Origin of the sequence: Comamonas sp. Z3 (assembly GCF_008121565.1) — a bacterium.
In the GTDB taxonomy this organism is placed as follows: domain Bacteria; phylum Pseudomonadota; class Gammaproteobacteria; order Burkholderiales; family Burkholderiaceae_C; genus Comamonas; species Comamonas brasiliensis.
Genome location: NZ_VOQU01000004.1, coordinates 113,499 through 171,169, shown reverse-complemented (window position 1 = coordinate 171,169; position 57,671 = coordinate 113,499). Strand labels below are relative to the sequence as shown.

At 58.3% G+C, this 57,671-nt stretch carries 47 protein-coding genes and 2 tRNA genes (2 of these 49 cut by a window edge); 22 read left to right on the top strand and 27 right to left on the bottom strand.

Annotation, left to right across the window (positions count from 1 at the left end; genetic code table 11):
* The 3 genes in view from FSY59_RS12930 to FSY59_RS12920 are tightly spaced (at most 4 nt apart) and all read right to left on the bottom strand, a layout consistent with a single transcriptional unit that may run on beyond the window.
* On the bottom strand, window positions 1–572 hold the start of the coding sequence (locus FSY59_RS12930; protein ID WP_003051382.1) for a PAS domain-containing sensor histidine kinase. The gene continues 1,234 nt to the left of window position 1, outside the view; only the first 572 of its 1,806 coding nucleotides appear in the window; its start codon is at window positions 570–572; its stop codon lies beyond the left edge, outside the window.
* 4 nt (window positions 573–576) lie between these two features.
* Window positions 577–822, bottom strand: coding sequence for a PP0621 family protein (locus FSY59_RS12925; protein WP_003051384.1), 246 nt, complete (start codon window positions 820–822; stop codon window positions 577–579).
* Entirely contained in the window at window positions 819–1,625 is an 807-nt protein-coding gene (locus tag FSY59_RS12920; RefSeq protein ID WP_050872476.1) for an inner membrane protein YpjD, read from the bottom strand. The genes FSY59_RS12925 and FSY59_RS12920 overlap by 4 nt, the downstream gene beginning before the upstream one ends.
* 465 nt (window positions 1,626–2,090) lie before the next feature.
* On the opposite strand from FSY59_RS12920, the gene ffh reads away from it, so the two are divergent.
* A complete protein-coding gene (gene ffh / locus FSY59_RS12915) occupies window positions 2,091–3,479 on the top strand; it encodes a signal recognition particle protein (protein WP_003051390.1) in 1,389 nt (462 codons plus the stop codon).
* A 293-nt stretch (window positions 3,480–3,772) separates the two neighbouring features.
* Entirely contained in the window at window positions 3,773–4,351 is a 579-nt protein-coding gene (locus tag FSY59_RS12910; protein WP_003051395.1) for a C40 family peptidase, read from the top strand.
* A gap of 63 nt (window positions 4,352–4,414) precedes the next feature.
* On the opposite strand, the gene FSY59_RS12905 is transcribed toward FSY59_RS12910, so the two are convergent.
* From FSY59_RS12905 to modA, 9 genes are all read right to left on the bottom strand, one after another.
* Window positions 4,415–5,113 carry a DUF1266 domain-containing protein gene (locus FSY59_RS12905; protein WP_003051398.1) on the bottom strand — a complete coding sequence of 233 codons (699 nt, stop codon included), beginning with the start codon at window positions 5,111–5,113 and terminating at the stop codon, window positions 4,415–4,417.
* Window positions 5,110–6,312, bottom strand: coding sequence for a hypothetical protein (locus FSY59_RS12900; RefSeq protein WP_148729081.1), 1,203 nt, complete (start codon window positions 6,310–6,312; stop codon window positions 5,110–5,112). Before FSY59_RS12900 ends, FSY59_RS12905 begins: the two co-directional genes overlap by 4 nt.
* The gene (locus tag FSY59_RS12895) at window positions 6,294–8,606 is read right to left on the bottom strand and encodes a hypothetical protein (RefSeq protein ID WP_148729080.1); all 2,313 of its coding nucleotides are present in this window, start codon (window positions 8,604–8,606) and stop codon (window positions 6,294–6,296) included. Before FSY59_RS12895 ends, FSY59_RS12900 begins: the two co-directional genes overlap by 19 nt.
* A gap of 187 nt (window positions 8,607–8,793) precedes the next feature.
* Entirely contained in the window at window positions 8,794–10,122 is a 1,329-nt protein-coding gene (miaB, locus tag FSY59_RS12890) for a tRNA (N6-isopentenyl adenosine(37)-C2)-methylthiotransferase MiaB (protein ID WP_003051406.1), read from the bottom strand.
* A 157-nt stretch (window positions 10,123–10,279) separates the two neighbouring features.
* Window positions 10,280–10,684 (bottom strand): hypothetical protein, encoded by a 405-nt coding sequence (locus FSY59_RS12885; RefSeq protein WP_003051409.1) that lies wholly within the window; start codon window positions 10,682–10,684, stop codon window positions 10,280–10,282.
* Between the two features lie 96 nt (window positions 10,685–10,780).
* Window positions 10,781–11,644: a formate dehydrogenase accessory sulfurtransferase FdhD gene (gene fdhD / locus FSY59_RS12880; protein WP_043375129.1), complete on the bottom strand. Its 864-nt coding sequence runs from the start codon at window positions 11,642–11,644 to the stop codon at window positions 10,781–10,783.
* Between the two features lie 57 nt (window positions 11,645–11,701).
* On the bottom strand, window positions 11,702–12,787 hold the full coding sequence (gene modC / locus FSY59_RS12875; protein ID WP_148729079.1) for a molybdenum ABC transporter ATP-binding protein: 1,086 nt from the start codon (window positions 12,785–12,787) through the stop codon (window positions 11,702–11,704).
* A complete protein-coding gene (gene modB / locus FSY59_RS12870) occupies window positions 12,784–13,464 on the bottom strand; it encodes a molybdate ABC transporter permease subunit (RefSeq protein ID WP_003051416.1) in 681 nt (226 codons plus the stop codon). The genes modC and modB overlap by 4 nt, the downstream gene beginning before the upstream one ends.
* Before the next feature lie 183 nt (window positions 13,465–13,647).
* Window positions 13,648–14,454 carry a molybdate ABC transporter substrate-binding protein gene (modA, locus tag FSY59_RS12865; protein ID WP_019043002.1) on the bottom strand — a complete coding sequence of 269 codons (807 nt, stop codon included), beginning with the start codon at window positions 14,452–14,454 and terminating at the stop codon, window positions 13,648–13,650.
* A 97-nt stretch (window positions 14,455–14,551) separates the two neighbouring features.
* Here modA and FSY59_RS12860 point away from each other — a divergent pair, with 97 nt between their 5' ends.
* The gene (locus tag FSY59_RS12860; RefSeq protein WP_043375126.1) at window positions 14,552–15,424 is read left to right on the top strand and encodes a TOBE domain-containing protein; all 873 of its coding nucleotides are present in this window, start codon (window positions 14,552–14,554) and stop codon (window positions 15,422–15,424) included.
* 165 nt (window positions 15,425–15,589) lie between these two features.
* Here the strand turns inward: FSY59_RS12860 and FSY59_RS12855 are convergent, their stop codons facing one another.
* Window positions 15,590–16,591: a tripartite tricarboxylate transporter substrate binding protein gene (locus tag FSY59_RS12855; RefSeq protein WP_148729078.1), complete on the bottom strand. Its 1,002-nt coding sequence runs from the start codon at window positions 16,589–16,591 to the stop codon at window positions 15,590–15,592.
* 119 nt (window positions 16,592–16,710) lie between these two features.
* On the bottom strand, window positions 16,711–18,324 hold the full coding sequence (gene mdlC, locus FSY59_RS12850; RefSeq protein ID WP_148729077.1) for a benzoylformate decarboxylase: 1,614 nt from the start codon (window positions 18,322–18,324) through the stop codon (window positions 16,711–16,713).
* Window positions 18,325–18,436: 112 nt separating this feature from the next.
* Here mdlC and FSY59_RS12845 point away from each other — a divergent pair, with 112 nt between their 5' ends.
* Window positions 18,437–19,342 carry a LysR family transcriptional regulator gene (locus FSY59_RS12845; RefSeq protein WP_003051432.1) on the top strand — a complete coding sequence of 302 codons (906 nt, stop codon included), beginning with the start codon at window positions 18,437–18,439 and terminating at the stop codon, window positions 19,340–19,342.
* A gap of 151 nt (window positions 19,343–19,493) precedes the next feature.
* On the opposite strand, the gene FSY59_RS12840 is transcribed toward FSY59_RS12845, so the two are convergent.
* The 7 genes from FSY59_RS12840 to FSY59_RS12810 all read right to left on the bottom strand — a co-directional run bounded on the left by FSY59_RS12840 (window position 19,494) and on the right by FSY59_RS12810 (window position 26,141).
* Entirely contained in the window at window positions 19,494–20,663 is a 1,170-nt protein-coding gene (locus FSY59_RS12840) for an MFS transporter (protein WP_003051435.1), read from the bottom strand.
* Window positions 20,664–21,036: 373 nt separating this feature from the next.
* Window positions 21,037–21,113 (bottom strand) — tRNA-Met (locus tag FSY59_RS12835).
* A gap of 128 nt (window positions 21,114–21,241) precedes the next feature.
* Window positions 21,242–21,318 (bottom strand) — tRNA-Met (locus FSY59_RS12830).
* A gap of 73 nt (window positions 21,319–21,391) precedes the next feature.
* Entirely contained in the window at window positions 21,392–22,171 is a 780-nt protein-coding gene (locus tag FSY59_RS12825) for an enoyl-CoA hydratase (RefSeq protein ID WP_003051437.1), read from the bottom strand.
* Between the two features lie 96 nt (window positions 22,172–22,267).
* Complete coding sequence (locus FSY59_RS12820; protein WP_148729076.1) at window positions 22,268–24,085, bottom strand: M61 family metallopeptidase; 1,818 nt, start codon at window positions 24,083–24,085, stop codon at window positions 22,268–22,270.
* A gap of 94 nt (window positions 24,086–24,179) precedes the next feature.
* Window positions 24,180–24,887 carry a DsbC family protein gene (locus FSY59_RS12815; protein WP_029158499.1) on the bottom strand — a complete coding sequence of 236 codons (708 nt, stop codon included), beginning with the start codon at window positions 24,885–24,887 and terminating at the stop codon, window positions 24,180–24,182.
* 126 nt (window positions 24,888–25,013) lie between these two features.
* Window positions 25,014–26,141, bottom strand: coding sequence for an FAD-dependent monooxygenase (locus FSY59_RS12810; RefSeq protein WP_029158498.1), 1,128 nt, complete (start codon window positions 26,139–26,141; stop codon window positions 25,014–25,016).
* Between the two features lie 163 nt (window positions 26,142–26,304).
* On the opposite strand from FSY59_RS12810, the gene FSY59_RS12805 reads away from it, so the two are divergent.
* The 4 genes from FSY59_RS12805 (at window position 26,305) to FSY59_RS12790 (ending at window position 30,429) form a co-directional block, all read left to right on the top strand.
* Entirely contained in the window at window positions 26,305–27,192 is an 888-nt protein-coding gene (locus tag FSY59_RS12805; protein WP_148729075.1) for an MOSC domain-containing protein, read from the top strand.
* A gap of 110 nt (window positions 27,193–27,302) precedes the next feature.
* Window positions 27,303–27,626, top strand: a complete 324-nt coding sequence (locus tag FSY59_RS12800; protein ID WP_003051450.1) for a hypothetical protein — start codon at window positions 27,303–27,305, stop codon at window positions 27,624–27,626.
* Window positions 27,627–27,890: 264 nt separating this feature from the next.
* A complete protein-coding gene (gene ychF / locus FSY59_RS12795; RefSeq protein ID WP_003051453.1) occupies window positions 27,891–28,985 on the top strand; it encodes a redox-regulated ATPase YchF in 1,095 nt (364 codons plus the stop codon).
* 193 nt (window positions 28,986–29,178) lie between these two features.
* Complete coding sequence (locus FSY59_RS12790; RefSeq protein WP_148729074.1) at window positions 29,179–30,429, top strand: tyrosine-type recombinase/integrase; 1,251 nt, start codon at window positions 29,179–29,181, stop codon at window positions 30,427–30,429.
* A gap of 110 nt (window positions 30,430–30,539) precedes the next feature.
* Here the strand turns inward: FSY59_RS12790 and FSY59_RS12785 are convergent, their stop codons facing one another.
* A complete protein-coding gene (locus tag FSY59_RS12785; protein ID WP_148729073.1) occupies window positions 30,540–31,562 on the bottom strand; it encodes a hypothetical protein in 1,023 nt (340 codons plus the stop codon).
* Between the two features lie 184 nt (window positions 31,563–31,746).
* Here FSY59_RS12785 and FSY59_RS12780 point away from each other — a divergent pair, with 184 nt between their 5' ends.
* The 5 genes from FSY59_RS12780 (at window position 31,747) to FSY59_RS12760 (ending at window position 40,198) form a co-directional block, all read left to right on the top strand.
* Entirely contained in the window at window positions 31,747–32,070 is a 324-nt protein-coding gene (locus tag FSY59_RS12780; protein ID WP_255439398.1) for an AlpA family transcriptional regulator, read from the top strand.
* 266 nt (window positions 32,071–32,336) lie between these two features.
* Entirely contained in the window at window positions 32,337–33,656 is a 1,320-nt protein-coding gene (locus FSY59_RS12775; RefSeq protein ID WP_148729072.1) for a hypothetical protein, read from the top strand.
* 458 nt (window positions 33,657–34,114) lie between these two features.
* Window positions 34,115–36,904, top strand: coding sequence for a DNA methyltransferase (locus FSY59_RS12770; RefSeq protein WP_148729071.1), 2,790 nt, complete (start codon window positions 34,115–34,117; stop codon window positions 36,902–36,904).
* Window positions 36,901–39,018 (top strand): DEAD/DEAH box helicase, encoded by a 2,118-nt coding sequence (locus tag FSY59_RS12765; RefSeq protein ID WP_148729070.1) that lies wholly within the window; start codon window positions 36,901–36,903, stop codon window positions 39,016–39,018. The genes FSY59_RS12770 and FSY59_RS12765 overlap by 4 nt, the downstream gene beginning before the upstream one ends.
* Window positions 39,011–40,198, top strand: a complete 1,188-nt coding sequence (locus FSY59_RS12760) for a GIY-YIG nuclease family protein (protein WP_148729069.1) — start codon at window positions 39,011–39,013, stop codon at window positions 40,196–40,198. Before FSY59_RS12765 ends, FSY59_RS12760 begins: the two co-directional genes overlap by 8 nt.
* Window positions 40,199–40,261: 63 nt before the next feature.
* Here the strand turns inward: FSY59_RS12760 and FSY59_RS12755 are convergent, their stop codons facing one another.
* Window positions 40,262–40,588 carry a helix-turn-helix domain-containing protein gene (locus FSY59_RS12755; RefSeq protein WP_148729068.1) on the bottom strand — a complete coding sequence of 109 codons (327 nt, stop codon included), beginning with the start codon at window positions 40,586–40,588 and terminating at the stop codon, window positions 40,262–40,264.
* Window positions 40,589–40,702: 114 nt separating this feature from the next.
* Here FSY59_RS12755 and FSY59_RS12750 point away from each other — a divergent pair, with 114 nt between their 5' ends.
* The 6 genes from FSY59_RS12750 (at window position 40,703) to FSY59_RS12725 (ending at window position 48,983) form a co-directional block, all read left to right on the top strand.
* Window positions 40,703–42,307 (top strand): hypothetical protein, encoded by a 1,605-nt coding sequence (locus tag FSY59_RS12750; protein WP_148729067.1) that lies wholly within the window; start codon window positions 40,703–40,705, stop codon window positions 42,305–42,307.
* A 396-nt stretch (window positions 42,308–42,703) separates the two neighbouring features.
* Window positions 42,704–43,297, top strand: coding sequence for a hypothetical protein (locus tag FSY59_RS12745; RefSeq protein ID WP_148729066.1), 594 nt, complete (start codon window positions 42,704–42,706; stop codon window positions 43,295–43,297).
* A 19-nt stretch (window positions 43,298–43,316) separates the two neighbouring features.
* Window positions 43,317–44,231: a YafY family protein gene (locus FSY59_RS12740; RefSeq protein WP_148729065.1), complete on the top strand. Its 915-nt coding sequence runs from the start codon at window positions 43,317–43,319 to the stop codon at window positions 44,229–44,231.
* A 98-nt stretch (window positions 44,232–44,329) separates the two neighbouring features.
* Window positions 44,330–46,609, top strand: a complete 2,280-nt coding sequence (locus FSY59_RS12735) for a hypothetical protein (RefSeq protein ID WP_148729064.1) — start codon at window positions 44,330–44,332, stop codon at window positions 46,607–46,609.
* A 17-nt stretch (window positions 46,610–46,626) separates the two neighbouring features.
* Window positions 46,627–48,489 carry a LeoA/HP0731 family dynamin-like GTPase gene (locus tag FSY59_RS12730; RefSeq protein ID WP_148729063.1) on the top strand — a complete coding sequence of 621 codons (1,863 nt, stop codon included), beginning with the start codon at window positions 46,627–46,629 and terminating at the stop codon, window positions 48,487–48,489.
* Between the two features lie 317 nt (window positions 48,490–48,806).
* Complete coding sequence (locus FSY59_RS12725) at window positions 48,807–48,983, top strand: flagellin (RefSeq protein ID WP_255439395.1); 177 nt, start codon at window positions 48,807–48,809, stop codon at window positions 48,981–48,983.
* 99 nt (window positions 48,984–49,082) lie between these two features.
* On the opposite strand, the gene FSY59_RS12720 is transcribed toward FSY59_RS12725, so the two are convergent.
* The 4 genes from FSY59_RS12720 to FSY59_RS12705 all read right to left on the bottom strand — a co-directional run bounded on the left by FSY59_RS12720 (window position 49,083) and on the right by FSY59_RS12705 (window position 55,562).
* Window positions 49,083–50,327: a PD-(D/E)XK nuclease family protein gene (locus tag FSY59_RS12720; protein ID WP_187427914.1), complete on the bottom strand. Its 1,245-nt coding sequence runs from the start codon at window positions 50,325–50,327 to the stop codon at window positions 49,083–49,085.
* 77 nt (window positions 50,328–50,404) lie between these two features.
* Window positions 50,405–50,776 carry a hypothetical protein gene (locus tag FSY59_RS12715; protein ID WP_148729061.1) on the bottom strand — a complete coding sequence of 124 codons (372 nt, stop codon included), beginning with the start codon at window positions 50,774–50,776 and terminating at the stop codon, window positions 50,405–50,407.
* 443 nt (window positions 50,777–51,219) lie between these two features.
* Entirely contained in the window at window positions 51,220–52,194 is a 975-nt protein-coding gene (locus FSY59_RS12710; protein WP_148729060.1) for a restriction endonuclease, read from the bottom strand.
* Window positions 52,195–52,469: 275 nt separating this feature from the next.
* The gene (locus FSY59_RS12705) at window positions 52,470–55,562 is read right to left on the bottom strand and encodes a TrlF family AAA-like ATPase (protein WP_148729059.1); all 3,093 of its coding nucleotides are present in this window, start codon (window positions 55,560–55,562) and stop codon (window positions 52,470–52,472) included.
* A gap of 530 nt (window positions 55,563–56,092) precedes the next feature.
* Between FSY59_RS12705 and FSY59_RS12700 the strand changes: the two genes are divergently transcribed.
* The 3 genes from FSY59_RS12700 to FSY59_RS12690 all read left to right on the top strand — a co-directional run.
* Window positions 56,093–56,428: a type I restriction endonuclease subunit M gene (locus FSY59_RS12700; RefSeq protein WP_148729058.1), complete on the top strand. Its 336-nt coding sequence runs from the start codon at window positions 56,093–56,095 to the stop codon at window positions 56,426–56,428.
* Window positions 56,428–57,051, top strand: coding sequence for a hypothetical protein (locus tag FSY59_RS12695; protein WP_148729057.1), 624 nt, complete (start codon window positions 56,428–56,430; stop codon window positions 57,049–57,051). Before FSY59_RS12700 ends, FSY59_RS12695 begins: the two co-directional genes overlap by 1 nt.
* A gap of 297 nt (window positions 57,052–57,348) precedes the next feature.
* On the top strand, window positions 57,349–57,671 hold the 5' end (the start) of the coding sequence (locus FSY59_RS12690) for a hypothetical protein (protein ID WP_255439393.1). It continues 493 nt past the right edge of the window; only the first 323 of its 816 coding nucleotides appear in the window; its start codon is at window positions 57,349–57,351; the stop codon falls past the right edge of the window.

Sequence of the window (57,671 nt, the reverse complement as noted above, 5' to 3'; positions counted from 1 at the left end):
TCGTGCGTGAGGTAGGCCACGCAGAAATAGCCGGCACAGGAAAAAGCCGCCTGGTAATAGGACTGGGCGCCATCGTTGAGGCCGCCATGGTATTGCCAGAAGGTGTAGGCCAGCGTCAGCAGCGTGATGCCGGCCGTGGCGCCAAAGGCCAGCATCAGCCCGCCCAGTGCCGAGGAGATCAGGACGGGAATGGCCAGCAGCGCCGTGTAGTTGAGCGAGCCGACCTGAAAGATCTGCAGCAGAAAGATCACCGCGATGTCGACACCGATCACGGGCAGCCATTGCAGGGCTGCGCGAGGTGCTGGCAAATGCCGTGCTGCAGCCAGACGCAGCACCACGGTGAGTGCCAGATAGGTGAAACAGATCAGCCAGGCCAGGGGCGAGCTGATGTTCTGCAGCTGCAGGTTCAGCGTCTGAAGCAGGATGAGGGCCAGCGCCAGCAGCACGCGGCCGCTGAGGAAGGCCTGCCACAGGCGCACAAACGGGGCGTTGAGGCTGGCGTCCGCGCGCCGGCTGATGGCCGCATCCAGCGGAATGGCGGTGTGCTGCCAGGGTGAGGTGGAGTTCACCATGGGATCAGTGGCTGCCGGGTTCTTGCTGGGCCAGGCGGCGATGTTCCGTGCTGCAGAAGCTCTGGCCCGAGGCATCGCTTACGGCATCTGCCTGCGGCAGGTGTAGGCCGCAGTGTGCGCAGGCCACCATGGTCTGAGCTTGCGGGAGAGTGGTGGCCGTCCGGGTGGGCTCTGCCGCTTCGGCGCGGCGCTTGCTGCGCCAGATGCCGACTGCCACCACCACGACCAGCAGGACCAGCAAATACTTCATGCCGCGCGCTCCAGCAGGACTTCAATCACAAAGCGCGAGCCGACATAGGCCAGCAGCAGAAAGATGGCGCCGATATAGAGAACGCGCACGGCGCTCTGGCCGCGCCAGCCAAATCGCTTGCGCCCGAACAGCAGCACGGCGAAAGCCAGCCAGGACAGCAGCGAGAAAACGGATTTGTGATTCCACACCCAGGCCTTGCCGTAGAGCTGCTCGCCAAACAGCCAGCCTGCGGCCAGCGTGGCGGTCAGCAGCACAAAGCCGGCACCGACAAAGCGGAAGGTCAGCCGCTCCAGGGTCAGCAGAGGCAGTCCGCTGTCATGGTCGCCGCCCTGGCGCATCTGCCGCTCGGCATGGCTCATCAGCGCCCCGTGCACGACGGCTGCGGCAAACAGGCCGTAGGAAGCAATGCCCAGGGCCAGATGCAGCGGCAGCCAGGCCGAGGCGTTGACATGCAGCGGAGTGCCGGGAAACACCACGGCCAGCAGCACGGCCACACTTCCCAGTATGGACAGCGGCCAGCGTGAGCGCAGCTGCGGGTACAGCTGCTGCTCGACCACATAGACGGTCAGCACCAGCCAGGCGGTGATCGAGAGTGCGGGTGCGAAGCCGAAGCGCGGCTGCTCGCCCAGCAGGCCCCAGCCCAGCAGCAGGGCATGCAGGGCCCAGGCCAGGCGCAGGCAGCGGCGGGCGCCGGTTTCTTGCAGATGCCGGCTGGCAAGTGCAGGGATGGCATAGGCAATGGCTGCTGCCAGGGCCAGAATCCAGCCAATGGGGCCAGCTGCAGTGAGCGGTTGGGAAAGCATGCTTTCTATGATAGTGCCGCGGGCCTGCACTCATGCTTTGCAGGATGCTGCCATGCGTCAAATTTGCGCATAAAGCGCAGCCGAAGCCGCTTGCGACCTGGGTTTGAGCGCCTGCACAGCCGCCGAGCAGACGTCGAGCCTCATTTCCAAGGGCTTTCGCCTGGCGGCCGGCAGCCGGGCTGGCGCAATCTCCCGCGATGCCCAAGGTCTTGCAGAGTGCTCCGGGTCGCTCTCTTGCGGGCCCGGCCCGCCTCTGGCGAGGGGCTGCACGGGCTTTGCGCGCCCGGGGCAGGTCACGGCAAGCCTGCAGGGCATCGTTCGCGAAGGGCAGCGGGTAAAATGCGGGTTCATGCCGCTTCGTCCCGCCCATCCGGGTCCCGCCAGGTTCGGCCTGCAAGCTGCCCGGAGACCCGTGCCGCGCTCGCGCACGACTCCCCATCCATAACTTTCGAATGCTTTTTGCTTATGGCCTCCGCACTCACCGATAAACTCTCGCGCCTTGTCAAGGAGATGCGCGGCCAGGCCCGCATCACCGAATCCAACGTCCAGGACATGCTGCGCGAAGTGCGCATGGCCTTGCTGGAGGCCGACGTGGCCCTGCCCGTGGTGCGCGACTTCATCGCCCGCGTCAAGGAAAAGGCGCTGGGCCAGGAAGTCATCAGCTCACTGCAGCCCGGCCAGGTGCTGGTGTCCATCGTCAACAAGGAGTTGGCGGCGACCATGGGCGAAGGCGTGGCCGACATCAACCTCAATGCCCAGCCGCCCGCCGTCATTCTGATGGCCGGCCTGCAGGGCGCGGGCAAGACCACCACCACGGCCAAGCTGGCCAAGCATCTGATCGAGAAGCGCAAGAAAAAGGTGCTCACGGTCTCGGGTGACGTGTATCGCCCTGCGGCCATCGAGCAGCTCAAGACCGTCACGGCCCAGGCCGGCGCCGAGTGGTTTCCTTCCACGCCCGATCAGAAGCCCCACGATATCGCCGTGGCTGCGATCGACTACGCCAAAAAGCATTTCTTCGATGTGCTGCTGGTGGATACGGCCGGCCGTCTGGCCATCGATGAGTTGCTGATGGCCGAAATCAAGGATTTGCACGCCACGCTCAAGCCCGTCGAAACCCTGTTCGTAGTCGATGCCATGCAGGGCCAGGATGCGGTCAACACCGCCAAGGCCTTCAAGGAAGCGCTGCCGCTGACCGGTATCGTGCTGACCAAGCTCGACGGCGATTCGCGCGGCGGTGCGGCGCTGTCGGTGCGCCAGATCACGGGCGCGCCCATCAAGTTCGCCGGTGTCTCGGAAAAGATCGACGGCCTGGAAGTCTTTGACGCCGACCGCCACGCACAGCGCGTGCTGGGTATGGGCGACATCGTGGCCCTGGTCGAGCAGGTCACCAAGGGCGTGGACATGGAAGCCGCGCAGAAGATGGCCGAGAAGCTCAAGAGTGGCGACGGCTTCGACCTCAACGACTTTCTGGCCCAGCTGCAGCAGATGAAGCAGATGGGCGGTCTCTCGACCCTGATGGACAAGCTGCCCGCCGAGCTGGCCGGCAAGGCTGGTCAGGTCGATATGGACAAGGCCGAGCGCGAGATCAAGCGCAAGGAAGGCATCATCTGCTCCATGACGCTCAAGGAGCGCAAAAAGCCTGAAATCATCAAGGCCACGCGCAAGAAGCGCATTGCCGACGGCGCCGGCGTCCAGGTCCAGGAGGTCAACCGCCTGCTCAAGGAGTTCGAGCAGATGCAGACCATGATGAAGAAGTTCAAGGGCGGCGGCCTGATGAAGATGATGAAGAAGATGGGCGGCATGAAGGGTATGAAGGGAATGATGGGCGGCGGCATGCCCAAGCTGCCGTTCTGATATTTGATCCCCCCTGAGCCGCTGCGCGGCTTCCCCTGGCCGGGCGCCCCCAAGGGGGACGACAGCCTCGCTGCGAGGCGGCTCTTGCTGGCTGTCCCTTTGCTGGGGCGTGTCAGTTTCTAAGGGTATTTAAAAAAGTGAGCTGCTTGCGCTTGTTGTTTATGGGTTTGGATGAGAAATGCATCTGAATCAAAGGCATGACAAGCGAGAGCAGCTCACTTTTTTGTAAAGAAGCGCGCCAATCCGGGGCAATTGCTGGATGTGCAGGCGGCTTTCTGAGAACATGCCTTTCCATGAAGCTACAAGACAGGACTTTCGGGGAGGCGGGTCAGCGGCAACCTCTGCCTCAATGTCTGGAGCGCCGCAGCGCGCTGCTGCTGGCGGGCTCGCTGCTTGCGCTGCTGGCAGGGTGCTCCACCACCAAAGACAAGCCCCGGCCTGCTGCGCAAGGTGGCTCATCGGTGCGCCCGCTCAATGCGCTGAGCCTGGATGCCGAGCTGCGCGAGTCCCTGCTGGCGCGCACCATGCTGGTGGTCAACACGCCCTACACCTACGGCGGCAATTCCCCTGAGGGCGGTTTTGACTGCAGCGGACTGATCCAGTGGGCCGTTGGCGGCATCACGGAAACCCGTCTGCCCCGCACCACATCGCAATGGGCACAGGCCAGCAATCCGGTGGACGGGCGCGATCTGATGCGCGGCGACTTCGTGTTCTTCAACACCCTGGGCGGGCGCTATTCCCATATGGGCATTTTTGTCGGCAACGGACAGTTTGTGCATGCGCCGTCCAGCGGCGGGACGGTGCAGCGGGTGCGCATGGACAATGTGTACTTCGCCAAGCGATTCACCGAAGCGCGCAGCATCTTTGCCTGAGCGGCGCGCGGCGGATGCGAAAAGGGACTGCCTGGCAGTCCCTTTTTTACCTGCGTTGTCAGCCTATGCCGCGGGCGCTGCAGCCCCATCGCCGCTCAGGGGCAGATCCCAGCGCATCGCATGCCAGGGGTGCTGCTCCTGCGTCACCCATTGGGCCACCTCTTCGCTTGTGAAGGCCTTGCCCAGCACATCGCTGCGCCCCTGCGCCAGCCATTGGGTGCGGCCCTGGGCATAGGCCTGGCCGAAGGCCAGCCAGCTGTCGAAGCATTGCTGGGCGCGCTGGGCATTGAGCTGCAGGATGTCCCAGTGCAGGGCTTCGTCCACCCAGTCCAGCAGCCTGGCGCTGCGCACAAAAAAGGTCACGCGCGCGCAGGCAAACGCCATGGCGGCGCGCGCATCGTCGCTGCGCTGCAGGCGCTGCAGATCCAGCATGAACCAGCGCTGGCGCATGGCATCGGGCAGCTGCTGGCGCACCTGTTCGTCGCTGAGGTCGGTGCGCAGGCCCAGGTGGTGCAGGATCATGGGGCGCAGCTGTTTGGCCAGTGCATCGTCGGCGCCATGCAGATCGCTGGCAAAGCCGCCCTGCATGGCGTGGTAGGCCATGGGGTGGGCCAGGGCCAGGGCCCAGTTGCGTTCCTGGCTGCCGGCCTGGTAGCTGATGAGGTCGCCGCGCTGCTTGGCCTCCTTGAGGCGCTTGAAGCCGCCGCGCAGCACCCAGAAAATCAGGGCCACGACAAGCAGGAGAATCGTCCATGCGTTCATGAGCGCACTCCTGAGCGGCCAGGGCGCTTTCTGGCCATCAGCAAGGTCTGCTGCAGCGCGGCGGATTTGGGCATGCGCTCGATGACTTCGCTGTCCAGCGAGTCCTTGCGTGCAGCCACCATCCACTGCATCAGCGGCGACTGCAGATTGAGCTGCGGCAGCAGTGCGGGGTGCTGCTGCATCAGCCACAGCTGCTCGGCGTCGGTCTGCAACTCCTGCACCGAGCACCAGGGCGCCAGCCCCGGATGGGACTTCAGCACCTCGGGCGGGCGGCGCACAATGCCCATGGACAGCGCGTCCTCGGGCACCTCGTCATTGAGCGGCAGATGGTTGAGCAAGGTCACCACATCGGGCATATAGCGCGCGATCGGCGGCCGGTTCTGCTTGCCCTTGATCTGCTCGATCTGCAGCTTGCCGTCCTTTTGCACATAGGCGTTGACGGTGATGCGCGGCTGGGCCGTGCCCGTGCGGTAGCTGAACAGCCGCATGCGCCCCGATTCCAGGCCCTCGGCGTAATGCTCGCCATAGCCGCCGCTGAAGGACTTGCGGTTGGCGAACTGGCCCACGCAGTGGCCCATCATCTGGCTCTCATAGGCCATTTCCTGGCGCACCTGCGCACTTGTGGCGTCGAACTCCACGAACGTGCCGTGCTGGCCGCGCAGCAGCCCGTGCACGGCGCCCGAGCTGTGCTCGACACGGCCGCTGCTCTGCTTTTTCTCGAAGGCCAGATGCTCCAGCGTCCAGCGCGCCAGCGCCTGAGGGCAGTTCACGCGCTGCAGCTTGCCTTCGAGCGAAGTGCCCTTACGGGTGGAGAGAAATTCCACCAGTCGCGTCTCCAGCGCCAGCAGGGCTGCGCTGTCGGGCTGCACCCACCAGAGCTCGGGCAGCTCGAAGCCGGCCTGTCTGCGCTCCAGGCGCTCCAGCGCCCAGGCTGGCGGCTGCTGGCGGCCCGTCAGCTCCTGCAACTGCTGGATATCGCCAATGCGCAGCACGGCCGGCTCGTCGGCCTGCAGATTGCCCACCACATGGCGGTAGAAGTGATTGCCCAGCCAGGCCGCGACCTCGGCCGCGTCGCCGCGCTCGGCGCTGCGTTCCTTGATGCGCTGCTTGATGGCCGGCGCGTTGACCACATCGCGCGCCTTGTAGGCGCTGGCGGCAGCGGTTTTCTCTATGACCTGATTCACCAGAATTTCCACCATGGCTTGCGACCCGCTGCTGCAGCTCCGGCCTGGGCATCGCGCTCGGCCAGCTTGCGCTCGGCACGCTCGATGCCGGACTGCGACATGCGCCGCTCGTCTTCGTCGTCGTCCTGGTCCAGATAGCTGTTGGCCTGCTTGTGCAGCGCCACGGACTCTTCCAGAAGCTCGGGATAGGCTTCCAGCGCACAGGCCAGGCGGCGCAGTGGATAGCAGTCCTGCAGCGCAACGATCTCCTGCTGATGTGTGCGCAGACGCGGCAGCACCAGCTCGGGGCGCGTGCTCGAGAAAAAGTCCAGCATGGACATCAGGGACGCCAGGTAGTTACGTCGCACCCCGCGCTGCTCGTCCTCGTCGAGGTCGTGGAACCACTGGTCCAGACGCTCCATCCAGATGCTGATCTCGTCGTCGCGGTCGAGCTTGTAGAGCGACAGTGCGACGGTGGAGAAATAGCGCGTGGGCTCATGACGGCTGTAGCCATGCTCCTGGGCGAAATGCCAGAGGCGCTCGGCCTCGACCACGGTCTGCGCGTCGTCGTCTTTGCCCACGGCACACCACAGCAGGCCGTTGTGGTGCTCGGCAAACGGGCTGCTGCCCAGCCCCTTGTGGTGCAGCTCGGCGGCCTCGTCGTAGCGGTCCATGAAGCGGTACTTGATGGCCAGGTTGTTGCACAGCATGGAGTAGACATGCAGGTCGGCGTCCTTGAAGCGGCCCTGGCCGCTGGTCCAGAAGTGCTCGAAGCGGGCCAGGCCCTGCTCGTAGTAGCGCACCACCAGAGGCTCGCGCACCTCCTGTGCCGGCACCTTCTTCTTGCCGCCCATCAGCGGCGCCAGATCGTCGGCATCGTCCAGGACCACGCCGGCGGCATAGCACCAGTGCGCGCCATGGGCGTCGGGGAAGGGCCTGGCCAGCGCTTCTTCCAGCGGCAGTGCGGCAAAGCGCGCCGCCCAGAGCGTGGGCAGCTTGTCGCTGTCGGCCATCTCGGGATGCTGGCCCACGCCGATTTCCAGCAGCGGCAGGGCCTGTTCCATCTGGCGCTTGCGTGCCAGACGCAGGCCGTCGAGCAAGGCCAGCACCGGATGGGCTGGCTGGGCCGCACGCACCATGTTCAGATAGAAATCCGCCGGGTGCAGCGGCATCTCCTCCTGCGCGAGCAGCTGGCGCATGTCCTCGTCGGCCTGGGCGATGGCCAGAACCAGGGCCCAGGTGATGGCGTTGGCCGGGTCGTTGCTGAACTGCTTCTTGGCCAGCTCGAAGGCGGCGACGGCCGAGACGGGACGCGCGTGAAGCACGCTCTCCAGCGCCAGATCGGCGGCTTGCTTCAAGCGGCCGGTCTGCTCCAGCCAGCCCAGCCAGGAGGCGGTGAAGGGATCGCCCGAATCATCCGTCAGGCCGAAGTGTCCCTGAGGGGCCAGCTGCAGGGCCGCTTCCAGCTGACCGGCCTGCGCGCAGGCCTGGGCCTGCAGCCGCAGGATCTTGACCTGGCGATGTGCCTTGACGGCCTGCGAAGGCGGGGGATTTTCCAGGACGCCGAGCTGCTGCTCGCAGGCCATGAGCAAGGCCGGCAGGCTTTGCGGAGCCAGCGGCAGCACATGATCGGCCAGCGTCATCCAGCGATCAAAGTCCACCTGCTGGTCGGGGGCGGCATCGCGCAGCAGGTTGATGGCGTTCTGCACCAGGCTGGCAGCCTCGCTGACGTGGCCGCCTTTGTGGGCCATTTCCGCCTTGCGAACGCAGACGATGGCATCGAGGTAGGCCGCATCTTCGGCCAGATCGGGATTGCGGCGCTCCTGGCCGCGTTGCAGCTCAAGCCCGGTGGCTGCTGCATCCCAGGCCTGCAGCTCCGAGGCCATCCAGTGCCAGCCATACCAGTAGTTGTCGCTGTCCACGGCTTCGGGCAGTCGGGCAATGGCCAGCGCTGCCGATCCCAGCAGGGCGCGCGCGGAGGGCTGGTCAAAGCCCATGCGGCTCTGGATGTCGCTGAGGTTCAGGCGCAGCATTGCTTCGGCAGGAATCAGCTCGTCGGCGCCGGAAAGGACGGCAGCGCGATGCTGCTGCAGCAAGGTGTTGGCCGCTTCGGGCTGATCAAGGTACAGCCAGAAGTCGTGCACGCGCTCGAGTTCCTGCACGGTGGCCGGGGCAAAGTTCTGCTGACCCATCAATTCCACCGCCGCCGCGATGCGGTCCTGACGGCTGATGCTGCCGGGCTTGTCGTCGTTGTAGTCGTTCAGTAGCTCATGGGCTTGATCCAGCAGGGCGTAGATGGCGTCGCCTTGCAGTGCAGCAGTTTGGTTCATGGTGTACAGAGTTCAATCCGAGGCAGCTTGGCCCCAATAGGCCACCATCCTAGCTGCGGATTGCAAGGGCGTGTGCCATCCGGCAAGGCATGACTATTTGTTACAAAATTTATAGCCAGTCATGAAAAAAGCCTGCGCGGCATGGCCGGCAGGCTTTTGGTAGATGAGGCCAGGGAATGTCGGGCCATCAATCCTTGAGCAGCACTTCGCCGCGCAAGGTGTAAGCCTTGGCTTCGGTAATCTTCACATCCACCATCTGGCCGATCAGGCGTGCGTTGCCGGGGAAGTTGACCACGCGGTTGCAATAGGTGCGGCCCATCAGTTCGCTGCCGTCACGCTTGCTCACGCCCTCGATCAGCAGGCGCTGCACGGTGCCGACACGCTCCTCGCTGATCTCCTTGATGTGGCTGTTGATCACGGCCTGCAGCTCCTGCAGGCGGCGCAGCTTGACCTCGTGCGGCGTGTCGTCGTGCAGATTGGCCGCAGGCGTGCCGGGGCGGGGGCTGAAGATGAAGCTGAACGAGTTGTCGAAGCGCACATCGTGGATGAGCTTCATCATCTTCTGGAAGTCTTCCTCGGTCTCGCCGGGAAAGCCCACGATGAAGTCGCTGCTCATGGCCAGATCGGGACGGATGGCACGCAGCTTGCGGATGGTGCTCTTGTATTCCATGGCCGTGTAGCCGCGTTTCATGGCCATGAGAATCTTGTCGCTGCCATGCTGCACGGGCAGGTGCAGGTGGCTGACCAGCTGCGGAATCCTGGCGTAGGCCTCGATCAGGCGCGGCGTGAATTCGTTGGGATGGCTGGTGGTGTAGCGGATGCGCTCGATGCCGGGAATCTCGGCCACGTATTCCAGCAGCAGGGCGAAGTCGGCCATCTCGCTGGTGTCGCCCATCTTGCCCAGGTAGGCGTTGACGTTCTGGCCCAGCAGCGTGATTTCCTTCACGCCCTGCTCGGCCAGGCCCGCGACTTCCACCAGCACGTCCTCGAACGGGCGGCTGACTTCCTCGCCGCGCGTATAGGGCACGACGCAGTAGCTGCAGTACTTGGAGCAGCCTTCCATGATGGAGACAAAGGCCGAAGCGCCTTCCACGCGTGCCGGTGGCAGGTGGTCGAACTTCTCGATTTCGGGAAAGGAGATATCGACCTGGGGCTTGGCCTTGGCTGCACGCTGATTGAGCAACTCGGGCAGGCGGTGCAGGGTCTGGGGGCCGAAGACCACGTCCACGAATGGAGCGCGTTTGATGATCTCGGCGCCTTCCTGGCTGGCCACGCAGCCGCCCACGCCGATCAGCACGCCTTTTTCCTTGAGATGGCGGATGCGGCCCAGATCGCTGAACACTTTTTCCTGGGCCTTCTCGCGCACCGAGCAGGTGTTGAACAGGATCAGATCGGCCTCGTCCACGTTCTGCGTGGGCTCGTAACCCTGGGCCGCACCCAGCACATCGGCCATCTTGTCCGAGTCGTACTCGTTCATCTGGCAGCCAAAGGTTTTGATAAAGACTTTCTTGCTCATGGGGCGCTCTTGTCAGGTGGGCCTGCAGTGTCTGCAAGCACAAAGTGATAGCGGCTGGCGCCTGCCATCACTGGGTTTCAATGGGTAAATGAATTGAGGTGCTTGCAGAAAAAGCGCAAGCAGCTCTTTAAACAATAGCGGTCGGCGCGGGCCGAACTCAGCTGCCGAAAACGCGCTGCAGCAGGGTGCGCGGCTGAATCGGCTTGTATTTCTCGATCTCGGCAGGGGTCAGAATCCAGGCCGTGTGCAGACCCTGGGTCTGTGGCTCGATCACGTAGCCCACCAGCATCTTCTGGCCTGCATAGTTGCTGGCAAACACAATGCTGCGCTCGCGGCTGAACAGGCGAAAGCCCGGCGTGGTGCGGATCGCCGTGCCGTTGATGGCCACTTCGGGGAAGTTGGTCACCGTCAGCTCGCCGAACTGGGCCGTCGGCGGGAAGTTGCGCGTCTCGTCCGAGGGCAGGCCCTGGGCCAGGGCCGGCAGGGCGGCGCCGGCGACGGCTGCCAGCAGCGCGCAGGCCGCGCAGCGGCGGCTGATGAGGTCGGTGGTGCAGCGGTTCATGGTGTATATCCAGGGGCTGATCGTGGGGCGGTCAGAGCTGGAGTCATGGCCGCAATGCCGTGATTCTAGAGGCTGGCGCTTGGCAGCAGGGCTTGCTCAGGCTTTGCCGCCCGCGGCATAGAGCACGGCCCGCGGCGGGCGGCACAGTCCCCAGAAGCGCAGGCCGGTCAGTTCCGCCATGCGCACGCCCATGTCCGTGGGTGCCGAAATCGTGGCCAGGGCGGCGATGCCGACCTTGGCGCATTTGCGCACCAGCTCATGGCTGCCGCGGCTTGACAGCAGTACAAAGCCGGGCTCGCCGAGGCGGCCCGTGCGCGACAGCCGGCCGACCAGCTTGTCCAGCGCATTGTGGCGGCCCACGTCTTCCAGCACGTCCGTGATGTCGCCCGCCAGCGTAGCCCAGCCTGCGGCATGGATGGCGCCGGCCTCGGCATTCAGGATCTGGTGCGGGGCCAGGGCGCCGATCGCCTTGAGCACGGTGGCGGCGTCGACCTGCTCCAGCCAGTCCTGGGGCGGCAGGGCCTCAAACGACAGATCCAGCGCCGCAAAGCTCTCCACTCCGCAGACGCCGCAGCCCGTGCGGCCCGTCATGCTGCGGCGCCTGTCCTTGAGTCGCGCAAAGCAGCGCGAGGCGATGTCGAGCTGCACTTCCATGCCGTCCATGCCTTCGGGCAGGCCGGCCGCGGCGGCAGATATGGCGCGGGCTTCGATGCCGTAGCAGTCTGCAGCGCTGTCGATGATGCCTTCGGTCAGCGCAAAGCCGAGGGCAAAGTCCTCCACATCGGTGGGTGAGCCCATCATCACCGCATGCGAGATGCCGTTGAAGACCAGTGCGATCGGCACCTCGGCCGCCAGCACACGTTCCTGCCGCTCCTGCTGCCCGGCGTTGAAGAAGCGCACGGCACGGGTGTGCAGCGGTGCGATCGGCTGGGCCGGGATGGGGCAGGAGGACTCGGTCATGGGCTGATGATAGTCAGCAGGCGCATCCCTTGCCGGCAAGGGGCGGATGCGCTGCGCTCAGTCCAGCAGCGCCATGCCCTTGATCTGGGCAAACACCGGCATGCCGGTCTGCAGCTGCAAGGCCCGGGCCGAGTGCTGGGTGATTCTGGCCAGCAGCCGCGTGCCGCCCGCCTGCAGCGAGACCATGACCTGGCCCGGCCCGTCCTCGCGCAGGTCCAGCACCTGCACCGGCAGGATATTGAGAATGCTGCTGCCTTCGGGCCTGAGCAGACTGAGGCTGACATCGCGCGCCTGCACGCGCAGCGGCACCGTGCTGCCGGGCTCGCGCGGGCGGGCCATGACGAGTTGCAGCCGGCCTCCGTCAAAGACCAGGGTGCTCAGATGATCGGCGGCGTCATGGTCATGCACCGTGGCATGCACCACGCTGGAGGCCACGTCGCCATGGGCCAGTGGCAGATCGAGGCTGGACAGCAGCTCGGTGACGGAGCCCTGCGCCAGCACCTTGCCCGCACCGAGCAGCACCATGTGCTGGGCCAGGCGTGCGACCTCGTCCATGGAGTGGCTGACGTAGATGACGGGAATCTGCAGATGACGCTGCAGCTGCTCCAGATAGGGCAGGACTTCGGCCTTGCGCTGGGCGTCGAGCGCAGCCAGCGGTTCGTCCATGAGCAGCACTTCGGGGCTGGTGGCCAGCGCTCTTGCAATCGCCACGCGCTGGCGCTCGCCGCCCGAGAGCGTGGCGGGCATGCGCTCCATCAGATGGGCAATGCCCAGAAGTTCGACGGCTCTTTCCCTGGAGACCTTGCGGCGTTCCTGCGGCGTGCGCCTGAGACCGTAATCGATATTGCGCTGCACCGACAGATGCGGGAACAGGCTGGCCTCCTGGAACACATAGCCGAGCGCGCGCTGGTGCGTGGGCAGCCATTGCCGGCCGGCATCGTCCTGCCATACGGTCTGATTGACGGTGACGCGGCCTTGCGCGCGCTCCAGTCCGGCCAGGCTGCGCAGGCAGGTGGTCTTGCCGCAGCCCGAGTGGCCGAACAATGCCGTCACCCCGTGGCCGGGAAGCTGCAGATCCACATCGAGTGCAAAGTCCGGCCGGGTCAGCTTGAGCTGGGCAGTGATGAAGTGGGCAGCGGTCATGCGCGGCGCTCCGCTTTGGGTTGCAACCAGTTCAGGGCCAGCAGCACGATGAAGGAGAACACCACCATGCCGGCTGCCAGCAGATGGGCGTGGCCGTATTCCATGGCTTCCACATGGTCGTAAATCTGTACCGAGACCACGCGCGTGACGCCGGGGATATTGCCGCCCAGCATCAGCACCACGCCGAACTCGCCCACGGTGTGGGCAAAGGTCAGCACGGCAGCGGTGATGAAGCCGGGCCGCGCCAGCGGCAGGGCCACGGTCAGAAAGCGGTCCAGCGGACTGGCGCCCAGGCTGGCCGCCGCCTCCATGGGGCGCGGTCCCAGGGCTTCGAACGCGCGCTGCAGAGGTTGCACGGTGAATGGCATGGAGTAGATCAGCGAGCCCACCACCAGGCCGGCAAAGGTGAACGGCAGATTGCCCAGGCCCATGGCCTGCGTGAGCTTGCCTATGGGCCCGTTGGGGCCCATGGTGACCAGCAGATAGAACCCGATGACGGTGGGCGGCAGCACCAGCGGCAGCGCCACGACTGCACCAATCGGGCCGCGCCAGCGCGAACGGGTATGGGCCAGCCACCAGGCCAGCGGCGTGCACAGCAGCATGAGCAGCACGGTGGTCACGCCCGCAAGCTTGAGCGTGAGCCAGATGGCTGCGTAGTCTTCGGCATTCAGTTGCATGGAATCAAAAACAGGACTTGCGCAAACAAGGGGGCGCAACGGACATTTCCATCGACCCAACGCCCTGACCGACCCGAATTTGCGCAGTCGTAAAAAAAGACCCCTGGAGCGCCCAGCTTAGCCGAGCAGCGCCAAGGGTAGAGCGGAACAGTTTGCGCTAAATCGGCTCTAGGTGGGTCAGCGTCAGAAGCTATAGCCGTAGGAGCGGATGATGTCGTGTGCCTTGGGGCTGCGCAGGTACTTCATCAAAGCCGTGGCGGCCTCGTTGTCCTTGGCGCCGTTGAGCACGATGGCGTCCTGGCGGATGGGTTCATGCATGTTGCCGGGCACCTGCCATGCCGAACCTTCGCGGATCTTGCCATTCTCCATGACCTGGGACAGGGCCACGAAACCCAGTTGCGCATTGCCGGTGGCTGCGAACTGATAGGTCTGGGCAATGTTCTCGCCCATCACCACCTTGGGCTGCACCTGTGCGCTCAGGCCGAGCTTGTTCAGCACTTCCATGGCCGCCGTGCCATAAGGCGCCAGCTTGGGGTTGGCGATCGCGATGTGCTTGTAGTCGCCGGTCTTGAGCACTTCGCCCTTGTCGTCCACATAACCGGCCTTGGGGCTCCACAGCACCAGTGTGCCGATGGCATAGGTAAAGCGCGAATCGGCCACGCCCTTGCCTTCCTTGGCCAGCTTCTCGGGCGTGGTGTCGTCGGCGGCCAGCAGAATGCCGAACGGCGCGCCGTTGTTGATCTGGGCGTAGAACTTGCCGGTGGCGCCAAAAGACAGCTCGGCCTTGTGGCCGGTGTCCTTTTCGAACTCGGTTGCAATCTTCTTCATGGGCGCGGTGAAGTTGGCCGCCACGGCGACCGTCACTTCGGCCGCCTGTGCCTGCGCCGACCACAGGCCCAGCACGGCCGAACTGGTCATGGTCGCGATCACGGCCGCAGAGCGAGCCAGCTGAAAGGAGAAACCGGTGGGGCGGGCAGTGATCTGAGTCATTGAGATTTCGCTATTCATTGTTGGAATAGCGAGTGTAGCGTGAATGAACAACTGAGGTCGAGCGAGGAAATTGGCTGTCAGGGCATGATGGCGGTCTATGTCTGACACAGAAAATCTCGAACAAGAACAACTGGATATGCCCGGCGACGAGGCCAGCCAGGGTGGCGCGCTATCGTCCGATTCGGTCTCCCAGGCGCTGGGCTACGACATGGCCGATCGCCGCATCGCCATCCTGCGTGGCATTGCGCACAGTGGCTCGATCTCCCAGGCCGCACGGGATGTGGGCGTGAGCTACAAGGCGGCCTGGCAGGCCATCGATACCCTGACCAATCTGGCCGGCGTGCCGCTGGTCGAGCGCAGCGTGGGCGGCGCCGGTGGCGGTGGTGCGCAGATCACGCCGGCGGGCGAGGAGCTGCTGCATGCTGCCGAGGCCATGATGCGCCTGCGCAGCGAATTGCTGCAGCGCATGCAGGCCGGCACGCCCGGTGGTGGCCAGCCCAATCTGGGCCTGATGACCAGCATGCGCAATCAGTGGCCCTGCAGCGTGCTCAAGGTCGAGTCCATAGGCGGGCAGATCCGTGTCTGGCTGCGGGCCGCAAGCGATGCGGGCTCGGACTGGACGATTGCCGCGCGCATCACGCCCGAAAGCTATGAGCTGCTGGGTCTGGCACCCGGCGTGCAGGTGCTGGCGCTGTGCAAGGCCACGGCGGTCAAGGTCTGGCTGGGGCAGGAGCGGCCCGCAGCGGCCTCGCAGCCCATCAATATCTGGCCGGCCGTGGTGCAGCGCGCGACCTATGGCGCAGCCACGGTGACCGAAGAAAGCCTGGCCAGCGACGAGGCCATCTGCCGCCTGGGCTGGGGCGCGCAGATCGTGGGCTTTGCGCCGGCCATGAGCGGGCTGGTGGCCAATGACCATGTCTGGCTGGAGGTGGCCGAGTCTGCGGTGGTGGTGGCGGTGGCATCCCACTGAACACGACTTGTGTCCCGTCGGGCCGGCTCTGGTGTCCGCCGATGGGCATGCCTCTTGTGCATGCAGGTCTGTGCAAGAGGGGTAAAAAAGGCCGCCGGTCCTTGCGGACGGGCGGCCCAAAGGGAGTGTTCGGGCAACCGGACTCCCGCATTGAGTCGAAATTCTCTAGTCCACCTTCAACCCGATTTCCTTGATCAGCGGAGCGAAGCGAGCGCGCTCCTTGGCGTGATGGTCCACGAAATCCTGGCGGCTCATGCGAGGCTCGGGCGTCGAGCCCAGGCCTTGCAGCACCTCGATCACGTTCTTCTGCTCCAGGGCCTTGAGCACGGCGGCGCGCACGGCCTCCACCACGGGTGCCGGAGTGCCGGTGGGAGCGTAGATGCCGAACAGCGTGTCGGCATCAAAGCCGGGCAGGCCGCTTTCGGCCAGCGTGGGGACCTTGGGGTACAGAGGAGAGCGCTGCGGGCTGCCGATGGCCAGCAGCTTGAGCTTGCCGGCCTCCACCTGCTTGAGGCCGGGACCCGGATCGAACCAGTACTGCAACTGGCCGCTGAGCACATCGGTCAGGGCCGGGCCGGCACCCTTGTAGGGGATATGGCTGGCATCGACCCTGGCTGCGCGCTTGAACATCTCGCCGGCCAGATGGGGCGAGCTGCCGGGGCCGGGCGAGCCATAGGAGAGCTTGCCGGGGTTGGCCTGCAGGTGCTTGATGAAGTCCTGCACATTGCTCACGGGCAGGCTGGGATTGGTTTCCAGAAACACATGAACGCGTGCCACGGCGGCCACGGGGATCAGGTCTTTTTCGGGATTGAAGGGCAGCTTGCTGTAGATCAGCGGATTGATGCTGATGCCGCCGCCGCTGCTCAGCAGCAGCGTGTAGCCATCCTTGGCCGAGCGCACGGTTTCGCCGATGCCGATATTGCCGTTGGCCCCAGGCTTGTTGTCCACCACCACGGATTGGCCGAGCACCTGGCTCATGGTGGGGGAAATCGCGCGTCCCATCACATCGGCGGCACCGCCGGGGGCGAAGTTCACGATCAGGCGGATGGGGCGATCCGGCCATTTGTCGGAGGCCGAGGCGGTGGTGGCAAAGGCGCCGCAGAGCAGGGCTGGAAGAGCAGCCAGGCCCAGACGGCGCAGGCGATTGATGACAGGCTTTGAGGCCATGGTTTTTTGTCTCCTGTTTGGGTTCTGTTTGTGAGTGTTGCCATGCCCGCTGGGGGCATGGCGAGAAAGCCGTCTTCGCCCCCAGAGAAGGCAAGGCGCAAAGCGGCTCGGGAAAGCGGTCAGGCCACCTCGACTTCCACCACGATGGGGCGTGGATGGGCAATGGCCTGCTCGAGCACCTGAGCCAGTTCGGCGGCGTTCTCGACATGCACACCGTCGCAGCCATGACCCCTGGCCATGGCCACAAAGTCGATATCGGGCAGTTCCGTGCCTTCGACCTTTTCGCCGTCGCGGTAGCCAAACACCTTGGAGAAATCCTGCAGTGCCGCATAGCGGCGGTTCTTGAGGATCACAAAGGTGATGGGCAGGCGCAGATTGGCGGCACTCCACAGGGCCTGAATCGCATACATCGCCGAGCCGTCGCCGATGACGGCGATCACCTTTTTTTCGGGCTTGGCCATGGCCACGCCGACCGCGGCGGGCATGCTGTGGCCCAGGCCGCCGCTGCACATGGTGAAGAAGGTCTCACTGTGGAAGATGGGCAGATGGGTCTGAATCGTGGGGCGCGAACTGGGGGCTTCCTCCACGATGATGCTTTGCGGATCACGCACGCTGGCCAGAGTGTGAATGGCATAGGCCACCGACATGCGTTCGCCGGCCGCAGGGGCTGCGGGAGTGGCCGGTGCGGGCTTGCGCGCCGGGGCGGGGCGCTCGGCGATGCGGGGGCGCTCGAGCAACTCCTGCACGCCCAGGCGGATATTGCCCACGGCCGCCGTGCCCACGGGGGCCCAGGCAGCAATGGCGGGATCGTCAATCAGTTGAAACAGCTCGGAGCCAACGGGGATGAAGGGGCCCGCGCCTTCGACGTGATAGGTGAAGGCGGCTGCGCCCAGCGCAAAAATCTTGTCGTGGCTGCCCAGCAGCTCCACGATGCGCTCGCGCATGGCAGGCAGAAAGCCGGCGAACAGGGGGTGATCCTCGGGGAAGCTGCAGCGCCCGCTCATGGGGGCCACGAAAACGCGGGCCTGATGGCGCTCGGCCAGCGCCACGACCGCATCCCAGGCCTGGCCGCGATCCACGGCAGCACCGACCACAAAGGCCGGGGAGCGGGACGCATCCAGCGCCTCGCCGATGGCGCTCAGCGTCTGCGGATTGGGGCGGGTCTCGAAGCCCACATGGCGCAGCGTGACAGGCTCGCAGGGCTTGTCCCAGTCGTCCGCGGGAATCGAGACGAACACTGGGCCGCGCGGCTCCTGCATGGCGATGTAGTAGGCACGGGCCAGTGCCTGGGGCACGTCCTCGGCGCGGGCCGGCTCGCAACTCCATTTCACATAGGGCTTGGGTAGCTCGGCGGCATCGCGCGAGTGCAGAAACGGGTCGAACTGCAGCAGCGAGCGCGCCTGCTGGCCGGCCGTGATGATCATGGGCGTGCGGTTCTTGAAGGCCGTGAAGATATTGGCCATGGCGTGGCCGACACCGGCGGCGGAGTGCAGATTCACAAAGCTGGCATTGCGCGTGGCCTGGGCATAGCCATCGGCCATGCCCACGACCACGGCCTCCTGCAGGCCCAGCTCATAGGAGAAATCCTCGGGGTAGTCGCGAAACAGCGGCAGCTCTGTCGAGCCGGGGTTGCCAAAGATGCGGGTCATGCCCAGCTCGCGCAGCATGGCGATGACGGCGTGGCGAACGGTGTAGCTATCGGACGGGGTGGCGACTTGAGGCGTGACTTGCACAGTAGGTTTCCTTGATCTGGCCGCTCTTCGTGGGGTGGAGCGCTTCAGGCCTATCTTGCATGGCGGCATAATTTCCAGCAATTGAATAAAGCATCTAAGAGATATTCGTTTTATGGATATATCGGGCCTGGACCTCAATCTGCTGCGTGTTTTCGATGCGGTGTTTCGCCATGGCAGCGTCAGCCGTGCTTCGCAGGAGCTGGGCCTGTCCCAGCCCGCCGCCAGCCAGGCGGTGACGCGGCTGCGCCAGTTGCTGGGCGACCCGCTGTTCGAGCGCATGCATGGCGGCGTGCGCCCCACGCCGCGTGCCGAGCGGCTGGCGCAGGCGGTGAGGACGGCGCTGGCAACCTTGGAAGTGGCTCTGGCGGAGGCGCACACCTTCGACCCCTTGCAGGCGAATCAGTGCTTTCGCATTCACCTCAGCGATATCGGCGAAGCGCGCTTCCTGCCGCCGCTGATGCAGGCCCTGCGCGGGCGGGCACCCCATGTGCAGCTGGAAACCCTGCCCATGCCCATGGGCGAGATTGCCGATGCGCTGGACCGCGGCTCGCTGGATATCGCGATAGGCTTTCTGCCCGGTGTGACGGGCACGCAGCAGAAGGTGCTGCTGTCCGACCACTACGCGCTATTGCTGCGCCGGGGACATCCGGTGCTCAGGGGCCTGAAGTCCCAGAAGCTGGATGCCGAGCATTTGCGCGGTCTCGACTATGTGGCCGTGCGCTCGCACTCCGAGACACTGCGCATTCTGCGCAAGCTCGAGCTGCAGGATCAGGTGCGCCTGTCGGCGGCCCACTTCATGGCCGTGCCCTCCATCGTGCAGCAGACGGATCTGGCCGTCATCATGCCTGCCGAGATTGCCGAAACCTTTGAGGCACAGGGCGGCTATGTGGTGCTGCAGGCCGATCTGCCCGAGAGTGCCTTCGATGTGTCGCTGCACTGGAGCTGGCGCTTTGCCCGGGAGCCCGCAAACCAATGGCTGCGGGAGCTGGTCAGCGAAGTGTTCCGGCAGCGCAGATAGAGTGCCCGGCTCATCAGAAGCCCCCGCGCTTATTCTCGCGCTGGACATTCCGAGGGAGCCGCTTGTGGCCTGGGGACGTCCCGTCAGTCATGAAAAAAGCGCCAGGCTTTTCAGGCTCTGGCGCTTTGCAGGATTGCGATGGCAGCGATTCTTACTGAAGTTCCTTGCCCTTGAGCTCAGGAATCAGAAACACCGTGGCCAGCATGTCCAGCACATAGATGGCGGCCAGCAGCGCAATCGCCACCTGGAAGGAGTAGGCCATGGCCAGCGCACCGATGACGACCGGGCCCAGGCCGCCGACGGCGCGGCCGATGTTGAACAGCACGTTCTGTGCCGTGGCGCGGGCTTCGGTGGGATAGGCTTCGCTGATGACGGCACCATAGCCGCCCATCATGCCGTTGACACACAGGCCCATGATGGCTCCCACCCACAGCATGGCCGTGGCATCGGTGAGCTGGGAATAGGCCAGCACCGAGATCACGGAACCGACCTGGAAGATCAGGAAAGTGGGCTTGCGGCCGATGCGGTCGGCCAGCTGGCCGAAGACCCAGATACCCAGCGACATGCCGATGATGGTGACGGCCGTCCACACCGACGACTTGGTCAGGCTGAAGCCCATCTGCTTGGACAGAAAGCTGGGCATCCAGATCATGATGCCGTAGTAGCCGAAGTTCTGCACCGAGGTCAGCACGATCACGCCCAGGCTGATCTTGCGCGTGGCCTTGTCCTTCATCAGCAGCTTCAGGCATTGCATGGCCGAGGGCTGCTCCTTCTTGCTGCGCGCCACGAACACTTCGGGCTCATGCAGCTTGTTGCGGATGACCCAGGCCACGACAGCGGGAATCACGCCGACCAGAAACATGCCGCGCCAGCCGATGGAAGGAAGCAGCAGCGGGGTCAGCATGGCTGCGCCCAGCACGCCCAGCTGCCAGCCCAGTGCCACATAGGACGAGACGCGTGCGCGATGGCGTGCGGGCCAGGCTTCGGCGGCCAGGGCCATGCCGATGCCGAACTCTCCCCCCAGGCCGATGCCGGCAATGGTGCGGTAGATCAGCAGGTCCCAATAGCCTTGTGCGAAAGCACACAGGCCGGTAAAGACGGCAAACAGCACAATCGTCCAGGTCAGCACACGGATGCGACCGTACTTGTCGCTGAGCATGCCGAAGACGATGCCGCCGAAGACGGCGCCGATCAAGGTCCAGGTCACGAGAGAGCCAGCCTGGCCGGGCGTGAGGTTCAGGTCCTTGGAGATGGCCGAGAGCATGAAGCCCAGAATCAGCAGGTCAAAGCCGTCCATGGCGTAGCCGACGGCCGAGCCCATGAGTGCTTTCCAGCTGTATCCGTTGACTTCTGTTGGAGCGGCGGGCGCGGCTATGCCTGCCACGGCGCCTGTGGTTTGTGTGGTCACGGGAGAGTCCTTGAGCGAAGACGGACTTCGGGTGCCTGCAGGCCGGCTTTTGCAGAAAAAAGCAGGCCTTCGCTGGGCGCAAGACCAGCGCGCGGGCACGCAGCGTGCGTGCGGCATCCTTGAGGTGCAACGGGCACGAAAAAGTCCTTGAAGGGGAGTTTGAGCGGCTGGAGCATGGCGGCGCGATCTGCGCTGATTTCTGCAGGGCAGAAAGGGCAGTGCGGCGCCATGTCGCCTCTGTAAAAAGCGAAAAGCCCCAGCTGCGTGAGCAACTGGGGCCTGGATTTGGTGGTCGTAGCGGGACTCGAACCTGCGACATCAGCATTATGAATGCTGCGCTCTAACCAACTGAGCTATACGACCGACAGCCCGCAATTGTATAGGAAGAAATGGCCTTGGCAGCCAAGCTGGGAATTTTTGTGCGCAGACCGCAGAGAGCGTTGCGGCAAAGAAAAAACCGCAGTGCTTTTGCAAGCACTGCGGTTCCTGTCTGGTGGTCGTAGCGGGACTCGAACCTGCGACATCAGCATTATGAATGCTGCGCTCTAACCAACTGAGCTATACGACCGAAGACAGCGATTATATGCAAAAAATGGCTGCTTCAATCGGTTCTCTGAAATTTCTTGCGAAAAATCTGCGGATTACTGGTGGGTGAAGTTGGCGGGGCGCTTGTTCACGAAGGCGTCCATGCCTTCCTTCTGGTCCTGGGTGGCAAACAGGGCGTGGAACAGGCGGCGCTCAAACATCACGCCGTCGGACAGTCCGCTTTCGAAGGCGCGGTTCACGGACTCCTTGGCTGCCATCACGGCCAGCTGGGAGAAGCCGCTGATGATGATGGCGGCGCCCAGTGTCTCTTCCATGAGCTTGTCAAAAGGCACGACGCGGCTGACCAGGCCGGCACGCTCAGCTTCCGTGGCGTCCATCATGCGGGCCGTCAGTGCCATGTCCATGGCCTTGGCCTTGCCCACGGCACGCGGCAGGCGCTGCGTGCCTCCGGCGCCGGGAATCACGCCCAGCTTGATTTCGGGCTGGCCGAACTTGGCATTGTCGGCGGCGATGATGAAGTCGCACATCATTGCCAACTCGCAGCCACCGCCCAGGGCAAAGCCGCTGACGGCGGCAATCACGGGCTTGCGGATGCTGCGAATGGTTTCCCAGTTGCGCGTGATGTAGTCGCCGCCATAGGCGTCGGCAAAGCTGTACTTGGCCATGGCTCCGATATCGGCACCGGCGGCAAAAGCACGTTCGCTGCCGGTGATGATCATGCAGCCAATGCTTTTGTCGGCATCGAACTTCCTGAGCGCATCGCCCAGTTCGTCCATGAGCTGGTCGTTCAGGGCATTGAGCTGCTTGGGACGGTTCAGCGTGATGATGCCGACTTTTTCCGCTTCCACGCGGACTTCGATGGTTTCGTAGGCCAAGTTTGTCTCCTGCTAAAGAATGAATCGCTGCTGCCAAGAATAACCGCTGAGTCTGGCTGCCGGCTGTCGCGCAGCAGCGCCACCTGGGGGGGCGGTTCAGGCCGCAATGCCCGTCAGCCAGCGCTCTGCGGCGGCCTTGTCGCTGATTTCAAGCCCCAGATTGCTGATGGGGCTGGCGCTATCTGCATCCTCGCTGGCGGCTTTGGCGAGCAGGCCGTCCAGGTTCAGCGTCAGCTGCAGAATCTGCTGGTCGCGTGTCACCCAGGCGGTGAGCTGATCGGCTCCGGCCGCGTAAAGCAACACATCGTCGAGCTTGCTGATGCGCCAGCGCTGGCCATTGACGTCAACGGCCAGCCACTCGTCTGCGGCCATCATGCCGGCCTGTTCGGCCGCACCGCCGCGCAGCACGGTCTTGATCTGCACGCTGTGGTTTTCCTGCACCCGCAGACCCAGCTTCTGGGCCAGTTGTGCAGGCTCGGCCTTGCTTTTGATTCCATGCGTGGCCAGCAGCTCGCGCAGTGGCAGCTCGCCGGTGGAGTGCACCCAGGTCTGCAGCTGTCCGGCAATGTCGGGGTTGCCCACTTCGCTGACCACGGCCAGCACATCGGCTTCGCTGATGGGGCCGCCCGCGCTTTGACGCCACAGGCCGCGCATCACATCGTCCAGGCTGCTCGTGCCATTGGCGCGCAGGGCCAAGTCCAGGCACAGAGCGACCAGCGAGCCCTTGGTGTAGTAGCTGACCGTGTGATTGGCGGTGTTCTCGTCCTGGCGGTAATACTTGACCCAGGCATCGAAGCTGGCCTCGGCCACGGATTGCACCAGGCGGCCCGGTGTCTGCAGCACCTGGTTGATGGTGCGCGTGACGAGCTTGAGGTACTGGCTGTTGTCCAGCAGTCCGGCACGGCGCAGGAACAGATCGTCGTAGTAGCTGGTAAAGCCTTCGAAGAACCACAGCAGCTCGGTGTAGTTCTCCTGCTCGTAGTCGTAGCGGGCCAGTTCGGCCGGGCGCAGGCGCTTGACGTTCCAGGTGTGGAAGTACTCGTGGCTGATCAGGCCCAGCAAGGTGTTATAGCCTTCGCCAGCCTTGGCCTCGCCCTTGCGCGGCAGATCGCGGCGGCCGCAGATCAGCGCCGTGCTGTTGCAGTGCTCGAGGCCGCCATAGTTGTCATCCACCACATTGAGCATGAAGACATAGCGGTCCATGGGCGGCTGGCTGCCGTCGGCATGCCAGAAGGCGATCTCGGCTTCGCAGATCTTTTTCGTATCGGCCAGCAGGCGCTCGCCATCAAAGCTGGGCGCGGCACCGGCGACGACAAATTCATGGGGCACGCCGCCGGCCTCAAAGCTGCCGCGCCAGAACCGGCCCATTTCGACGGGGCAGTCCACCAGCTCGTCATAGTGGGCGGCCTGGTAGAGGCCGAAGCCGTTGGCGTCGACCTGTGCCGGCTTCAGGCCGGTGGCCGCCTGCCAGTCCTCGGTGGCGGGGCTGCCAAGCAGCTCCAGCGCATGGGGGTGCTCTTCCTGCCCATGCACGCGCAGGCACAGGCTGGTGCCGTTGAAAAAACCGCGGCGGCGATCCAGCCAGGCCGTGCGCACCGAGGTGTCATAGGCGCAAACTTGATAGCTGACAACGCACGCTGCATCTGCATTGCAGACAATTTTCCACTGATTTTTGCTGAGTTGCAGAACGGCCACGGGCTGGTCGTTCTGCACGGCTCTCAAGCCTTGCAGGTTCTTGGAGAACTCGCGCACCAGATAGCTGCCAGGAATCCACACCGGCAGCGACAGCAACTGCTGCGCGGCGGGCCGGGCGATATGCAGCTGCACATCGAAAAGATGGGCGTCCACCGCGTTGGCCTGCACGACGAAGCGGATGTCGGGGCGAATGCCGGATGTGTTGGGGACAGAGGTCATGGCAGCTCCAGAAATGCGGGCCGGAGCATGCGAACCTAGCGCAGCGCGCCTGAAACTGCATCAGGTGCGCGCTGCTCCGGCAAAGAGACAGAGATTACTTGGCGGCGGCCAGGTGCTTTTCGACCTCGGCTGCCGAGATGGCGCCGGGCACACGCACATTGTTGGAGAAGATCACGGTGGGGGTGCCGGTGATCTTGTACTTGCGGCCGAAAGCCAGATTGCGCTGGATGGCGGCAGGGTCGCACTGGGCGGCAGCCGCATTCTTGCTGTTCAGCATCTGATCCTGCCAGGCCTTGGCCTGATCCTTGGCGCACCAGATATTGCGCGACTTCTCGGCCGAGTCCGGGCTCAGGATGGGGTAGAGGAAGAGGTAGATGGTGACGTTGTCCACGCTCTGCAGGTCTTTTTCGAAGCGCTTGCAGTAGCCACAGTTCGGGTCTTCAAACACGGCCATCTTGCGCTCGCCCTTGCCATGCACGATGGTGATGGCGTCCTTGATGGGCAGCTGTTTGAAGTCCACGGCCGTGAGCTGGGTCATGCGGTCTTCGGTCAGGTTGCGGCGCGCCTTGGTGTCGATCAGCTCGCCCTGAATCAGATAGTTGCCCTTGGCATCGGTGTAGAAGATGTCCGTGCCCACGCGTACCTCGTACAGGCCGCTCATGGGGGTGGAGCGCACCTCGTCGATTTTCTCGAGCTGGGGAATGCGCTCGGTCAGCGTCTTCTTGAGGTTGGCGTCCTGGGCGTGCACGCTCAGGCCGAAGGTCAGGCTGGCGGTGGCCAGCAGGAAGGCAACAAGTTTCATGGATGGTGTCTTGGCTGCAGCAGGCTGCAGCGTGAAAGGATAGAAGTCGGCTGCCATCCACGGTACATGGATGGCAGGTCTGTTGCTTGGAGTGCGGGTCGCGCCAAGGGTTCCCCGAGCAGTTTCTCAGAGCAGGCCCATGGCCTGCCTGGCCATCCAGGACTTGAGCGGACCGCTGCGCTCGAAGCCCTTCATGCCCCAGTTGCGCAGCATCTGCACCGGCACTTCGGGGCGGGCAAACAGCTGCTGCAGCCCGTCCATGGCCAGACCCATGGGGGCCAGGGCCGCCTTGCGCTCGCGCTCGTACTGGCGCAGCAGCTTCAGATCGGCGGGGCTGCGCCAGTAGTCGCGCTCCTGCAGGACGCGCGCCAGCGCCTGCACATCGCCCAGGCCCAGGTTCAGACCCTGGCCGGCCAGCGGATGGACGTTATGGGCGGCGTCTCCTGCCAGCACCCAGCTTTGCTGGCTGTTCCTGTCCAGCGGTCCGCACCAGCGGTCGGCCACGGCCTGCTGCAGGGGCCAGGTGGCACGCTCGGCCACCAGCTCCAGCTGGCCCAGTGCATCCTGGCTGATGGACTGCAGGCGGGTGGTGAAGCTCTCTTCGTCGCTTGCCAGCCAGTCGGGCACCAGCGAGTGTTCCAGCGACCAGACCACGGCCACTTCATGACCCTCGGCCCCGCCCAAAGGCAGAAAGGCCAGAATCCCTTCGGGTGTGAACCACTGGCGTGCAATGCCTCCATGGGGCAGCTCGCAGCGCAGGCGTGTGGCAATTGCGTGCTGGGAATAGGGAGTGACGGAGAACTCCACGCCGAATTCGCTGCGTGAGCTGCTGTGACGGCCTTCGCAGACGGCGGTGAGGGCGGCCTCCACGGGTTCCGCGACGATTTCCACCTGAGGCTGATAGCGCACGGCCTCGGCCAGGCGCTGCTCCAGCGCAGGCACGTCGACGATCCAGGCCAGGGCCTGCACGTCCTGGGAAGCTGCATTGAACTGAACCTGGCCGTCGAGATCGCCAAACACCTGCATGCCGAGCACGGGCGTCGCATCCTGCTCGTCGGGCCAGCAGCGCAGCGATTGCAGCACGGTCCTGGAGCTGGCATTGAGCGCATAGGCACGCACATCCCTGTGCTGCGGGGATCGAGGCTGCGGAGGCACCACCAGCGCGACACGCAGACGCTCACGCGCCAGCAACAGAGCCAAGGTCCGGCCCGCAATGCCGGCTCCACGAATACATACATCAAAGGTTTGCGCCATGTCCGGCATTGTAGGAGGCGCGGACAGGGCCTGCGCTCAGAGCGGAAACCTCAGGCCGGTTGACCGCCGGTTGCGGGCGACTATGTTGTTGATAGCGGCCTGCGGATGTCAGGCAAGGGATTGGCCGCAAAATGATGAAGAATCCGTAATCGAAGGAGATGTGATGACCGACTCCAGCTATGACGTGCAGGGCAGGATTGCCGAGCTGTGGATCTACCCTGTCAAATCCTGTGCCGGCATTGCCCTGTCCAGGGCCAGGCTTTCGCGCCATGGCCTGCAATGGGACAGGCACTGGATGGTGGTGGATGCGAATGGAGTTTTTTTGACCCAGCGCAGTCATCCGCGCATGGCACTGATCCGCCCCGAGATTACGGATGCGTATTTGCTGCTGCATTTTCCGGGCATGGACAGCCTGCAGATTCCCTTGGAGCTGCAGGGCGGCCAATGCCGCGTTCGGGTCTGGAAGGACACGGTCGATGCCTGGGATCTCGGTGCATGGGCGCAGCACGCGCGCAGCTGGCTGAGCCAGGTGCTGGCCGAGGATTGCCGCCTGGTGCGCTTCGATGCTTCCCGGCCGCGCCGGGCCAGCGAGCGCTGGGTGGGCGATGGCGATGCCCCGGTGCACTTTGCCGATGGCTACCCCTTGCTGCTGCTCAGCCAGTCGGCCGTGGACGATCTCAACCAGCGACTCACGCTGGCCGGCGAAGCCGCCGTCGATGCGCGGCGCTTTCGTCCGAATATCGTGATTGCCGATATAGAAGCCCACGATGAAGACCGCGTGGAGCAGCTGGATCTGCAGGAGCTGCCCGGCCTGAGCCTGAAACCCTGCAAGCCCTGTACGCGCTGCCCGATTCCCGATGTGGACCCCGATACCGCCGTGCCCGGGACTGCTGTGGGAGATTCAATTTCCGGTTACCGTCAGGACCCGCGTGTGGATGGTGCTATTACTTTCGGCATGAATGCGATGGTGCTGGGCCTGTCCGATGCCGCCGGTTCAGGGGCTGAACTGGCTGTGGGTCAGCAGCTGGCGGGCCATCTGCGCTTTGATTGAGGGTGGCGCAGGTCTTTGTCTTTCAAGGACTTGGGGCATCCCTGTAATAGGGATGCCGCCGAAGCAGTGTCCAATAGGGTCATTGGCAGCAGCAACGAGGGGAGGGTAGCATGGCTGAATTCAAGTCTGGCGATTTCGTGGTTCTCACCGGCGGCAGCGCCTTTGCCGGAAAGATCGCCCGTCTGACGTTTCGTACGCCTGACGGCGACTTCCGCCTGCCGGACGGCCATGGTCATATAGGCTGCGAGGCTGGAGACTGGGTGCTGGAGTTTGCCCAGAAGGTGCCGGCCCTGATGCGCGGCTGCCAGACCCCCTGCATGACCAAGTATCTGTGCCGCTCGCAGTCCCAGTTCCGAAGGCTGCAAGAGACCGCAGGGCTGGAGCAGCTGTTTGGCCCCATGCGTACTTGCTCGCCGGCGGTGAGCGCAAGCTGATTCGGCATTTTCTCTCTCAAGCCTGCCTTGCGGCGGGCTTTTTGCTTGGCAGCTGCAAGGGCGGTGCAATCTACCGCACAAGAGCAGAGATTGCCGGGTCATTACAATCATGGGCTTTCCGTGGCCAAACCGGGACGAAACTCTGGACGGACAGAGTGCCCAGGGGTCACGCTTCAGAAGAACCAGATTCGCGCCGATGCGGATCGGGCACTTCCGCCACATGGGTGTGGTGCTCGATAGTGCATTGATACATAAGGAAATTCCATGAGCCTCAAATGCGGCATCGTGGGCCTGCCCAACGTGGGCAAGTCCACTCTTTTCAACGCGCTGACCAAGGCCGGCATCGCCGCCGAGAACTATCCCTTCTGCACGATCGAGCCCAATACCGGCGTCGTGGAAGTGCCGGATCCGCGTCTGGATCAGCTCTCCGAGATCGTCAAGCCCGAGCGCGTTGTTCCTGCCATTGTGGAGTTTGTGGACATCGCCGGTCTGGTGGCTGGCGCCTCCAAGGGCGAAGGTCTGGGCAACCAGTTCCTGGCCCACATCCGCGAGACCGACGCCATTGTCAACGTGGTGCGCTGCTTCGAAGATCCCAACGTGATCCACGTGGCAGGCAAGGTGGACCCGATTGCCGACATCGAAGTCATCCAGACCGAGCTGTGCCTGGCCGACCTGGCCACGGTGGAAAAGGCGCTGAACCGCTACAGCAAGGCCGCCAAGTCCGGCAACGACAAGGAAGCCGCCAAGCTGGTTGCGCTGCTGACGCCCATTCAGGCGGCGCTGAATGAAGGCAAGCCGGCTCGCGTGGTGGCCGTGTCCAAGGAAGACGCGCCCCTGCTCAAGCCTTTCTGCCTGATCACCGCCAAGCCCGCCATGTTCGTGGGCAATGTCTCCGAAGACGGCTTTGAGAACAATCCTCTGCTGGATCGCCTCAAGGAATACGCCGAAGCCCAGGGCGCACCCGTGGTCGCCATCTGCGCCAAGATCGAGGCCGAAATGGCCGAGATGGAAGATGAAGACCGCGATATGTTCCTGCAGGAACTGGGCCTGGAAGAACCGGGTCTGAACCGCCTGATCCGTGCCGGCTTCAAGCTGCTGGGCCTGCAGACCTATTTCACCGCCGGTGAAAAGGAAGTGCGTGCCTGGACCGTGCGCGTCGGCGCCACGGCCCCCCAGGCTGCGGGCGTGATCCATGGCGACTTCGAGCGCGGCTTCATCCGTGCCCAGACCATTGCCTTTGAAGACTACATCGCTTTCAAGGGCGAGCAGGGTGCCAAGGATGCCGGCAAGATGCGCGCCGAAGGCAAGGAATACATCGTCAAGGACGGCGATGTGATGAACTTCCTGTTCAACGTCTAACTTCAGACTGTTGTCTCATGCGGTCGCATGAGGTATCGAAAGCCCCGTAAATCAAAGGTTTACGGGGCTTTTTCATTTCCTGTTTGTCTCACGGTGCCTCGTGTTGTCTCGAATGAAAGTGGGTACGATGATGGGTACGCTCACCGCGTACCCATCAGAAAAGTGGGTACGAGGATTTGTAGAGAGAGAAACCATGTTGAATGACACGCAATGCCGTACAGCTAAGCCTAAAGATCGACCTTACAAGCTCAGTGATGACAAGGGGTTGTACTTGGAGGTGAAGCCGAACGGTACCAAGGCTTGGCGCTATCGCTTCAAGCTTGAAAAGGATGGGAAGCTCAAAGAAAGCGTGTTTGCGATTGGTGATTACGGGAGTGCTCCGGCGGGAGAGGCTGTCGAAGCTGCGCAAGCAAGGCGTGCTGGTGGGCGTTTCACGCTTGCTGAAGCTCGCGAGGAACGGCTCAAGGCACGTGGTTTGGTCAAGCAAGGCATCAACCCTGCCCATCAGCGACAGGCTGACAAGATTAAGCGAGTGCAGCAAAGTGCAATCACCTTTGAGGCCGTTGCTCGCGAATGGCTGACCATGAAAGACTGGGAGGACACGACCAAGAAGCGCCGCCTCGACATGCTGCAGCGTGTGGTGTTTCCCAAAATTGGAGTGCTTCCTGTAAAGCAAGTCACATCGGCGCATGTGCTCGATGTTCTGCAAACGGCCCACAAACAGAACGGCCCTTCTGTTGCTGCTGAGGCGCGGCGAACTATGGGTGGGGTCTTTGAACTGGCAATCGCGACGCTGCGCGCGGATATTGATCCGGTGCATCCTGTACGTAAGGCCCTTCCTGCCAACAAAACTCAGCACAAGCGGCCTTTGACTGCAGAAGAAATTGGGCAACTTTTGCGTGACCTAACCAGCCATGGTGGTCGCTACGAGACTATTGGGGCTTTTCGATTGATGTGGTGGACTTTGTGCCGCCCCAGTGAATCGGTGGAGGCTAAGTGGTCGGAGTTCGATCTCGATAAGGCACTATGGAAAATTAGTGCCGAGCGGATGAAAAAGCGTAAGGAGCATGTGATCCCACTGCCGACACAGGCAGTTGAAATGCTGCGTGCCCAAAATGGTTTGACTGGGCACTATGAGCATGTTTTCCCTGGAAGAGATGATCGAAGCAAGCCTATGAGTGTGGCATCTTTTCGGCAAATGCTCCATGTATTAGGGTGGGCAGGGAAATTTAGCCCGCATGCCACGAGAACCACGGGTAGTACACGTCTAAATGAAATGGGCTACCACCCAGATTGGATAGAGCGTCAACTTGCACATATTGAACCTAACTCAGTACGACGCACATATAACCATGCGGATTACCTGTCGGATCGAGCGAAGATGATGCAGAAGTGGGCAAATATGTTGAAGGATTTGGAGAGTGGTGCGGAACCTAAATTCTAGAAATTTGACTAATCGGCGTCATATGGGGTTGAACTGTGAAGGCTAATTCCAGATGTAGATATGTATAAGAGAAAAATGGCGCAAATGCGCCATTTTTTTGGATCTGTTTTCTACTCTTTGAGACTTCTGATTTTATCCGGTGATGTGATTTTTCTGCGTTCTTCGTCATTTTTGTGAGATTGCTGATGGAGAAAAGCATCCCTTTTGCTCTTTATAATTGGCATATTACCTTTGGAATAGCATTTTACAAAATCACCTATAGCTTTTTTGAAACTGCTGATGGTTAAGGTGATCTTGTATTTTTCTACTAATTCTCTATATAGTTCTTCCCGTTTGTTGTTATATTCGCATTTCCCACTGGGGCCGGTTCTTGGTCGTAAGTCTTTAATATAAGATCGCTCAATTTCTTTTTCTATAACTGTTTTTAACTCAGTATATTTGTATTTCCCAATTCCTCGGAAAGGATCTTTTTGTTTTTTACCTTTAGGATTTATTTCTAAAAGTTTAGCCTTGATGATTTTCCATTTTTCTTCAGGAATTGCCTTGCTTTTGTCTTTGAATGCGCCTCTGGATATAAATGCATCTAAAGAATAGCTAGAGTCATTGGAGTTATTGTTTTTTTGCTTTGCTATAAGAACATATTCTCTGCCCTGATTATCCTTCCATTCACAGTAGTTCTCGATGAGGTTGTCTATATCCTCTTGATAGTGCGTGCTTAAATGTATTCCAACTCGCATCCAAAATGCAATGGATAATTTATTGCCCGTTGTGTGGCTTGGTATGGAATCACTTAAATAATCAGTTATTTTGGAAATCCTAGATACCTGACCGAAAGAGATATTGATCTCTTTATCTCGATTGAGATGTTTTTCGGTTGCTTTTAAATCTTGATTTTTGATTAGCCATTCAAGATATTCTTGAGTTTTCGTCGAACGATCTAGAGAAAGCAATACTGTGATGAATTCACTATAGGTCCATTCACTAGCTATAGAAGTATTTATTTTCATAGTATTTGCTAAATATTTAATAACCACAAATGGCTCTGGCGGATAGGAGCCGTGCTGGACACCGCGCACCGCACACCGCACACCGCACACCGCACACCCAGTTTTGCATAGGTGCAAAGTACGCATCCTACCTCACACCTCACACCTCACACCTCACATAGTATCGAGAGGCACGACACCTCATAGGAGAAGGCGTGAGTGGTCTCAAAAACCTCACACCTCACTCAAGGAAACTAGCAATAGCGCCGATTTTTTGAGGTTGCAGAGCGATTTTTTGAAATCTGTAAAGGGTTAGGGCTAGAGCTTCTGTATGTCGCAGATTGCTCGTAGCAGCTGGAGAAATTTCATGGCAAAAAGCCAACTTCCTACCTCTGCACAGCCCGCTCAAAACGATGCCCTTGTCGATGCGAAGGGCCCTCGTATTGACCCCGCATTGTTCGCCTTCGATAGCTTGCCGGATCTCGCTTTTGTGCGCTTGCATACCGTGCAGGCACTGTTTGCGTGCTCACGCGCAACCGTTTGGCGTCGCGTCAAGACTGCAGAAATTCCAGCCCCTGTGAAACTCTCAGAGCGCATAACGGTTTGGCAAGTTGGAGCATTGCGCAAGCGCCTTAAAGAGATGAGTGGAGCCTAATTCGCTGCCTGACTTTTGCATGCGAAAAACTGTAAAAGTCTGCTGCTGAAAAGTTGCATAAATGTCAGATTTATGGCTGATGAATCGGACGAAGCAGCAATTTCAAGCCATGAAGAATAAAAGAAAAGCTGCAGAAATAGTGGTTTAAATGCTGTATCGATAGAGGCGCTAGATCAATGTAGCGGCTGGCTTATTGAGCTAGTAATGATGTAAATATCGTATAGCTATCAAACACCAGTGAAAAACAATTTACGAAGAGAATAGAAATGTGTGACTCGTTTGATTTAATGTTTAATCTTGACCAACTAATTCCAGTTGAGGAAGCTAGTGAACAGTTTGAATTTGAGTGCAAAGTCTCACTGAAAACAGGTCAAGTCAATTATGCAGATATGCTTACACTGAAGTCGCCGATTACGGGTGCTGGCTTCAAGATGATGCCTTGCTTGGATAAGGAAAAGAAATTCCTTGTAGGTTTTCGGGTAAGTATGAATGTGCCAGCATGCGTTATTGGGAATAACGCTTTTGTGCACGTTCTTCCATATGAAGCTGCCAAAATTGCAATGCTGCTTTTGAAGCATTACCTCAAGAACATCGGTGTTAGTCGCAAGAGTCTGACGCTTATCAGCCTGAGTAATGCGGTTATTAGGTTCGTAGACTTTACCTACTTGCTGAAGTGCCTTGATATAGATGATGCAGTGCTTAAGCGTAATGAGTTAGAGGATAGAATCAATGCCCTCTATCATTATTTGTCCACATCATATAGGCAGCATGTGGGTGAAGATGCAGGTCGAACTGTATACTTGAAAATTCGTAACCATCCTTATGTTCGTGCATATGTTAAATATAAGGATATTAAAGAAAAGAAGAAATATGGTTGTGAAGTTGATGTTGATTATTTAGATAGAGCTACGAAAGAGAAAATCTATGAATTGAGCCAACGTGGGCTCCGCATTGAACTGTGCGTCAATGGTGCTTATTTGGAAAAGCTTGAGCCTGGCATGAGCCGCGTTACGGCTTGGAAAGATAAGGCGAAAGCAGATGATGTGATTGGCAAGGTGTTTGAGCATTTTCGTTCTATGCTGCGCTTTGGCGATAACCTTCGCCATAATAAACACCGTCCCAATGACTTGGCTAAGTTTGATCAAAAGACTCAGGATTTTCTAAAGCTCTATTACGTTGGTGCGGAAGGTTCATATGTTGAAGGTCTAACAAAGAGTCAGCGCTATGAACTGAAAAAGAAGATTCTGAAGGTTGCGCGGATCGATCCTACTATTCCGTGGGGAAAGCACAAGCAACTAAAAGCCTGGAAGTGGTGTGTTCAGCCTTCAATGCCGAAAATTTCAAAGAAGTATCCTGACCTATTGCCACATGTATTTAATATGGAGAATATGCCGATTTTTTATGAAAAAATTATACAAGCAGAGGTAAATAAGTTTAATGTCAAAAATAATGGTGGTACTTCAGATATATCAGACTTGATGGGTGATGCCCATGTAGATGAGAAAGAGAAGACAATTAAATCGAAGCCTTATCGTGGTTTTGGAAGTTTGAATATTCCAAATATTTCAAATTTGACTGACGATTGATAGGCGAATTATTTGACTTTGATGGCATGTGACCTGGCGGTTGCATGCCATTTTTTGTTTTGCAGCTTGTCGTTACTTGCTTGACGCAATACATGTCGCAATCCAAGTATTGCGTCATTTGCATTTGGAGGCTCCCAATAGTTCATGGTGCTGAGGGTGTCTGGGTAGTTGGACAAGAGGATTCGGTGCTGTACGAGTACGGTTGCATCGCCCCTGGTGTCGCGGGCCGAGGTTGCTTGAGTCAGGGCACATTCGTGCGCAGGCTGTGCTTGTCTCTGCGCACAACTTCCTTGGCAGACTCAAGACTCTGTTTGCGGTTGCTTCAGCAGGGGCAGTGCACAGGGCTCTTCTGGGGCTTTTCAATCAATGAGATAGCTGCGGAATGCACGCAACCACCGTAGGTTCAGGCGCAAATGCCGGTACCATTCCAAGAGAATGAACTGCTCCCTCCAAAAAATATGAATGCGGTCGAAATCGAGTCAGCCGTATCGGATCTCGCTGCCCAACCCTTTAACGCTGCTGAATTTCCCTACGCCTTCTTAGCGGCCTTTGGCAACAAGGAAACGACGCTAAGAAAGCTTCGCGCGGGCAACAACAACGCCTCGGATGTGCCTGGTGGGGTTCTCCTGCGCAACAACATTCACATTGCGGTGTGCGATGCGGGCACCGTGGGCAACATGCTCCACACTCTGCGAGACAGCCCAGCCACAACCAAGGCAAAAGCCAAGTTCATCCTGGCGACCGACGGTCAGACGCTAGAAGCCGAGGAGTTGATCAGCGGCGAGACTATCGCCTGTGCCTTTGAGGACTTCCCGAATCATTTTGGATTCCTACTGCCGTTGGCAGGTATCTCCACGATTAAGGAGATTAAAGACAACCCTATCGACGTTCGAGCCACAGGGCGTCTGAACAAGCTCTACGTCGAACTGCTGCGTGAGAACCCAGACTGGGCCAAGGAAGAACGTCGCAGCGACATGAATCACTTCATGGCACGGCTGGTGTTTTGCTTTTTCGCCGAAGACACGGACATCTTCAACGGCAAGGGCCTGTTCACCCAGACGGTTGACCAGATGAGCGCGAGCGATGGAAGCAACACCCATGAGGTGCTTTGTCAAATCTTCCGCGCCATGAACATCAAGGTGTCTGAGCGTGCTGACGCCGATCCGCGCCTGCCAAATTGGGCCAACGGTTTTCCTTATGTGAACGGAGGGCTGTTTTCCGGTAGCACCGAGGTGCCGCGATTCACACGTATGGCTCGCACTTACCTGATGCATGCTGGTGCATTGAGTTGGCGGGAAATCAACCCCGACATCTTCGGCAGCATGATTCAAGCGGTGGCTGATGATGATGAGCGTGGTGCCTTAGGCATGCACTACACCAGTGTGCCCAACATCTTGAAGGTGCTTAACCCGCTGTTCTTGGACGACCTGCGAGCCGCGTTGGCTGATGCTGGCGACAACGAACGAAAGCTGCTTAACCTTCGCAAGCGCATGGCCCGCATCCGGGTGTTTGACCCGGCTTGCGGATCGGGGAACTTCTTGGTTATCGCGTACAAGCAGATGCGCGAGATAGAAGCCGAGATCAACCGCCGCAGAGATGAGCTGCACTTGCGAAGCGAGATTCCGCTGACCAATTTTCGAGGCATCGAGCTGCGTGACTTCCCCGCTGAGATTGCACGGCTGGCGCTCATCATTGCGGAGTTCCAGTGTGACGTGCTCTATCGCGGTCAGAAGGATGCTCTGGCCGAGTTCCTGCCGCTGGATGCTCAGAACTGGATCGTCTGTGGGAATGCATTGCAATTGGATTGGTTGGGCGTTTGTCCCGCCACAGGGTTGGATACAAAGCTCGTAGCCGATGACCTGTTTGAGGCCCCGCTTGATCAAGCGCAGATTGACTTCGAGAATGAAGGCGGTGAAACATACATCTGTGGGAACCCTCCTTACAAAGGGAGTAAATGGCAATCCGAAGGTCAAAAAGCCGACCTGGCGAATGCTTGGATCAAGCACCCAAGGCTTGCAAAGACAACTGACTTTGTCACTGGGTGGTTTGCCCGTTTTTTTGACTACCTAGACAAAGTGCCTGACGCTGTAGCCGCGTTCGTGGCAACAAATAGCGTAGTTCAGGGTCAGCAGGCGATTGATGTGTGGCCAGTGGCATTCGCGCGCGACTGCGAGATACGTTTCGCGCATACGTCCTTCAAATGGGCCAATTTAGCTAGTAATAACGCAGGGGTCACGGTCGTTGTAATTGGCCTCGGCAAGAAGTCGTCAAGACCAAAAAGGCTGTTCCAAGATGAACTGGTCAAGCAATGCTCAGCCATTGGCCCATATCTTGTTCCGGATAGCCTGGCGTACGTACAGAAAGCAACTGCACCAATTGGCGAACAATCGACCATGCTGTTCGGCAACATGCCTCGCGATGGCGGGAACTTGTTTCTCGACGGCGACTTAGCACTCAGGATAGGGAGTGAAGATCCAATAGCTCGCGCATTCCTTCGACGGTTTTACGGCTCTGACGAGCTTATCAATGGCAGATTGCGCTACTGCCTCTGGATTGAAGAAGGTGAGGTTGAGAAAGCTCGCAAAAGTGCATTCGTTGCGGATCGGCTCATTCGAGTAGCTGAAAACCGTCGCGAGTCCGACGCTGAGTCCACTCGGCAGTTTGCAGATCGCCCTTACCGATTCGTTCAAATTGCGGGCGTTGCCAGAAAAAACCAAATACTCGTTCCAGGCGTGAGCTCCGAGAATAGGCCATATCTGCCGTGTGACTACTTGACTAAGGAGGCCATTGTCTCCAATAAGTGTTTTGCACTTTACGATGCGCCACTCTGGAATTTGGCGGTGATCGCCTCTCGTCTGCATTGGGTCTGGATTGGCACTGTGTGCGTGCGGATGCGTACCGACTTTTCATACTCCAATACCCTTGGCTGGAACACCTTCCCAGTCCCACTGCTTACCGAACAGAACAAGGCTGACCTAACTCGTTGCGCTGATGACATCCTGCTAGCCCGTGAATCCCACTTCCCCGCCACCATCGCCGATTTGTATGACCCGGAAACCATGCCGGACAACCTGCGTCATGCCCATGAGCGCAATGACGAGGTGTTGGAGCGTATCTACATCGGTCGCCGATTCAAGAACGACACAGAGCGGTTGGAAAAAATGTTCGAGCTGTACACCAAGATGACTGCCGCAGACAAGGCCAAGCCTGCTGCCAAGGCAACCAGAGGGAGGAAGAAAACCGTATGAGCGATCAAGCAAGCAACCCGACTAATGCGTATACCGTGCCATCGGTGTCCATCAACACGGCACGTACTGGCGCGTCGAGCAAGGCCAATGAACTGGGCATGCGTGCCATGCAAGAGCGCGCCTACGCCAAGCGCGGTGAGCAATACCTGTTGATCAAGTCTCCCCCTGCATCCGGCAAGTCCCGTGCCCTGATGTTTATTGCGCTGGACAAGCTGAATAACCAGGGCTTGCAACAGGCCATCGTGGTGGTGCCCGAGCGCTCTATTGGTGGCAGTTTTGCTGATGAGCAACTGACGCAATTTGGTTTTTATTGGGACTGGAAGGTCGCACCTCAGTGGAATTTGTGTAATGCCCCTGGCGGAGATGAGCCACGTGCGGCCAAGTCCAAGGTGGCGGCTGTCCGTGAATTCCTAGCCAGCGATGACAAGGTGCTGGTCTGTACCCACGCCACGTTCCGCTTTGCCGTGGAGGAATTGGGTATCACTGCTTTTGATAACCGCCTGATCGCGGTTGATGAATTTCACCACGTGTCCAGCAACCCAGACAACAAGCTGGGCAGCCAATTGGGTGCCTTCATTGCCCGTGACAAGGTTCACTTGGTGGCGATGACGGGTTCGTACTTCCGAGGGGACAGCGAGGCCGTTTTGGGCCCTGCAGACGAAGCCAGGTTCGAGACGGTGACCTACACCTACTACGAGCAGCTCAACGGCTACCAGTGGCTTAAATCGCTGGACATCGGCTACTTCTTCTATACCGGGGCTTACGTAGATGCGGTCAATAAGGTGCTCGACCCTTCGCTCAAAACCATTGTTCACATCCCCAACGTGAATGCGCGTGAGAGCTTGAAAGACAAGCAGCGCGAGGTGGACGAGATCATGCATGGTCTGGGCACGTGGAAGGGCGTGGACCCCGACACCGGCTTCCATTTGGTCGAGTCCCCACAAGGCCGCATCTTGAAGGTGGCTGACCTTGTTGACGACAGTGATCCGGCAAAGCGCTCTCGCGTGCTGTCGGCACTGAAAGACCCAGCCCATAAAAACGACCGTGACCATGTGGATGTGATCATCGCGCTGGGCATGGCCAAAGAAGGCTTTGACTGGATCTGGTGTGAGCATGCGCTGACCATTGGCTACCGCAGCAGCTTGACAGAAATCGTGCAGATCATTGGCCGTGCAACCCGTGATGCTAAGGGCAAAGAGCGGTCTCGGTTCACCAATCTGATTGCAGAGCCTACCGCTGACCAGTCAGCAGTGGCCGAGGCTGTGAACGACATGCTCAAAGCCATCTCTGCCAGCTTGTTGATGGAGCAGGTTCTGGCCCCCCGCTACGAATTCACACCAAAGAACGCTGGCCCTCAGGAAGGCTTCGATTATGGTGAAGAGGGCTACAAAGAGGGTGGGCACAACATCGGGGTGAACAAGGACACTGGCCAGATTCACCTGGAGATTGCCGGCCTGACCAAACCTGAAACACACGAAGCGACTCGAATCTGCAAGGAAGACTTGAACGAGGTAGTCACAAGCTTTCTGCAAGACAAGACTGCGCTCGAACGTGGGCTGTTCGACAAGGAAAACACGCTGCCCGAGGAATTGACGCAACTGCGCATGGGAAAGATCGTGCGTGAGCGCTACCCAGAGCTGAGCGATGCGGACCAAGAGGCGATCCGCCAGCATGCTATTGCCGCGATGAACATCACCCAGCAAGCGAAGTTGGCTTTGGCTCAGGCAGACGCCAATGGTGGTGGTAGCCAAGGTAGTACCGCATTGATTGACGGTGTGCGTAAGTTTGTCAATGTGAAGGACTTAGACATCGATCTGATTGACCGCATCAACCCATTTGATGCCGCCTACGCAGTGCTTGCCAAGGCCATGGATGAGAAGTCGCTGCGGCAGGTACAGGCTGCCATTGCCGCCAAGAAGGTAAGCCTAACTGAGGAAGAGGCGCGCGACCTTTCCAAGCGAGCTTTGCAGTTCAAGAACGAACGTGGCCGCTTGCCGGACATCAACTCTGCCGATGCTTGGGAAAAGCGCATGGCCGAGGGCGTGGCGGCTTTTGCACGCTATCGTGCATTGGCTAAATCTGCCCAGGCACAAGGAGCTTTGAGCAATGGCTGATATGGATGATGACGATCTGCTGGATGCGCTGGGTGTAGAGGTTACCCCGCTCAAAACTTCCAGCCGTACCCCGCGCGAAGAGCGCATCGTTGCTGGCTTTGAAGACATTCTGCGTTTTCATCAAACTCATGGTCGAGCACCTCAGCATGGTGAAGAACGCGATATTTTTGAGCGGCTTTACGCTGTTCGTTTAGATCAACTACGCAAGTTGCCAGAGGCCCATGCATTGTTGGCAGAGCTCGATATACCCAAGCTGCTAGAAGGCAATCAGGTTCCGGCCGTGGATATTGATGCGCTTGACGAGGATGCATTGCTTGCTGAGTTGGGTATTGCCGAGGAGATGGCAGAGACCGGTGATATCACTGTGCTACGGCATGTCCGGTCCAGTGTGGAAAAACGTGCAGCTGAGGAAGTGGCTGAGCGTAATGCCTGCGAAGACTTTGAGCGATTCCGCCCGTTGTTTGAACAGGTTGAACAGGACCTGAAGTCGGGTGTGAGGAAAACGCTTCGTTTCGGACGTGATGCCAGCGTGGCCGATGGCAACTACTTCATTTTGGGTGGTCAACTTGCCTATGTGGCAGAGGTCGGTGAGACGATCAAGGCACCGAATGGCGACAATGATGCGCGTCTGAGAGTCATTTATGCCAACGGTACTGAAAGCAACCTGCTGCTCCGTTCTTTGCAACGTGCGCTCTATAAAGACGATACAGGTCGGCGGCTGACCGACCCCGATATGGGCCCGTTGTTCAGTGGCGAAGTAGAGCCAGAAGACATTGAGACGGGCACCATTTACGTTCTGCGCAGCAAGTCAGAGCATCCGTTTGTGGCTCAACATCGCGAGTTGATTCACAAAATCGGGGTGACAGGGGGCAAGGTTGAGACTCGGATTGCGGGTTCTGAAAACCAAGCAACATACTTATTGGCTGGCGTGGAAATTGTCGCAACCTACAAGCTTCACAACGTCAACAGAGTGAAGCTGGAAGCACTGTTTCACCGCGTGTTTGGTGCTGCGCAACTAGACCTCACCCTGGAAGACCGTTTTGGCAAGCCGGTGAAGCCGCGTGAATGGTTTCTTGTGCCTTTGCATGTGATTGATGAGGTTGTGCTGCGGATCGTGGATGGAACGCTCACCGATGTGGTGTACGACGTTCAATCAGCCCGCCTAGTTACGACTCAGTAAATCATTTTTCACAATGCAGCCATGCATGGGCTATATATGCCCTACATGGCGTAAACGTATCTGCTACGTGTCTTGGGGAGGCTGGTCAGCAAGAAGCGTTTGAATCCTCAGGCGAACTTCTTCATCAGCCTTTCCGTACTTGAACAACAGTTCAGCAATTTCATCGTCAGTGTCGGCGTAGAAAAACGCCACAGGCACCTTCAGCACCTGAGCCAACTTGCGCACAGTCAGCAAGTCTGGCTTGTGGATGCCAAGCTCATAGCGATTGATGCGCGTGCTCGCCACGAACGCATCGATTCCCGCCTCAATTCCCAGCATCTTTTGCGACAGCCCCGCAGCTAGGCGGGCCTGTTTGAGCCTCGCGCCCCATTGTTCATCCGCGTCGGACATCTCGCACCTTCAAAAGGCTACGAGATTCGTAGTTATGCTTTATTCTCGATACTACGAGTTACGTAGCATTGCTGAGGCAAGAAGCAACTGCCCAGCCCAATAAAAGGACAAAGCATGGTAATGAGAGAGGGAACGCGCTGGCTCACAGTGCTGGGCGTGTTGGGGTTTGCTGTGGGCGCTTGGGTGCAGTCTGCCGGTGCTCGTGAAGGTACTCAACTGGCATCAAGGGTGCATGACTACTATGCGGAATGCCACAACCCTGACACGGAACTGTGCTCCGTTAAAAGCCCTGAGCCATCGCTGTACATGTACACGGTGCTCACTCCCGACATTCCCTTTGATGACCTAGGGGCGCACTGGGTGGTGGATTTGCGCAAGTTCCAACCCGCGAAGAGCGCCGTGAAAGTGCTACGTGTAGCATCCAACGCTGGAGACGTACATGCAATTCATCTGAAGCTGATTTATGACAAAACTGCGTTGGCACATGCCGCACGCAAGCCAGTACCAGTCGCCGCTTCAACGCCGCCTCCTGCAGTGCCACAGCCCGCATTACCCACGTCAGCCACAACGGTTGCGAACACTGCATCACGCTCCGGTTCGGCACCGACAGCACGTGGTGAAAGATCGTCAGAGCCAGCTGCAACTAGCAGCTTAGCGCGGACAGGACAAGCAGGGCCATCTAATCCATCATCTTCGGCATCGCCCACTAGGACTGAGGGAACATCCGTTGAACAACTTGGTGTGAAAAAGACCGGCCCCAAAGCAACTGCTACTTCAACTTCTGAAGCCTCTCCAGCTGTGCAGCTTCCATGCCTGGATGGCATCTGCTTGGGCGCATCCATCCAGACTTTGAACGCGCCTTTTGAGCCGGTGATGACTTTGAGTGAGCAATTGCGCTCCGGCCTCACCGCAAATAGCAAGCTGCCTCCCCATGCCGAAGATAGCTTCAAGCGCATGGAAGCTTTTTACCGCAAGGGTGACAAAGACGGGCTTGAGAAGGAGGTGGCGACCTGGTCTAGCCCTGGCTATGAGCGCGACCAATTGCGTAGAAACCTCTTCCATCTGGTGCAGGCATACGAACTAGCGGAACAAGCATTGGGAGGGAAGCGCAATGCAGATACCGCAGACCTTGCCATGTACTTTGTACCCCAGCCTGAGAATCGTAAAAATGGCCTTCACCAAACAGTGAACATCAAGACTTATCCCATGTCGTTCGCGACAGGCAAAAGCCTGTACTTTGACCAGGGCTTGCCCAAGTTGATGGCTAAAACCAAGCCCGTGTTTTGCGGCGTATTCCACCTCGAAGGCCATTACAAGAGTAAATCCGGCTACTCAACAACGGTCGCGGTGCAGACCGATAGCGACGGTGACTTCAAAGTCAGCACGATGGAGCGTCTGTTTACGAACGTTTCACACGACAGCTTGCAGCAACTGCATAAAGAGCTGGAACAGCGCTACGCATCGCCCGTCAACGCCAACATCGCTTGGCTGATACAGGACACATCAAAAGTACAGTTGGTTTTCATGCATCCAATCATGAACCCCAAGGCGGGCGCGGGGCACGATGAGGCAAGCAAGCTTTTTCAGGCCCTGTGGCAGCAAGGTTGGATGGACTTTAAAGGCAAGAATGTCGGCTGGCCTGTAGCCATGAAGACCATTGCCAACCACAACAAGAACAGCATTGCCGCTTGCAAGCCGAAAGCGCTGCCGATGGATTAACAGAGGAGATGGCCCGCTCGCCACGCATTCCTTCCGAAGGAATGCGTGGCATTGCGTTCCATGACCGGGCTGGGTGACTATGCAGTGAAAACAGCAAAGCTGGCTCAGTAGCAAATTCTGCAGGATGCCAGTGCAGCAATGCTGGCACAGGCGCATTCGGTCGTAGCCGCACAAAAACTGGTATTACTCAACGATAGGTAGGCGGTAGCTCCCGCTGCAGCCGAGGTCTGACCTCGGGTTTGAGAGCTTATTTGCCGCAGTAATTAGCTCTATCGGGTACAGGGGCTCAACTTCAGCTTCGGTGCAATAGAAGGACATGCTCAAGCGACACACGCTGTCGCTATCGACTCCTAAAGTTTGAGCTCCCTTCAGTTTTTTTGCATTGGAAGAGCCTTCATGCGAGTTAGCGATACTGTGATACGAAACCTCTACGGACGAGTAAAAGTCTTGCATGCGCGTGAGAGCGAACTGGATCTTCGTCTGTCCCAAGAGATATCAACAGCACTTGCGCACTTCGGCCCCAGTATCCTGGCACTTGATGGCGCAGACCCTCTGGATGGGGATTTCATTACTTTGTACCACCAGTTAGCACTGCGTCGCATTGCTCAGTTTAAGCAAATAATTTCAGAACGTACTTCCTATTTGAATGGCTCCAAGGCTTTACGAGACACGTTGCACCTAGTGGGTGTACACACCGCATTGCAATGCGATTTGGGAGGTGCGCTTGATCACGAACACGCTTGCACAAAAGAGGCGTTGGTGCAGCAGATCAGTATGGCTTTACTCCATTTGAAGGTTTGCAGCAACTCGCTGCAACATCAGCTGGTAGTGCTGATTAGCACCCTAGAGACATGGATGAATGCCAAAGCATTAAGTGCTAATCAGAGAGTGAGTCGCAACTCACATGATTCACGTAAGTCAACTTGGTCTGTGGCAGGACTGGGTGCGACACAACCTGTCTTAAAAACAACTTATAGTTACATTCATTGAATTACTTCTCAGCTCTTGAATGCCTGCTTCAACTCTGGCTAGCTCAGCATCAAAAGGCGAAAAACTGGCACAGCGCTTGTCTCAAATTCTTGCTCGCCTGCATCAAGGTGATGCGGTTGACAAGCACCAGCTTGCCCAAGACTTTCAAGTGGATGTGCGTACCATTGAACGCGACCTTGGCGAGCGCTTGTGCGGGATCGTTGAGCGAAGTGCTGATGGTCAGTGGCAACTGACGCGCACAGCGAGAAGCAGTATTCCAGCCAAGCACCTGCATGGCTATGCACGTATGTCGGGGACGGAGCACTTGTTTCCGGATAACAGCTTGCGCTACCTGTTGGAACAACTTCATACCCCGGAACAGCAGCGCACAACGCATGTGCAGGCAATTGCACATGAAGACTTGCGGCCGCGTACGCAAGATTTTTTGCAACTCCAAACTGCCATCGAGCAAAAACATATATGCAGTTTTAGTTATAAGGGCAAAGCACGCAATGTGCAGCCCTACAAGCTAATCCACAAAAATGGCGTGTGGTACTTGGCAGCGGAAGAAGGTTCAAAGCTGAAAAATTTCAGCGTTGGCTTGATCGAAAACTTGCTGGTAGATCAAAGCAGTCTCTTTTTACCTAAACGCAGCCACAAGGAATACATCGAGGCCAAGGATGACGTTTGGTTTACTGAAGGCACCACAGAAGTCCTGCTTCGTGTGGCTCCTGAAGCAGCGCATTACTTTATTCGTCGTCCATTATTGCCCCAACAGCATCAACGGCAAGATAGTGACGGTTCCTTGCTAGTCACCACGCATATCAATCACATCGACCAACTGCTGCCGGTGGTGCGGTATTGGCTACCAAATGTGCGAATCATTCAGCCTGTTGAGTGGCATCAGGAGCTTTTGGTTGGCTTGCGGGGCGCACTCAGTCGCTGGGAATTATGAATACCCAATCAGCCTCACCCAAAAGCATCGCTATGCCACATCAGCCTCTTCGGATCAAGGCTTCGTTTTACTCGTTTAATAACCTCATATAAATACGTATGTCCAATACTCACAAGATGAGCCAGATCTATGACCAAGTGACGGCTTTTGTTGATCAGTCGCTTGGAGCAGTTCTTCAGAAAAGTGCCTCAAGGACGGGCTACGTCGATCTGGAAAGTGCGATTGCGAGTTCAAGGACACTACTCGAAAAATTCAGAGACAAGACCCATGAAGATATCCGCGAGTTGCGCGAACTCTCTGAATGGGAGACGTTCACCATTGCGTTCTATGGTGAGACAAATGCTGGCAAGTCGACCCTGATCGAGACACTTCGTATCCTCTTGGGCGACAGCGAAAAACTCGCTACGCAGCAAAAATTCCAAACCTTGGCTAAGGAGTTGCACATTGATGCTGAAAGCCTCATTGCACTTGAAAAGTCGGTCCAGCAGTTGCAGGCTCAACTTACAGAGAGTCAGCGTCATGCTGACTCGCTCGCGAAGCAGCTTTTGAATGAAGAGAACCAGCAACATGCTCACCTCACTGCGCTGATCGCAACCATCGCGAACAAGCGAAAAAACCTGAGTATTTGGCAGAAACTGGTGCACCTATTCAAAAAGCTGGATGAGGAAAAAGCACTTCCTGCACAAGAGCAGGCATTGGCGCAGCTCAAGATAAGCCAAAAGGCGAAGCTTGAATCGATCGCCTCTGAGCCACTTCGCATTCAGAGCAAACTTGACGCTTGCAAAAGCGATCTAGCCAAGGTGGAAAGCACGTTCGAGCAACTGATCCCTTTGCAGGATGGCCTCATCATCGGCAATGGACGCTCGGACTTCACACTTCAATCACATGCCTACCACTTCGCTGCTGAAGGGCAGAAATTCCAACTGGTCGACGTGCCTGGCATCGAAGGCGATGAGAAGCAGGTGATGAGCGCGATCGATGCATCCGTCAAGAAAGCCCACGCGGTGTTTTATGTGACTCGCAATGCTACCCCCCCTGGCTCTGGCAGTGATGGGCAAGAAGGCACGATCGACAAGATCAAACGCCAGCTTGGGAAGCAGACTGAAGTGTGGGCTATCTTCAATAAAAGCGCGACGAATCCACAGGTCTTGCAAGGCCAGTCACTGATAAATCAGAACGATGCTGTCGGTCTTGCGGAAATGGGCAAGTCACTGACTGCGTCGCTTGGCACCGAAACCTACAAGGGGCATCTGTGCGTAAGCGGTATGCCTGCGTTTTTGGCCTCGGCCTCATGCTTTGTTCCCAACAATCCACACGTCAGAAATCGGGAAAAATTCCTCTTGGCCATGGAGGCCGATGAAATCCTGCAACGCAGTGGCATGAACGCTTTTCTGCAGTTCCTACGTTCAGACCTTTGCCAGAACTTTAAGGCCAAGATCCTCACTGCAAATCTGAAGAAGGTTCGCAGTTGCCTGCAAGATGGCATTGTTCACCTGAACCAGGCCCGCGACAATTTCGCCAACGCAGCACAAAAGCTTGAAGCTCAGCAGAAATCTGCTGCTTCCCAAATCGATGGATTACTTGCTGGCACATCGCAAAAGCTCAAAAGTGAATGCCATGACGAGTTGAACAGCAAGAAGACTTCCATGCGCACAGCAATTTACGGCTACATCGATAACGAGCCAAGCAACGATGACTTCAAGGAGTATCTAACTGTAGAAATCGATCAGCTCAAGACGAGCATGGGAGTCGATCTGGAGGCACGCTTCGCCACAGTGTTCAAGTCCTTCACGAGTGAGGCAGAGGCCATCATTCAGAAAAATCAAAAAAACGTCAGCGAAATCCTGCACTACACGATCGATGACCCATTCTCGTCGTTGAAGCTCAGCTTCAACACTGATTTCAAGATGGACAACGGCATCAACGTGATTGCACTCATCTCGTCATTAGGCGGGGCTGCAGCTTTGGTCTGGGCATCGTTTCTTGCCTCGAATCCGGTTGGTTGGAGCACTGCCGCAGTTCTAGGTGCAGTGGGTCTCGTCTTTAGCTTTTACAAGGCCGTCCGCAGCTTCTTCAGCAGTGAATACAAAAAAGAGCAGCAGCGAAAATCCGCTGACGAGAATCTCGACAAGGTATTTGAAAAACTCACAGAAATGCTCGATAGCAACCTCGACTCAGCAAGTGCCAAGATCAACGAGGCATTGCTGGAGACTAAGACGAAGATGCGCATCCCCTATGAGCAAAGTATCAACACTAAGGTCGCCCTAGAGGACATCGCCAGCAAGATGGCCGTGCTGCGCGAAAAACTCGTCCCCAAGCAATCCACTAACGTAGCAGCTCGCACATCTACGCCTGCTACAGCCCCAGCTATCGTTTAACTTCTGGAACGAAATATATGACCAGCGCAATTCAATCGTTTGAGCAGCAGAAGCAGCAAGCACTCGGTATTCTGTCAAGCCTATCTGCTTTCGTTCAGGAAGGCTGCAAACTGGGGATTCATATTCACCCAGATCTGGTAGAGAAGCTCCAAAAATCGGTTCAGAGTGCCAGTGAAGAAAAGCTCAAGGTCGCCTTGATAGGGGGCTTCTCCGAAGGCAAGACATCAATCGCTGCAGCTTGGTTGGAAGAGCTTGACCGGCGTAGCATGAATATTAGCCAGGCAGAATCATCCAACGAGGTCCAGATTTACGAATACAAGGATCAACTGCAGATCATCGACACGCCCGGTCTATTTGGCTTCAAGGAAAAGACCAACGCAACCAGCCAAGAAATTGAGAGATATAAGGACATCACCAAGCACTATGTGAGCGAGGCTCATCTCGTGCTTTATGTGATGAACTCCGCCAACCCGGTCAAGGAGAGTCACACAGACGATCTGAAATGGTTGTTCCGCACACTTAATCTGTTGCCTCGTACGGTGTTCGTTCTTAGCCGTTTCGACGAGGTTGCAGACGTATCGGAAGACGCTGACTATCAGGATAAATTCTCAGTCAAAAAGAGTTCTGTCCTAAAGCGCCTCAACGACGTGCTTGCACTAACGCCACAGGAGCAGAGCGATCTCTCCATCGTCGCGGTCTCTGCCAATCCCTTTGATATGGGCGTGGAACACTGGCTTAGTAATCTTGCTGAGTTTCGTAACCTCTCACGCATAGGTCTTCTGCAAAGCGCGACTCAGCAGAAAATTAAGCACAATGGTGGGCTGCTCGCCCTTGCGCACGAAACCCAAAAGTCCATCATCTCCGACGTTATCACCCAACAATTGCCTGCAGCCAAAGAAGCCTATGCATTACTGGCTGATGAAGCGCAACGCCTCACGGAGATCAAGCAAAGCCAAGGACTAGAGTTACAGAAGGCTCATACCAATATTGGAAATGCGCAGGTGCGCTTGCGCGGTCGTCTTTTGCGCTACTTCGAGGATTTACAACTGCAGACGCGCAACGTCGGAATCTCCACTTTCAACGACTTCATGCACAGGGAAGTTGGTAACGAGGGTTGCCTAGTTCAGCAACGTATTCAGGAAATCTTCAGCGACGAAATTGGCGGTATCAATACCGATCTGTACCGGATTCAGATGAACGTCAACAACGAGCTGATGCACTATGACGATGTCCTGAATGCCATGAGCAAGAAAGGAGTTAAATTCCTGTCTAAGCCAGGCGTGATCACCAATGGCAGCGTGCTCGCGGTACGTGACGGCATTAATACAGCAACCAAACTGGTCGGCCTTGACATCAGCAAGTACCTCAAGTTCAAACCCTGGGGGGCCACCAAATTGGCAAATGGTCTCGGTAGCGCACTGGCAGTGGTCGGTATTGCGCTGGAGGCGTGGGACAGCTACAAGGAGCAAGAGCGCCAAGCTCAATTCGCCGAGACCATCAGAAGCATGATCTCTAACTTCCAGATGCAGTCTAAGGAGGTTATTCAACTGATCGATGCACCAGAATTTGCAGACCGCTTCTTCCCGGCTTTTACGACTCTCAAACAGCAGCTTTCTGCAATTGATGATGAGATGAACATGTTGCAAGAACGTCAGGTGCGCTTCAAGAAATGGTACGGCACCGGCACAGCCATCGACACAGAGTTTCGCGAAATCAACAGTAGCAGTGGCAGTTACCAGGAAGCTTGGGAAGAAGTGCCCGATATCGTGCTTGATACCACGCCCATTATCGAGACGGTTGCGCAGAAATCCGTTACAGCCTCACATCAGTCTGCACACGTACCAGCAAAAACTTCGCTTTGGTCTAAACTATTCTCCTGATTGAGCTAAGAGCTACCCGGGACATCAGAGTCGGCCAAGGAGGTTTTGAGTTCAAGACCTCTTTGGCTTGTGTATGGTGTTCTGCTTCGCTTCAGAGCTGCAAATAGAGAAGCAATGTGCAGTTCCGGCGACAACGTGCCGGCCAGCCACGCGTCGGTTTTGCAGCGATTTCCGTTACTCGTAGCTACACTGCGGCCTATCGGTCACAGCTCTATAGCAGCCACCCGCTTTGGCGAGTCGGGCATTGATCATCTACGATGCAGCGATCAAACAGGTGAGCAGTGCACGCGCTGATGTCGGCGTAATGCAGTCGCGCTTTGAATCGTATCGCTGAAGAAAATACGGCCGCAGCATGTGACCTTATCATGGATGCTGACTACGTAGTGGAAACAGTGCACTTGAGTCGTACGCAGATCCTTCAGCAGGCAGGCGTGGTCATGGCGGCGCAAGCTAACCAGATGCCGCAAAGCGTGCTGCAATTGCTGAAGACCTAAGTTAAGCACATGCTCTGTTTCCCATGTAGCCAAGAGAATTGGCCTGGGCTCGTCATGCTATTGAGAATAGGGCCTGTCCAATAAAACAGGCAGGGGTGCTCAGGCTGTGGCGGCTGGCACATGGGCATCAAATTCCGCCAGCTCTCTCACCCGCTGCTCGAAGGCTTCAAAGCAGTTCCAGACCTCTGCTGCCAGTTGCTTTGCCATGGTATGCGTTGCTTGATTGTCTGCCTGCAACTGGAGGAGTAGCTCGGATGCTGCCGCTCTGATTTGCAGGGCACGCCATTGTGCTGTAGGCAGAGTACGTTGGCACAGCCACCAATTCTCGGGCACTGCGTGTAGCTGCTTGCACATGATCTGCCCAAGCTCCGGCGATGAGCAAATTTGACCTCCACGGGCCTTTCTCCAGCCAACGGACACGCTGTCATTCAGAAGCTCCACCACGCAGCGATAGTTCTGAGTGAAGTGCTGTGCATGACCAATCCCAAAAATCGTTGCTGATCCGGGCTCAATCTTGGCCGCCCATGTGCGATTTTCATTGCCAAATTTCTCCAGCAGTTGTTCATTCAATGCGCTGACCACATGCTGCAGAAATTCCCTGCGAATTGCTTGCGTTTTGACCTCGATATTACGCATCAGGGCGAGTGCAGATTGCAGATGCTGCGGGTCATCGAGCAATTTCAGAATGTCGGTGTTGCTGGTATCCATGGGAAGCTCCGAAAGAGAGATGTGCAGGTGGCGGCAAAGCCGTATGTATTGGCCTACGTCGGCACCTAAAGAATGGGCTGTATCCGGTACCGCACACAGGGCCTGTTCCAGCACCTGGGCAAGATCGCGATAGGACATGCAAATCACGGACTGCCCTGCGCGCGCGGTGGCGCCATCGCGGCCATCTGGCGTGAGAAATACCAGCAAGCGTTGGCCCGACCCTGACTGTGCATGCAGCCAATCGCCATAGCGTGCGAGCTGATCCTCTTGCTCTCCTGCGCGTACCTTGTTTTCGACGGCGATCAGGGTGCCATCGCGCAGCTCCGCCACGATGTCGATGCGCCCCCACTGACCGGCATAGCGCTCAGCCACGATATGTGCACCATGGCTGGAAAGCGGCTCTGAGCAGCGGGGCTGCAGCCACTGCAACCAGGCATCCAAAAACGCCGTGCCTTGGCCATGGCGCTCCATGGGATTTAGCAAGTACGCCAGAAAGGCCGAGTGGGCGTTTTCATTCAGCGTCAGGCCAAAGAGCTGAAAGATGTTGTGGTGTGCGCTGGTCTGGCGTTGCTGTTCTTGAAACGTGCGCAACAACGGGTGCTGCAACAGCGCGCGCACGGCGATGGTATCGGTCATGGACATGGCTAGAAAACATGAAGAATGCCCTGCGTGCAGGGCGCTTGAAAGTGCTGATGCAATGCGCGCGGCGCACATTATCGAAGCAGGGTCTTGCGATTGCCCACCATCACCTCTGCGGCATAGCCGCGTTCCAGCGTGTGGTGGAAAAAGCTGATGGACACATCAAACCCTTGCAGGTGCTGAAAAATCCGCTGAGTGTCTTTGAGCAAGAAGTGCCCATGTAGGCACACCAGATAGGTATAGCTTTCGCCATATTCGATGCACAGCGCTTTCAGCAGGCGGCGCAGTGTGGATTGCTCGCAGGTTTGCAGTGCTAGCAAGCTGGTGTGATGCTCGTGTACCTCTTGTTCATTCACATCGCCAAAGCTGTCGGCATGCTCGAAAAAATTCTGCAGAAAAATTTGGCGATCAAGCGGGTAGGGGGTGTTGGTCTTCGTTGCCGACATGGGCTCTCCGTGGTTCAACCATGCGACTGCCGCATGGCGTGACCACAGAAGCCCGTGAGGCAGGCGTATTGCGTCAGCGATGTGTCATTTGGGTGACAAGAGTGAAGGTTTCATTTGAAATGGCTGCCTGCATCAGTTGCGGCTGAGTGGTCTCCTGGCCTGGATCAGTTGAATACACAGTTGGGTGTGGCCACTGAGATTTGGCAAGCCTATGACCGCTGCCGCCGATACAAGACGTTGACCTGCTATCTGGCCAGACGTCCGCTGTGGGCTTCAAACCGGAAGCTGACTGGATCGAAGTGCGCCAGACAACCTTAACGGCAGCTCTCATAAGCTGCGAACTGGCGCTATCTACCCGTTGCTGCCAGTCGCCTAGCGAAGTTGAATGACGGCGGTGCGGCGAATGCGGTCGGCCACTTCGACGTCGCCACACAAGCGCTTGCTCAGGATAGTTGAACGTCCAGCAGGGCGAGAGCGTCAGCGGCCTGTCGAAGCGCCTCGGCTCGCTCCTGCTCGAGCCGCTGCGGGTAAGGCGGGTCGATCATGTGGGTCGTGCAAAGCGGGTTGTTGCATTGACAGGGTCGGATGGCGTTCGCCTTGATGCCTTCGTCGAGCGTCATGCGCAACGTGTTGAGCTTCTTTGAGCAACTCGTGAGCCCCCCCGAGACACGCGCGTCTGGGAAGACGTGGCTTGGCGGCACGCGCGAAATGATCGCCCCCTCGCGGTCGCGCCAAATGCCGGTGTTAAGGGCCCCAATGGTGTCCGCGATGGCCTGCCTGAATGCCGGCATTGAGCTCTCGCAGTGGATCGGCGTTTGAAAAGCAGGCCGATTGAACAACCGCGCAACAAGCAAACCAGCCTCTTTCTCGGTCTCAGGATCGAGCTCCAGCATGAACTTGCGAAGCTCTGCCTCTTCGTCGGGCAACAGGTCGCCGTTGAAGAAGCGGTTAAGGACTGACGGCGCGTGAAAGCGCAGATGCTCCTCGAAATCCGAGCCAGACCACACCTGGCAAATCTTGATCTTCTTGGAGTCCGCGTGGGCTTTGCACTTGTCTTTGGTCTCGGCACTCACGTCCCCCCCGGCTATCACGATAACCTCGTGGGGCGGCGTGGCTTGCGTGCTCGTCAGTCGGTCGATGTCTTTCTTGGCTTTGGCCAGCGTGAACTTCTGCCAGTTCGCGCACGCGACCACGACAGTGGCCTCGTTGCCAAGTTCATCCTCGCAGACGCCGATGATGTCGCGCCCCTTGTCGCCGCCGGTTTGCCCGTGCCAGTTCAGCGAGCGCCATGCTCGCATGCGCATGAGCGTTGCGAAGACCATGCGCTCGAAGTCGCGGCCCGACAAATCTTTGAAGTGGATGGGATGAACCGTGCGCGTGAAGATAAGTTTGGAGCTTTTAGGCTTTAATGTCGACATGGCTTAGATTGGACCCGCTGGGCTTGTCTCACCGGTTTGCGCGCTTATAGGAGCGCTACATTGTTAATTGAATCGTCCCGATCTCCTAGGCCAGCTGAAATGAGTGGCCGGTTTGGGCCTCACAGCTGCCGTCAAACCATCGCCAGTCATAGGAATCAACCGTTGCTAAGTAGACGGCCGGCAGCTTTCTCGTTGAATGCGGACACCCGCCGTTGGCGGTAAATCTGAATACATCGATCCTGTCCTCATAGAGAGAGCTCCATCATGAAACAAACTCACAGGCCATATTTCTGCTTGCGATTCTTGAAGGCTGGTTCAGTGCCCTCAAGAATTTCAACGACCTTGGCATTGATAACTGGTGACTCAATGGCCCCTGAGATGTAGCTGAAAGTGCTCGTCGCCTTGTCGCATGCAGCATAGATTATCTGTTCGGCATCACACACCACCGCGAGGTTGGGGTTGTGGGTCACCATAATGACCTGTCGACGCTGCTTAGCCGCCTTAATGCACTTCACCAATACCCTGAAGATGGTTTGATTGTCGAGATTCTCCTCAGGCTGGTCGATGATGATCGGTGTATCGTCCTTGTCCACTAAGAGGTAGAAAACGAGCAGAAGTAGGCCACGCTCACCTGGCGAGAGCTGGCTGATCTCTTGTTGGTCGAACGTGAGTGAATACCGAGGCACGAGATAGCTCATGCTGTAGAGGTAGTCGAAGATATCCTGAGGGTCGCCGCCTCGCCGAAGCTGATCGACGATTTTTGTCTCGCGGCCTGCGCCAGACTCACGGCGGTCGAAGTGAAGCATGTCGTCAATAGTTTCGAGGAAATTAAGCGTCGAGCCCATGTCCCCGAAGTTGACTTCCTTCAATAGGCCGCGCATGAGTTGGCTGCTTTCATCCACACCAGAGAAGCTTCCACGGGATTGACGATTGATACGAGGGAAAAACTGCTCTTGGAAGTTCGACTCTTCGATGCGGACGTCGAAGTCCAACGGCAGATGCATATCCATCTGGGCGGCTGACTTGACGAACTGCTGTACGGGCTCGTACAGCCGGCGATATTCTTCTACAGTTTTTCCGATTTGCTCGTGGACTGTTTTGGCCAGTTCCACGCGGCTTGCACGCAGCTCGACAAGCTTGGCGGGAAGCGTGGCCAGCGATGCGATCTCTGCCTTGAACCATTCAATCGATTGGGCCTTGTCCTTGCTGCCCACTAGCTCTACCTTGGCACGCTCCCACTTGGCGACTTGATCCTTGAAGATGACAAACAAGCGCTGCTTTTCACCGAGCTTGCTTTTGATGTCAGCCATAGTGGCTTCAGCCACCTCGCGCCTCTTGCCGAGTCCGGTAGACTCCTGGCTGGCAAGTGCCGCGTCCACGGTCGCAATCGATTCCTTAATGGCCTTGCTAAGCGCATCTATCTGTGCGATGTCGATCTTTAACTCCACCAATTCGGACGCATTCAAATCTGCACCCGCTTCAGCCAGCATTGGGGTTAAATCGGCGATGAATTGGTCGTGCGCCTTCTTGTGGTTGGTGATGGCCTGAGCGATCCGGCTCAAGACGGCTTGCCTCTTAGCGTCAGAAGCTTTTTTGTCCCGAAGCTGCCTCTCCTCGTCGCGCAGCTTTTTGAGCTCGTCATCGAGCTCTTGAATCTTCTCGGTTGCCGCAGTCGACTCCTCCATGGCAGCATCTGACTGCGTCGGGTCCTCAACCGGCGTGGGCTTCGATCCGTCCAGAGAGGTCAACTCGGCAACCTTGGCGTCGAGTTGCTCCTGCAACGTCTGCTTGAACTCTGGAGTAAGGCGACGCTCTGTTTGCAAAATCTCAGAGTTGATCTTCGAGATTTCCTTAATCACCTGTTCGCGCGCGCTGTCAATTTCAGCAACTTTGAAATCGAGCAACTCGTCCATGGAGTTGTAGCCCAAACGGGCCTCTTCCGGGACGTGGGTGTAAATAATTTTGCGCAACTCAGTGTCAAACGTCGCCGAGCCGCCGTCGCCCAGTTCGTTGCACAGCGTCTCAAGGTAACTCTGTGGCAAATACTTGACACGCTCCACGCTAGTCTCTTGTGGGTCTTGGTCGAGTTGCCGCTCGGACTCCGTGCCGTCGTGCCAGCCCAGCGTGCCCAGAAAATGCTGCGCGAGCTTGCTCCTCGGATTGCGGAAGCGTTTGTCGTTGAGAAACGAGAAGCTCTTAAAGTTCTTGGTGTCACCAGCAAGCGCCGCTATGTCGGCCATGGCGCTTTTACCGCTACCCTTGTTGCCGATGATGGCTACAAGGTCATGGCTCAACGGGATGTCCACGTTGAACCAGTTGTCAATTAGCGTGGATCCAGCTTTGCGGTTGATGCGAATCTTCGATGCGTATTTGGTGCGATTTGCTTCGACCAGAATCCGTTTGGGCGGCATGTCGCCAATGAACACGCGGTCCTCGAATTCGGTGACGGCCTGGACAAGGCCGGCAAAGGTCGCGTCGGCTTTGATCCATGTGAAGCAGTTGCCAACGCGGTCCTTGTTCTCCGAGGCCCTCGGGGCGTGGGCATCCGAGCAGTCGAGCAGGGTGGCTTTGACGTTGGACTCAGAGAGCTTCTTTCGGGCGGAGTCGTATGCTGCGGGGTTGGCAGCGGCGGTAAAAACAAGATCGGCTTGGTTGATGATGTTGCGCTTCTCGGCGATGGATTGGTCATCCCATTTCAGGTTGTCCCATTCCGTCTTGCCAACAGCGATTAGGTATTTGCCAGCGAAGTAAGGCTTGTTAAGGGCCTCGACGACCTTCTCCAAGCTAACGCAGAGGTTGTTGAAACCCTCCTGCAGATGCGGTGCGTAGTCCCCTCTTTTCTCGGGCGGCGCCGATTCGACGATCATCTTCCCGAGCTCAGCTAAGCTGTCGCGCGTGATGATGCCCTTCCATTTGCCTCTCCAATCGTGGGAGTCGGGGATCAGTTGATAGCCCGGTGTCAGAGAGTTCAGGAACTGCTGCTGGATGACCTGCGGCTCCATCGCGTCGAAGATGACATGCAGGTTGATACGGTTCCAGCCTGACTGCGAGTAGGAGCCGTCCTTTTCTTTCTTGACCACCCCAGCGAACTTGTCCAAGCGCAACTCGATTACGGGCAACAGCAGGTCAATGTTTTTGAGTCGGCCCTGCTCGAACTTCGCCTTGCACGCCCGTTCGTAGCCATCGATGAAGATGTAGTCGTTGATGCCGATAACCTTGAATTCAGCGGGCAGAGCTTCGAGGTCGAGCAGGAACGTCTCCCAGGCTTCGTCTTGGTTTGCTCCAGGGTAGTTGTGGACCAACGACGAAGGCGTGTGGACGTGCAAGTCCCACTTCTTCCATGTTGAGCCGGCAGGATTATTTTTCATTGACATCTTCTTGGCAGAATGCGGGCTGTGTTCCATCCGAGCACAACGGGAGGAGTTAAGTTACGAAGTGTAATTTAGATGATTGAGGCGCGACAGGGGCTAATTGGCATGCCTTTAACAGCACTAATGCTGCACAGATTCCATAGCCCGCTGAAGATTGATTGCTAGCAGAGAGGCGTTGCTGTCGGCTGGCCAAATCAATATTGCTGGGAAGATGTTTATTTTTCATTTTGGAATATAAATTTAAATAAATATGTGTTTTGGTTATATTTGATATAATCAGTGCAGGTGATGCCGGTGCCCTTCCTGCCTTGGCGTGGGCTCACGGGTACCGTTCTCCGCTCAGTTTCTCGAGCACTTCCCTCTCTTTTTTTGCTCTCCGTCTGAATTGATTAGGCCGATTGCCCGCGCACGCCTTTGAAGGCTTGTGCGGCGCAGCTGTGCCTGTCGTTTGGCGTGGGCTTGAGGTAAGTGGCCGGCGAGCCTCTGGGCCTTGTTTCCCCTTTGACTTTCCCTTTCTGGAGTTTTCTATGACTGATGCAGGTCAGGCCGCCGCATGCCCGAATGATTCTTCTTCTGCGTCTGGCGTTGCAGTTCCCTTGTTACCCCTCGGCCAAGTTCTGGCCACACCAGGGGCCTTGGAGTTGCTTCGCTCTTTGCAACTGACCCCGCTGCGGTTTGTGCTGCGGCATATGGCGGGCGATTGGGGCGATGTCTGTGAGGAGGATCGGCAGACCAATGCAGAGGCCCTGGTGCACCGCGCACGGGTGATGTCGGTGTATGTGCTGGGGCCTACGCAGCGGCTGTGGATCATCACGGAAGCTGATCGCAGCAGCACAACGCTGCTGTTGCCCGAGGAGTATTGATGGCAAGACAGCGCTTTGTGATGCATTCCGAGCTGAGTGTGGGGCGCCAGGGGGCACTGGCACACAGCGATAAGCTGTTACTACGCCAGGGCGAGAGTGATATGGCTTGCGGCCATCATTGCGTGCTGATGGCGCTCATGTTGCTGGGCGTGGTGTCGCGCGATGCCTTGTATGAGGATGAGCCCGATGAGCGCCTAGCCGAGGTTTGTGCCATTGGGCAGTCCCGTTACTTCACCGGGTGTTCTGCTGCGCAACTCAAGGAGCAGTTCGCACCGTTTGCTGAACAGGTGCATTGCCGTCCCTTGCGACGTGATGTTGAGGCTCGCACGATAGCCGCCCTCGAGTCCGATCATGTGTGCTTGGTGCGCTTCACATCGCCCAGCTATAGCCATTGGGTGTTGGCGGTGGGGGTGATGTATGTCCAGGACAAGCCGCATTCCCTGCTGGTGCTCGATCCTTTGATGGACGGTGTGCCACTGACCCCATGGAATGCTTTGCTGGAGCATTGGGGCAGCAAGAAGCTGCGCAACACCAATGCCCGCTGGTCCGAGAAAGCCACCATGGAAAAGGTGGTGCAGGTGGGCCTGCGTGTCCGTCGTGGCAAGGCCATTCAACTGACTTGAGCCTCGGCTTCAGTTTCCCGCTCTCTTTTTCCTGATTTCCCTAGTGCACGTGGTGCGCCTGGTGTTTTGCCTTTAAGGCTGCGCTTAGGTGCCGTTGCGGCGTGCCTGTTTGAAAGCTCCACCATGTACCCTTATCACTTGAGATGGCACCGCTACCGGCGCTTGCTGGCAGCGGTGATGACCTTGCCCGACCTAGATACGGCTACACCCGTTCAGCACGAATGCAGCGGTCAGTGGCCATGCTGTTTTAACGGCTGTGCCGAGGCTGGACGTTATGTGCATGTTGCAAGGCCCTGTATGGAGCTGCAATCGGCCATGGTGCTGGAATTAGCCGATGCAGCGCTGCAGGTGATTGAGCCGATCAGCCAGCGCACCGCTGCATGGCAAGCCTTTGCACGGTGTGCGGTGCCGCAGCAGGGCTTGGGCAGCTTGGCACGGCTGGTGATGCTGCTGCAACAGTATGGGTCTGATGAAGATGCTGAATTGGCCGTTTTGCTGTGGCATGGAGAAATTGCCCAATCAGCATGTGCCATCAAGGCCGTGCAGTGTTTGCGTAGCCTAGTCACATTCTTGGAAACGCTGGGTCTCACCAATGCTGCCAGTTGGCTGCAGTGGCGGGA

Coding starts and splice junctions, on each gene's coding strand:
- FSY59_RS12925 (WP_003051384.1), bottom strand. CDS start 822: ATGAAGTATTTGCTGGTCCTGCTGGTCGTGGTGGTGGCAGTCGGCATC.
- FSY59_RS12920 (WP_050872476.1), bottom strand. CDS start 1,625: ATGCTTTCCCAACCGCTCACTGCAGCTGGCCCCATTGGCTGGATTCTG.
- ffh (WP_003051390.1), top strand. CDS start 2,091: ATGGCCTCCGCACTCACCGATAAACTCTCGCGCCTTGTCAAGGAGATG.
- FSY59_RS12910 (WP_003051395.1), top strand. CDS start 3,773: ATGAAGCTACAAGACAGGACTTTCGGGGAGGCGGGTCAGCGGCAACCT.
- FSY59_RS12905 (WP_003051398.1), bottom strand. CDS start 5,113: ATGAACGCATGGACGATTCTCCTGCTTGTCGTGGCCCTGATTTTCTGG.
- FSY59_RS12900 (WP_148729081.1), bottom strand. CDS start 6,312: ATGGTGGAAATTCTGGTGAATCAGGTCATAGAGAAAACCGCTGCCGCC.
- FSY59_RS12895 (WP_148729080.1), bottom strand. CDS start 8,606: ATGAACCAAACTGCTGCACTGCAAGGCGACGCCATCTACGCCCTGCTG.
- miaB (WP_003051406.1), bottom strand. CDS start 10,122: ATGAGCAAGAAAGTCTTTATCAAAACCTTTGGCTGCCAGATGAACGAG.
- FSY59_RS12885 (WP_003051409.1), bottom strand. CDS start 10,684: ATGAACCGCTGCACCACCGACCTCATCAGCCGCCGCTGCGCGGCCTGC.
- fdhD (WP_043375129.1), bottom strand. CDS start 11,644: ATGACCGAGTCCTCCTGCCCCATCCCGGCCCAGCCGATCGCACCGCTG.
- modC (WP_148729079.1), bottom strand. CDS start 12,787: ATGACCGCTGCCCACTTCATCACTGCCCAGCTCAAGCTGACCCGGCCG.
- modB (WP_003051416.1), bottom strand. CDS start 13,464: ATGCAACTGAATGCCGAAGACTACGCAGCCATCTGGCTCACGCTCAAG.
- modA (WP_019043002.1), bottom strand. CDS start 14,454: ATGACTCAGATCACTGCCCGCCCCACCGGTTTCTCCTTTCAGCTGGCT.
- FSY59_RS12860 (WP_043375126.1), top strand. CDS start 14,552: ATGTCTGACACAGAAAATCTCGAACAAGAACAACTGGATATGCCCGGC.
- FSY59_RS12855 (WP_148729078.1), bottom strand. CDS start 16,591: ATGGCCTCAAAGCCTGTCATCAATCGCCTGCGCCGTCTGGGCCTGGCT.
- FSY59_RS12845 (WP_003051432.1), top strand. CDS start 18,437: ATGGATATATCGGGCCTGGACCTCAATCTGCTGCGTGTTTTCGATGCG.
- FSY59_RS12840 (WP_003051435.1), bottom strand. CDS start 20,663: ATGGGCTCGGCCGTCGGCTACGCCATGGACGGCTTTGACCTGCTGATT.
- FSY59_RS12820 (WP_148729076.1), bottom strand. CDS start 24,085: ATGACCTCTGTCCCCAACACATCCGGCATTCGCCCCGACATCCGCTTC.
- FSY59_RS12815 (WP_029158499.1), bottom strand. CDS start 24,887: ATGAAACTTGTTGCCTTCCTGCTGGCCACCGCCAGCCTGACCTTCGGC.
- FSY59_RS12810 (WP_029158498.1), bottom strand. CDS start 26,141: ATGGCGCAAACCTTTGATGTATGTATTCGTGGAGCCGGCATTGCGGGC.
- FSY59_RS12805 (WP_148729075.1), top strand. CDS start 26,305: ATGACCGACTCCAGCTATGACGTGCAGGGCAGGATTGCCGAGCTGTGG.
- FSY59_RS12800 (WP_003051450.1), top strand. CDS start 27,303: ATGGCTGAATTCAAGTCTGGCGATTTCGTGGTTCTCACCGGCGGCAGC.
- ychF (WP_003051453.1), top strand. CDS start 27,891: ATGAGCCTCAAATGCGGCATCGTGGGCCTGCCCAACGTGGGCAAGTCC.
- FSY59_RS12790 (WP_148729074.1), top strand. CDS start 29,179: ATGTTGAATGACACGCAATGCCGTACAGCTAAGCCTAAAGATCGACCT.
- FSY59_RS12785 (WP_148729073.1), bottom strand. CDS start 31,562: ATGCGTACTTTGCACCTATGCAAAACTGGGTGTGCGGTGTGCGGTGTG.
- FSY59_RS12780 (WP_255439398.1), top strand. CDS start 31,747: ATGTCGCAGATTGCTCGTAGCAGCTGGAGAAATTTCATGGCAAAAAGC.
- FSY59_RS12775 (WP_148729072.1), top strand. CDS start 32,337: ATGTGTGACTCGTTTGATTTAATGTTTAATCTTGACCAACTAATTCCA.
- FSY59_RS12770 (WP_148729071.1), top strand. CDS start 34,115: ATGAATGCGGTCGAAATCGAGTCAGCCGTATCGGATCTCGCTGCCCAA.
- FSY59_RS12765 (WP_148729070.1), top strand. CDS start 36,901: ATGAGCGATCAAGCAAGCAACCCGACTAATGCGTATACCGTGCCATCG.
- FSY59_RS12760 (WP_148729069.1), top strand. CDS start 39,011: ATGGCTGATATGGATGATGACGATCTGCTGGATGCGCTGGGTGTAGAG.
- FSY59_RS12755 (WP_148729068.1), bottom strand. CDS start 40,588: ATGTCCGACGCGGATGAACAATGGGGCGCGAGGCTCAAACAGGCCCGC.
- FSY59_RS12750 (WP_148729067.1), top strand. CDS start 40,703: ATGGTAATGAGAGAGGGAACGCGCTGGCTCACAGTGCTGGGCGTGTTG.
- FSY59_RS12745 (WP_148729066.1), top strand. CDS start 42,704: ATGCGAGTTAGCGATACTGTGATACGAAACCTCTACGGACGAGTAAAA.
- FSY59_RS12740 (WP_148729065.1), top strand. CDS start 43,317: ATGCCTGCTTCAACTCTGGCTAGCTCAGCATCAAAAGGCGAAAAACTG.
- FSY59_RS12735 (WP_148729064.1), top strand. CDS start 44,330: ATGTCCAATACTCACAAGATGAGCCAGATCTATGACCAAGTGACGGCT.
- FSY59_RS12730 (WP_148729063.1), top strand. CDS start 46,627: ATGACCAGCGCAATTCAATCGTTTGAGCAGCAGAAGCAGCAAGCACTC.
- FSY59_RS12720 (WP_187427914.1), bottom strand. CDS start 50,327: ATGACCGATACCATCGCCGTGCGCGCGCTGTTGCAGCACCCGTTGTTG.
- FSY59_RS12715 (WP_148729061.1), bottom strand. CDS start 50,776: ATGTCGGCAACGAAGACCAACACCCCCTACCCGCTTGATCGCCAAATT.
- FSY59_RS12710 (WP_148729060.1), bottom strand. CDS start 52,194: ATGTCGACATTAAAGCCTAAAAGCTCCAAACTTATCTTCACGCGCACG.
- FSY59_RS12705 (WP_148729059.1), bottom strand. CDS start 55,562: ATGAAAAATAATCCTGCCGGCTCAACATGGAAGAAGTGGGACTTGCAC.
- FSY59_RS12700 (WP_148729058.1), top strand. CDS start 56,093: ATGACTGATGCAGGTCAGGCCGCCGCATGCCCGAATGATTCTTCTTCT.
- FSY59_RS12695 (WP_148729057.1), top strand. CDS start 56,428: ATGGCAAGACAGCGCTTTGTGATGCATTCCGAGCTGAGTGTGGGGCGC.